This is a genomic window from Rathayibacter sp. Leaf299 (genome assembly GCF_001423055.1).
GTDB classification, from domain to species: domain Bacteria; phylum Actinomycetota; class Actinomycetes; order Actinomycetales; family Microbacteriaceae; genus Rathayibacter; species Rathayibacter caricis.
Genome location: NZ_LMNT01000002.1, coordinates 623,465 through 679,198, shown reverse-complemented (window position 1 = coordinate 679,198; position 55,734 = coordinate 623,465). Strand labels below are relative to the sequence as shown.

Here is a 55,734-nt window from a genome sequence, read left to right as displayed (position 1 = left end):
ACCCACTGGCCGAGCGCCTGCTCGAGCGCCCCGCGCGCCCACTCCGCGATCTCGGCGCGGCGGTGCGGAGTCTGCTGCGCGGTGAGCCGGAGCGGATGCGCGATGTCGAGCACGTTGCACGCCGTCCAGCCCGCGGGGGTCGAGAGGTACGGGTCCGCGACGTGCAGCAGCACGGTGTCGATCGTCGCGACCGGATACGGCAGCGGCACTCCGAACTGCGCGAACAGTCCGCGGGTCAGCCGGTAGAAGCCGTTCACCGCCTGCAGCCGCGGCGACTCGGAGTCGGGCAGCACCGTCCCCCACAGACCCGTCGCGGGGTCCGCGCGGGCGACCGCCCAGCCGAGCAGCGTGGCGACGGGCCCGGCTCCCCCGTCGTCGAAGGCGTCGGAGTGGTCCAGCACGTTCACGGCGCACGCCGTCGCGAGCGCGTCGACCGCGGCACCGGATCCCCAGGCGCCGGCGGCCCAGTCACGGGCGTCGAGGGCCGCCGTCAGGTCGGCCCCCGCGAGTTCGTGGAAGGCGCGGATCGGGTGGGGCGTCCGCCCGCCGAGCAGCCGCACCGCGTAGCCGACGCTGAGGACGTGGTAGCTCGCCGGCCCGTCGAACGCTGAGAGCGGCTCCTCCGACAGCGGCTCCGACGAGGTCCGCGCCCGCTCGAGACCGGCGTCCGAGAGGTCGCCGTCGGCGACCAGCCCCGTCGCCGGATCCTGCCTCGCCGTCAGCCGTCGGATCAGGTCCGCGGCGTCGAACCCGGGCGGCGGCGCGTCGAGCAGCAGATCGGCGAGCTCGACGGCGTCGGCCCAGGGGCGGACGGTCGGCGCAGCGGCCGTGCCGGGTCGGTCGACGAAGCGGCCGTCCTCGAAGCAGCGCGCGAGCACCGCCGGGATCTCGGCCCGAGCCGTGTCCCCGAAGCGTCGGAGCGCCTCCCGCAGCTCGGCGTCGCGAGCCGGAGCCCGCCGGTCGCGGAGGACGCGGGCCGGATTCCCCGCCACCACCGCGTGATCCGGGACGCTCTTCGTCACCACCGAGCCGGCGCCGATCACGACGTGGTCGCCGACGACCACCCCGTCGAGGATCGTCGCCTGCGAGCCGATCCAGACGTCGTCGCCGAGCACGATCCCCCTGCTCGAGAGGCCCTGGGTGAAGACCGGGGTGTCCGGCTCCATGAGGTGGTTGAAGCCCAGGATCGAGGTGTGCGCACCGATCCGGACGCCGGCGCCCATCCGCACGTCACCGCGGACCACGGCGAACGGATTGACGGAGCAGTCGGCTCCGATCGTCACGTCGCCGGTGACGTACGCGTGCGCTGCGATGTAGCTGCGGTCGCCGATCGACAGCCGGTCGCAGAAGACGGCGGCACTCGCGGCGACGAACACCCGGTCGCCGATCGCGGCTCCCCCCGCGGCCAGCTCGCCCATCCGTTCGGCCTGCGCGGCCCCGTCGGCGGAGTCGGGGTCGTACTCCCACGGGAGGAAGTCGACGCGGCGGACACCCTCGGCGGTCATGCGCCCACCCTTCCACGGAACCCGACGGGGCACGAGGGAACCCCGAACCGTCGAGACAGCCCGTTGCAGCGGGACGTCTCGACGGTCCGGGGTTCCCTCACCGGCCGACGACGGAGGGGGTGCCGGTGCCGGTCGCCCGGCAGCAGCACCCCCTCTCGCGCCCTACTTCATGGTGCGCTTCACGATGTTGTTCCCCGGAGTCGGGTCCGACACCACGGACCACGCCCTGGCCTCGACGGTGGTCGACGCCGGGCGGTTCGCGAGCGCGACCGTGTAGACGAGGCTCTTCCCGGTCGTCACGCTCGGCGTCCTCCAGGTGAGCACCGTGGTGCCCGCCACCGATCCGGCTGTCTTGACGGCGCCCGGAGCGGACGCCACGGTCCCGGTGACGACGACGCGGGTGGTGGTCGCCGCAGCGTCACGCGTGCCGACGTTCTTCACCGTGACCTTCACCGACAGCGGAGCCGTCGCCGACAGCCCCGTTGCCGGAGCGACCGCCACCGTCAGATCCGCTCGCGTGAACAGCTTCATCTGCAGCGTCTGCTTCACCGCAGGCGCTGCCGACCAGACGGAGTCGCCGGCCTGCGCGGCCGTGACCGTGCAGGAGGAGGTCCCCGTCAGCGTCACCGTCGCGGTGCCCGGCCCGGTCGGCGCCAGCGTGCAGCTGCCCGAGGCCGTGAGCGCCACCGGCAGACCGGAGGAGGCGGTCGCCGCCACCAGGTACGCGATGCCCCGATCGGGTGAGGTCGGCATCGTCGTCGTGAACGCGATCGTCTGCGCCTTCTTCACGACCTTCACCGGCGCGGCCACCGCGACCGACTGCGTCACTCGCGGCGCGGCCTCGTAGGACGCGTCCCCGGCCTGAGACGCCGTGATCTTGCAGGTACCGGCCTTGAGGAACTTCACCGTCCCGCCCGTCACGGAGCAGACCGTCGACGTCGTCGTCCCCAGCACCACCGGGGCGGAGGACCCGCCCGCGGACACCGTCGGCACGTACACGGCGCCTCCGGCCGTCGCCGCCGGGGCGGCCGAGGTGAACGCCACGGTCTGCGCAAGCTTCCCCGCGATCTCGAACGTGCGCACCGCCTGCGCGGCACCGTGACGGGCATCGCCCGCCTGGTCCACCGTCAGCGTGCAGGTGCCCGCGGAGTCGTAGGACACGACTCCGGACGCCGTCGAGCACGCGCCCGACGCGGTGAGCACGGGATCCGCGCTCGAGGGTCCCCGCACGATCACGGGAGTGGACGAGCCGCCCACCCGCGCGTCCGTGGGAGCCGTGCCTCCGAAGGACACGGTGCCCGCCGTCAGACCGACCGCGATGGTCTGCGACACCCGAGGAGCGGCCTCGCGGGTGTCGTCACCGGCCTGATCGGCGGTCACCGTGCAGGTGCCGGACCCGGAGAACGTCACGACACCGTCCTCGATCGAGCAGGAGCCCTCGGTGCCGAACACCACGGGCTCGCTCGAGGGTCCACCGGTCGCCGTCGGCGTGTACGTGCCGCCCGCGACCGCCGCGGCCGGAGCCTCGGACGTGAAGGCCACCGTCTGAACGGCCTTCCCGACCTCGAACGCCCGCACGACCTGATCCGCCGGACCGTGCTCCGCGTCACCCGGCTGATCGAGGGTCAGCGTGCAGGTGCCCACGGCGTCGTAGGACACGACGCCCGACTCGACCGAGCAGGCTCCCGACGCGGCGAGGACCGGCGCAGCGCTGGAGGGTCCGCGCACGATCACCGGAGTGAACGACCCGCCGAAGCGGGCATCCGCCGGAGCGACGCCGCCGAAGGCGACCGTCCCCTCCGAGACGCCGATCTCGACGGTCTGCGAGACCTGCGCAGCGGCCGCGTAGCGCGCGTCGCCCGCCTGGTCCGCGGTGATCGTGCAGCTGCCCGACCCGGTGAAGGTGACGACTCCGTCGGCGATCGCGCACGACCCGGTCACTCCGAGCACCACGGGCGCGCTCGACGCGCCACCCGCGACGGTCGGCCGATACGTGCCGCCCACGAGGGGCGACTCCGGAGCGTCGGACGTGAACGTCAGCGTCTGCGCGAGCGCGGCGATCTCGAACGTGCGGGTCGCTTCAGGGGCGGCACCGTGCAGGGCGTCGCCCGCCTGGTTCAGCGTCAGCGCACAGGTGCCCGCGGTGTCGTAGGAGACGACTCCCGCCGACACCGAGCACGCGCCCGACGCCGTGAGTACCGGACGGGCACTCGACGGCCCGGCCACGATCCTCGGAGTGCTGGAGCCGCCGACCTTGGCGCCCACGGGAGCGGTGCCGCCGAACGCGACCGTGCCCGCCGTGAGTCCCACCGCGATCGTCTGCGACACCTGAGGCGCCGCCGAGTATCCGACTCCACCCGCCTGGTCCGCCGTCACGGTGCAGGTGCCGGACCCGGTGAAGGTCACGACTCCGCTCGCGATCGAGCAGGACCCGGTCGCACCGAGCTGCACCGGCCGCCCGGAGGCGCCACCCGTCGCCGTGGGGCGGTAGGTGGTGCCCGCGAGCGCCGAAGTCGGCGCCTCCGAGGTGAACGCCACGACCTGGGCGGTCGTCGTGATCTCGAACGACCGGACGACCTCCGGAGCCGCGCCGTGGCGCGCGTCACCCGCCTGGTTCAGCGTGAGCGTGCAGGTGCCCGCCGCGTCGTAGGACACGAGTCGGAAGGGTCCGACCGAGCACGCACCGGACGCCGTCAGCACCGGAGGGGCACTGGACGGACCGGCGACGACCGCGACGGTCGACGATCCGCCGACCCGGGTGTCCGCCGGAGCGTCGCCGCCGAACGCGACGGTCCCCGCCACGAGACCGACCGCGACGCGCTGCGACACCTGCGGAGCCGCCGAGTACCGGTCGTCCCCCGCCTGGTCCGCCGTGATCGTGCAGGTCCCCGCGCCGGTGAAGGTCACGAGCCCGTCCGCGATCGCGCACGACCCGGTCGCTCCGATCACGACGGCACTGCCGGAGGCGCGGCCGTCAGCGGTCGGCCGGTAGGTCGCGTCGACGAGCGCCGTGGCCGGAGCGGTCGACGTGAAGACGACGATCTGCGGGAGCTTCGCGATCTCGAAGGTCTGCACGGCCCGCGCGGTTCCGTAGGTGTCGTCGCGGTAGTGGGTGGCGACGACGGTGCAGGTGCCCGCGGAGTCGTACGACACGACGCCGTTCTCGCCCAGCGAGCAGGCGCCCGATGCCGCGAGCAGCGCCGGCCCGGTGGACGGGCCCCGGACGAGCACCGGCGTGACGGATCCTCCGACCGCCGCCCCTGTGGGGACGGGACTCGAGATCCCGACCGAGCCCGGCGCGTAGCCGACCTCGATCGACTGGGTGTCGGGTCGGGCGTTCTCGTACTGCTCGGTGCCGTTCTGGTAGGCGGCGACCAGGCAGATCCCCTTCTTCGAGAACGTGACGACGCCGTCCTTCACCGAGCACTCGACGCTGGTGATGATCCACGGGGTCGTGCCGGAGGCGCCCGCAGCGATGGCGGGCGTGTAGGTGCCTCCGACCGCCGCGTTCACCGGCGGCGTCGTGGTGATCCGCACGGTCTGCTCGAGCTTCACGACGGAGATGTCCGCCTCGGCACGGCGCGCGGGCCAGTACCCGTCACCGGGCTGGTCGAGTGCCATCCGGCAGAGCCCCGCCTTGTCGTTGCGGACGGTCGTCCCGTCGGCCATCAGCGAGCACGCACCGCTCGCGGACAGCACGGGCACTCCCGACGACGGACCGGGAACGATCACCGGGGTGTAGGTCTCGAGCACCTTCGCGATGCGCGGCGGCTCGCCGCCGAACCGGAGGTTGCCCTCCGGCGTCCCGACGGTGATGACCTGACGCGCCTGCGGAGCAGCGCTGTGCTGCTCGTCGCCGCGCTGATCCACCTTCACCGTGCAGTACCCGTCGCCGAAGAACGTCACTGTCGAGTACTCGATCGTGCAGTTGCCGTTCTCGATGATCGAGATCTCCAGCGGGTTGCCCGATCCTCCGCCGGTCGCCTGCACGGTGTAGGTGTCGTCGGTGAAGACGCGTGCCGGAGGGGTCGAGGTGAACGTGATCGCCTGCGGGATCCGGTCGAGCAGGATGAAGCGCACCAGAGAGTCCGGGGCCTCGTGGACGTCGTCGCCCGCGACATCGAACTGCACCGCGCAGGTGTTGCCCTCGGTGTAGGTCAGGATCTGCCGGCCCTGCCCATCGGGTGCGACCGTGCAGCCGAAGAAGGTGCTGATCACCACCGGCAGTCCCGAGCTCGCCGTTGCGGACACGACGTCCGTGCTGCCGAGCACTCCCCGGGCGGGGAGGACGGGGGTGATGGTCTGCGTCGCCTTGGCGACGGTGAGGTCGAACGATTCAGCGTCGGAGGCGTAGTGCGCGTCCCCCGCCTGCTCCGCCGTCACCGTGCACATGCCGGACCGGGTGAAGGTCACGACACCGTCCGCCACCGAGCAGGCGCCGGTCGCTCCGATCACGACGGGGAGACCGGAGGCGCCGCCCGTCGTGGACGGCGTGAAGCTGCCGAGCGCGACCGGCCTCGCGGGGCGCGGCGAGGTGAACGCGACGGTCTGCTCGATCTTCTTCACCGAGACGGTGAAGGCGGCCCTTCCGGTGTTGCCGACGGCATCGACGGCGGAGCAGGTCACCGTGGTGTCGCCGATGGGGAACACGGTTCCGGAGGCGGGAGCACAGGTGCCGTCGACGGGGCCGTCGACCGCGTCGCGCGCCGGGGCGGCGTAGGTGACGACGGCGCCGGACACGCTCGTCGGCTCGGCGACGACAGTCGCCGGCACGGCGACCACCGGGCCGCTCCGGTCCTCGAGGAGGAAGGTGCCGGGCACCGACGTGATGCTGTAGTTCGAGCCCGCATCGCCTCCGGCGCACGTGATGGCGTAGCTGCCGACGGGCGTCGTGGCGTCGATCACGACCACGCCGTCCTCGTTCGAGAAGCGGCCTCTCGGCTCGGTGAGGAAGCGGTCGGAGCCGAGGAAGCCGGTGGTGGTGCAGGTGATCGTCGGAGCCGTCGCGACGCCGTGCGCGCCGGTCTCGGGGCTCGACGCGGTCACCGTCAGCACCGCCGGAGTCACGGTGAGGGTGCCGTCGACGTAGGCGATGGGGCCGGTCGGGTTCGTGAGACCGGAGCAGTGCGTCGTGTAGCGCCCGGCCGGAGTCGTGCTCGAGAGGGCGAGGGGCGAGGCGAAGGCCGTGTCGGTCGTCGCGTACGGGCTGCACGAGAGAGTGCCGACGAGGCCGGCGCCGACGGCGGCCGTGATCTCGGGAGCAGCGGAGCCGTACGAGACGGTCGGCGACGCCGCGGTGACCTTCACCGGGACGGGCAGCGGGGCGACGATGCGCAACGCGCCGTCCTTGTACCCGGCGATCGTGTAGTTGGCGTCGACGGTCCCTCCGTAGCACCGGGTGGTGAAGTACGAGTAGGTGCCCGTCAGGCTCGCCCAATTCGACGTCGGGCGGTAGATGATGTCCGTCGGAGTGACGATCTGGCGGAAGACGCCGTGCGTGGGCGGAGTGACCCAGGTGTCGGACCCGACGAAGGGCGCCGTGCAGCCGAAGGCCGGTGCCGGCGAATTGCGCGGATGGTCGAAGGACTTCGCGGTCACGGTGAGGGCCTTGGGCTTCGCGGTGAAGCTCTGCAGCGCTTCGGTGGGGTACCCGTTGGGCGTCATCGGATCGACCTTCGCCCCGATCGTGCAGAGCCCCACCTTGATCACGGTGACGGTCGAGCCGCTCACCGCGCAGGTGTCCGCCGTCTTGCTGCTGAAGACGATCGACCGTGCGGGCTGGGTGACCGCCTGCGCGTAGCCGCTGATGTCGAACGTGTCGCCGTACGTCTTCGGCGGCAGCGTCGACAGATCGAAGCGGGCTCCCATCACCGTCACCGTCACCTGGTTGCTGATCGTCTGACCGCCGCAGGTGGTGGCCTTCACGCGGTACAGGACCGTCTCGGGCCGGGTGTGCGGCGGGACGACCAGCTGGGTAGAGGCGCTCCCGACAGTCGCCTCACCCTCGGCGACCTGCCAGGTCGCTCCGCCGTCGCGGGAGGACTCCCACGACATCACGGGGATGCTGCCGTAGACCGACGACGTGACCCACCAGGCGTCGAGGGTGTGCTGCCGGCCGGTCACGATCACGTCGTCGATGGGCTGCTGCCGGAAGACCGGTGCCGGGGCGCACGCGCGGACCTCGTGCCGCAGGACGGGCTCTCCCGAGGTGCTCCCGCGCGTCGCCATCTCCCAGCTGAAGGCGTCGGGATAGACCGCCCGGACGTCGTTCCAGCCCTGCGGCAGGTCGCGGGTACGCAGCACGGCCTCGCCGTTCGCGTCGACCGGCACCTGCGTGGCGCCGGCACCCGTCCGGAACTCGACGATCCCGCCGGCCGGCACCGGTCGGCCCAGACTCGGCACCGTCACCCGCGCGGTGATCGTGACCTCCTGACCCGCGGTCGACCACGTCGGCGTCGTCGTCACGGTCGTCGCGGTGTCGTACACCGGAGCGATCACCGGGTCGGGGTACGTCGGGCCGACTCGCTGCGAGACCTTGGTGACACTCGGGTGCACGTAGCTCGACCCGCCGCCGCCGGCTCCCGGATGGTTCGCCGGCCTCAGCCCGTCGCCCCCCGTGTAGGTCGAGCCTCCGCCGCCGCCGTACCACCAGCCGGCACCTCCGCCGCCGCCGCTGAGATTGGAGGCGCCGCAGTTGTACGCGCCGGTGGTGATGACCTTGCCGACGTCGCCGCCCTTGCCGTCGTTCAGGAAGACGCCCCACTGACCGGCGTTGCCCTTGCTGCAGGTGTTGATCGTGGCGTAGCCGGCAGCGCCGGGATTGCCGCCCGAGCTCGCGCCGCCGCCGCCACCGCCACCGCCGTCGACCTCGCGATTGGTGCCGCCGTTCGCGCCGGGCTTGGCACCGCTGCCGGCGTCGGCGTCGCCGCCCCGCGCGGTCGATCCGCCGCCACCGCCGCCGGCGCCCGCGACGGCGAGACCGTGCTGGCAGCCGTCGGACCCGATGGTCGAGAGGTACTGCGCGTCGCCGCCGACGCCGCCGCGGCCCTGCCAGTCGGTGGCCGACCATCCGGCCGCCCCCGCAGGGGCTCCCTTCAGGCGCCCGATCTGCAGGACCTGTCCCGGCGTGACGGCCACGTCCACGACGAGCGTCGAGCCGCTCCCGCCCTTCGACCCGTCCCCCACGAAACCGATGCCGCTGACCGAGTACGGAGCGGAGCCGCTGCCGTTCTGACCGCTGAGGATCGCGCGCACCGTGGTCACCCCGGCGGGCACCGTGTAGTCGAGAGCCTTCTCGACCTTCGGCGAGGTGAAGCACGCTGTGGTGAAGACCGGAGCGGCCGACGCGGTCGGCGCGACCACGACGCTCAGCCCGATGCCGGCGACGAGGACCGCCCCGGCGACGAGGGACGAGAGGAAGGACTGACGACGCATGCGCTGCTACTCCTGGCGGCTGCTGCCGGGAGCCGATGCCCGCGGTCGCCTCACAGTAGGAGTGCAGCCGCGTCACGGGTACGCGGAAGGTACACGCTCGCCCTTGTCGGGGGGTACGGATTCCCGTTCTCCGAGCCTCCTCCCAGAGAGTTCTCCTCCGCCGGAGCGCCTCTCGGCACAGGGCCGGAGTCGTGCTGATCGTCGCCCTCCCTCCCGTCCCGGCGGCCACGGCGGTGCCCCGGTAGATTGGCCGCGAGATGACAGCCGATCCCGATTCGCGCCAGTGGCGGAGGCCGTCGGTGACGGCCGATCAGCGCCGGGCCGACGCCGCGACCGCAGCCGCCCTGTTCGGCGCCTCGATCCTCTCGCTGGTCCTCGGGCGCGCGATCGGGATGTACCCGGACGGAGCCGAGCCGGCGCTGAGCATCGGCCTCCTCGCCCTCGTGATCCTGCCGCTCGCCTTCCGCCGCAGTGCCCCGGTGCCCGTCCTCGCCGTCACCTCGGTGGCGTTCCTGCTGGTCGGCGAGCTGCGCGTGCCCGAGCTCACCATCAGCAACATCGCCCTCTTCATGGCGATGTACAGCGTCGGGGCCTGGGAGCCGAGGCGGGCGCGGGCCGACTGGACCCGCGGCGTGCTGGTGATCGTCATGGCCGTGTGGCTGCTCGTGACGTTCTTCCGCGCGAGCACGCAGGACCTCGAGTTCGAGGGCGCGGGCATCGGCGCGCTCACCCCGGTCGCCGCGTACCTGCTCCAGCAGATCCTGATCAACATCCTCTACTTCGCCGGGGCCTGGTGGTTCGGGAACCACGCCTGGGCCTCGGCGCGCCAGCGGGCCCTGACCGACCTCCGCACCCGCCAGCTCGAGGACGAGCAGGCGAAGGTCGCGCGGCAGGCGATCACGATCGAGCGGCTCCGCATCGCCCGGGAGCTGCACGACGCGGTGGCCCACCACGTCTCGCTGATGGGCGTCCAGGCGGCGGCGGCGCGGACCCTGCTCGACTCCGATCCCGGTCGGGCCCGCGGCCAGCTCGAGGCCCTCGAGGGCACGTCGCGCGCGGCGGTCGGCGAGCTGTACCAGCTCCTCGGCACGCTCCGCGACGAGGAGTCCGTGCTCGACCCGGTCACCGCATCGCTCGGCCTCGACTCCCTCCCCGCACTGGTCGCCGACGCCGAGGCGGCCGGGCTGCGTGTGACGCTCGAGCAGGTCGGCGAGCCGTTCGCCGTGCCGCCGCTGGTCGGGCTGAACCTCTACCGCATCGCCCAGGAGTCGCTCACGAACGTGCTCAAGCACGCCGGGCCGGGCACGCGGGCGCGGGTGCACGTCCGGTACGACGACGACGCCGTCGAGCTCGAGGTCGCCGACGACGGGCTCGGCCGCCCCGGCCCCCGGCAGCGCAACGGAGGCCTGGGCCTCGTCGGCATGCGCGAGCGCGCGGCCACGCTGGACGGCACCCTCGAGGCGGGACCGCGCGCCGGCTCCGGCTGGGTCGTCCGCGTCGCCGTCCCCCTGGGGGTCGCGGCATGAGCGACGTCCGCGTCGTCCTCGTCGACGACCACGCCCTGATGCGTCAGGGCATCAGCACGATCCTCTCGGTGCAGCCCGGTATCGACGTCGTCGGCGAGGCCTCCAGCGGCGAGGAGGCCCTGGAGCTCGTCGCGAGGACCCGCCCCGACGTGGTGTGCATGGACGTCGAGATGCCGGGCATCGGCGGGATCGAGGCGACCAGGCGGCTGCTCGCCGATCCGGAGTCGCCGGTCCGCGTGCTCATGCTGACCACCTTCGACCGCGAGGACTACCTGCTCGAGGCCCTCGACGCCGGAGCGAGCGGGTTCCTGCTGAAGAACTCCCCTCCGGAGCATCTGGTCTACGGGGTGCGGGCGATCGCGGCCGGAGAGGCGCTGCTCGCGCCCGAGCTGACCCGCGCGGTCATCGAGCGCGCGGTGGCCGCCGACCGGGTGCGGACCCCTGCGCCGAGCGGCACAGAGCCCGACCAGCTGACCCCGCGCGAGGTCGAGGTGCTGCGGCTGATGGCGCAGGGGCTCTCGAACGACGAGATCGCCGACCTGCTCGGAGTCGGCCGCGCGACCGTGAAGACCCACGTGTCGAACGTGCTGATGAAGCTCGCGCTGCGCGACCGGGTGCAGGCCGTCGTCTACGCCTACCGGTCCGGCCTCGTCGGCTGAGTCCTTCCTCCGTCTCGAGGCGGAGACGCCGGTTCACCCCCGGGCCGGAAGCGCTCGACGCGGCCCGCTCCTAGCGTGGAGGTGTCAACGGATTCCGGGGAGGTCGCATGCTCAGCGTGCAGAACATCAGTCGCAGTTTCGGCGAGCGCCGCGTCGTCGACGACGTCAGCTTCGACGTCGCCCGAGGGCGCCTCACCGGCTTCGTCGGCGGCAACGGCGCCGGCAAGACCACCACCATGCGGATGATCCTCGGGGTCCTCCGCCCCGACTCCGGCACCGTGACGCTCGACGGCTCGCCCGTGGGCCAGGCCGCCCTGCACGGCTTCGGCTACATGCCGGAGGAGCGCGGCCTCTATCCCAAGATGGAGATCGGCGAGCAGCTGGCCTACCTCGCGCGGCTGCACGGCATCGACAAGGCGACCGCGGTGCAGCGCGGCGACGACCTGCTCGAGCGGCTCGGACTCATCGAGCGCCGGCGGGACAAGCTCGAGGCGCTGTCGCTCGGCAACCAGCAGCGCGTCCAGGTCGCCGCGGCGCTCGTGCACGACCCGGACGTGCTCATCATGGACGAGCCGTTCTCGGGGCTCGATCCGCTGGCCGTCGACGAGGTCGTCGCCGTGATCGCCGAGCACGCGGCGCGCGGAGTGCCGGTGCTGTTCTCGTCCCACCAGCTCGACGTGGTCGAGCGCCTCTGCGACGACCTGGTCATCATCGCGGGCGGCAGGGTGCAGGCGGCCGGCGAGCGCGAGGCCCTGCGCGACCAGCACTCCGGTGACCGCTGGTCGCTCGAGATGAGCGGCGACGTCGGCTGGATCCGCGGCCTGCCCGGCGTCGAGGTGGCCGAGCTCGCCGGGACGTCGGCGCTCTTCCACGCGGGCGCGGCGGCCGCCGACGCGGTCCTGCGCGCCGCGGTCGAGCGGGGCACCGTGTCGTCCTTCCGGCCCGTGAGGCCGACCCTCGGAGAGATCTTCCGGGACATCGTGGTCAGCACACCCTCGGGTGCCGACGAGAGAGCAGCAGCCTGATGAGCACCAGCACGAGCACCACCACCCCCGCGACCGGCAGCGCCCCTCGCCCGGACGCCCCCCGCGACGCACGGCTCGGCACCTGGGGCGCGACGCTCCTCGTCGCCGAGCGCGAGATCCTCTCGCAGGTGCGCTCGAAGGCGTTCCTCGTCTCGACCGTGATCACCCTCGTCCTGGTGATCGGCGGCATCGTCCTCTCGAGCGTGCTGGGGAACCGCACCGCCGAGGCGACCCCGGTCGCGGTCGTCGGATCCGTGCCCTCCGCCGTCACCGACTCCAGCACCCTCGAGATCACCGAGGTCCAGGCGCGGGCCGACGCGGAGGACCTGGTGCGCGACGGGACCGTCGACGCGGCCCTCGTCCCCGACGACTCCGCGCTCGGCTTCTCGATCGTCGCCCTCGACGAGGCCCCCGAGGGCCTGGTCTCGGCCCTGTCCGTCAGCCCCGAGGTCGCCCTCCTCGAGCCCTCCGAGACCCCGTCCGGTCTCCGTACGCTCATCGGGCTCGCCTTCGGCCTGGTCTTCATGCTCGCCGTCCTCGGCTCGGGAGCGACGATCATGCAGAACACGGTCCAGGAGAAGCAGTCGCGCATCGTCGAGATCCTGCTCGCCGCCGTCCCCGCCCGAGCGCTGCTCGCCGGCAAGATCCTCGGCAACTCGGTGATCGGAGTCGGCACGGCGGCCGCCATCGCCGCCGCGTCCGCACTCGGGCTGGCGATCACCGGCCAGACCGAGCTGCTCGATCTGCTCTCGGCTCCGCTGATCTGGTTCGTCGTCTTCTTCGTCTTCGGATTCGTCCTGGTCGCGAGCGTCTTCGCCGCCGGAGCCGCCCTGGTCTCGCGCCAGGAGGATACGGACTCGGTGATGACCCCCGCGATGATGCTCGTGATGGTCCCGTACTTCGGCGTCGTGCTCTTCGGCGACAACGCGCTCGTCATGACGATCCTGTCGTACGTCCCGTTCAGCGCTCCCGTGGCGATGCCCGTACGCCTGTTCTTCGGCGAGGCCGACTGGTGGGAGCCGCTGGTCTCGCTCGCCCTCCTCATCGTCGCGACGACCGCGGTGATGGCCGTGGCGAGCACCATCTACACGAACTCGCTGCTCCGGATGGGCTCGCGGGTGAAGCTCCGCGAGGCGCTGAAGTCGAGCTGACCCCGGCCCTGTCGCCCCGTCGCCCTCCGCAGAGGCGGCGCCGTCAGGCGGGCGCCTGGTCCGTCGCCGCGTTCTCGACGGAGTCGCCGCCCGCGCGCTCCGCTCCCGGATCGCGCGAGGCGCGCGGCCGCAGCTCGCTCACGATCGTCCCCGCCACGATCAGCGCGGCGCCGACCAGCGCGAGACCGGGCAGCCGCTCGCCGGCGAGGCGGCCGACGACCCCTCCCCAGACCGGCTCCGCGGCGTAGATGATCGTCGCGCGGCTGGGCGAGACGGAGCGCTGGGCCCAGTTCATCGTGAGCTGGATGAGGCAGCTGCTCGCTCCCAGGGCGAGGGCGGCGACGAGCCACACCCAGGAGAACGCGGGGATCGCCTCCCCCGCGACGGGCATGGCCGCGAACGCGAGCCCGCCCGCGACGAGCAGCTGCACCACGGTCACGCGCCCGAGGTCGACGCGGCCGGCGAAGACGCTGATCAGGATGATCTCGGCGGCGATCGGGACGGTGCTGACGAGCGTCGCGATCTCGCCCGCCCCCAGCGCGACTCCCGGCTGCGGCCCGGCGACGAAGAGGAGCCCGACGAAGGCCAGCGCGACCCCGACCAGGGTCAGGACCCGCGGTCGCCGGCGGAACACGACCCACTGCAGCAGCGGCACCAGGGGCACGTACAGGGCGGTGAGGAACGCGGAGGTGCTGCTCGGGATCGTCTGGAGGCCGTAGGTCTGGAGCCCGTAGCCGAGCGCGATCATCACCCCGATCGCCGCGCCCGCGCCGAGGTCGATCCGCCGCATCCCGCGCAGCGTCCGACGGAAGACGAGGGCGCTGATCAGGCCCGCGACGACGAAGCGGAGCCCGACGAAGAACAGCGGACCGCTGTGCTCCATCGCCACGTGCACGGCGAGGAAGGTCCCGCCCCAGACCGCGGTGATGCCGATGAGCGCCCACTCGGGCTTCGAGAACCGGAGGGAGCGGAGGAGCGGGAAGTGCAGCATTCTGCACACTTTAGGGTGCAGAATAGTGCGCATGCAACCGTCCTCGGTCCTCGCCCACGTCGGCGGCAACCTCCGGAGGGCCCGGCTGCTCGCGGGGCTCAGCCAGGCCGCGCTCGCGGAGCGCTCGGGCATCAGCCGGCGCACGATCGTCAACGTCGAGGCCGGGGAGGCGAACATCGGCTTGACCGGTGTCGACCGCCTCGCCGAGGCGCTCGGCACCAGCTTCACCGCGCTCGTCTCGGCACCCGGCGGCTCCCCGACGTCGATCGGCGAGGTGGCCTGGCGCGGCGCGGATCCGGCGAGCGTCGCGGTCCTGCTCGCCTCGGTCCCCTCCCGCGAGGAGTCGCAGCTCTGGACCTGGACGCTCGGACCGGGCGAGCGCTACGACGCGCAGCCCGACCCCGACGGCTGGCACGAGATGCTGCTCGTCACCGACGGAACCCTCCTCCTGGCCCGCGACGGGGAGGAGGACCTGACGCTGACCGCCGGGCAGCACGTCGCCTTCTCGACGGCCCGGCCCTACTCCTACGTGAACGCCGGAGCGGAGCACTCCGTCGCCTTCGTCCGCGTCGTCGTGCGGTGAGACCGACCGCCGCCGCGCGGGTGGTTCACTGGAGGGATGACCGATCGTGACGCCCGCATCGCCGATTTCGCCGACTTCCTGACGGCCTCCCCCTCCTCCTTCCACGCCGCGGCCGAGACCGCGCGCCGCCTTGCCGATGCCGGGTCCGTCGCTCTCGACGAGACCGAGGCGTGGCCCACCGCGCCCGGCCGGTACCACGTGGTCCGCGACGGCGCGATCATCGCGTGGCACGTCCCTGCCACCGCCGACGCGGTGACCCCCTTCCGCATCCTCGGCGCGCACACCGACTCCCCCGGCTTCACGCTCAAGCCGAACCCCACGATCGGCTCCGAGGGCTGGCTGCAGGCCGGCGTCGAGGTCTACGGCGGACCGCTCCTCAACTCCTGGCTCGACCGCGAGCTCGAGCTGGCCGGTCGCGTCGTGACCCGCGACGGGAGGGAGCTGCTGGTCCGCACGGGGCCGTTCCTCCGGATCCCGCAGCTCGCGATCCACCTCGACCGCGAGCAGAACGACGGCCTCACCCTCGACCGGCAGAAGCACACCGTGCCGGTGTTCGGCCTCGGCGACGCCTCCGAGGTCGACCTGCTCGACCTGCTCGCCGCGGAGGCGGGGCTCGCCGACGCGTCCGACATCGCCGGCTACGACCTCGTGACCTGCGACACCCAGCCGCCCCGCCGCTTCGGCCTCGACGACGCGCTCTTCGCCGCCGGCCGGATGGACGACCTGAGCTCGGTCCACGCCGGTCTCGTCGCCCTGCTCGCGGCGAGCGCCGCCCCCGTGGAGCCGCGGCACATCAGCGTGCTCGCCGCCTTCGACCACGAGGAGCTCGGGTCCGCGAGCCGCTCCGGAGCCAGCGGCCCGTTCCTCGAGGACGTGCTGACCCGCATCGGAGCCGCCCTCGGCGCCGGCGTCGACGAGCGCGCCCGGGCGATCGCGGCGTCCTGGTGCCTGTCGGCCGACGCGGGCCACTCCGTGCACCCGAACCGCGCCGACAAGCACGACCCCGTGAACCGCCCCGTCGCGGGCTCCGGTCCGCTGCTCAAGATCAACGCCTCGCAGCGCTACGCGACGGATGCGCGCGGCACCGCGCTCTGGTCCCGCCTCTGCGCGGAGGCCGGCGTCGAGTACCAGGAGTTCGTCTCGAACAACTCCGTCCCCTGCGGCTCGACCATCGGCCCCCTCACCGCGACCCGCCTCGGCATCTCGACCCTCGACGTGGGCGTGCCGCTGCTCTCGATGCACTCCGCCCGCGAGCTCGCGCACGTCGACGACCTCGTCGCGCTCGCCCGCGCCGTCGAGGCGTTCTTCACCTCGGAGGAGTGACCGCCGCGTCACCGGGAATCCCGCTGCGCGCCGCGCGGTTGTCCCCCGCATGTCCTCGCACCTGCTCATCGTCCACGGCTACCGCGCCTCGGTCCGGGCCCACTGGTTCCCGTGGCTCGAGCGCGAGGCCGAGTCGCTCGGCGCGACGGTGACGCGCGTCGTCCTGCCCGACGCGATGGCTCCGGATGCGGCCGCCTGGCGCTCGAGCGTCGCGGAGGCCCTGGGCGCCGCCCGGGGCTCGGGCCGCCTCGTCGTGGTCGCGCACAGCCTCGGCTGCGTGACCGCCCTGCGCGCCATCGCCGCCACCGGGACTCGCGTCGACGCCGCCGTGCTGGTGTCGGGCTTCGTCGAGCCTCTGCCCGCCCTGCCGGCGCTGAATGCGTTCCTCGGCGAGGACCCGGGATCCGTGGTCGCCCAGGCGGGCCCGCATCTCGGCGCCGTGCACGTCGTCCGCTCCGACGACGACCCGTTCGTCCCGCCCACCGCGACGGACGCCCTGGCGTCGGCACTCGGCGCCCCGGTCGACGTCGTCCCCGGCGGCCGCCACTTCCTCGCGTCCGAGGGCTTCACCGAGCTGCCGGTCGTCGGCCGCCTCGTGCGCTCCCTCCTCTGACGCCCCCTCACCCCTTGCTGGTCGAGTAGCCCCGCAGGGGCGTACCGAGACCCGCCAACTCCAGACATCGCGGATCTCGATACGCGCGCTCCGCGCGCTACTCGATCAGCAAGCACAGCGCACCCGCCTCACCTGCTGCTGGTCGAGTAGCCCCGCAGGGGCGTATCGAGACCACCGTCACCAGCAGCCCCGACAGCGCGCGCCCCCTCAGAACCGCGCCGCCACCTCGTACAGCACCTCGTCGTCGCCCGCGTACAACCCGTCGACCCGGGGCCAGTGCGAGATCACGTCCGTGAATCCGAGCTCCCCCGCCCGCCCGGCCATGTCTTCGAAGAGGTCGACGCTCGACAGCGAGTAGTGCGGCCCGGAGTCGAGCGACAGGTGCCGCTCGATCGAGCGCGGATCGCGCCCCGCCGCCTCCAGCGCGTCGTCGAGCCGCCCGCTCAGCGCGGCCACCGCCGACCACCACTCCTCGCTCGTCGTGCCCTCGGGCCCGGTGGTCACCCAGCCCTGCCCGCGCTCCGCGACGAGCGCGAGACCCTTCGGGCCGTTGGCCGCGAGCACGAACGGCACGCGCGGGCGCTGCGCCGGCTCACCGACCATCCGGGCCCCGCGGGCCGTGAACCAGTCGCCGTCGATGTCGATCCCGCCCGATCCCGGCTCCTCGTGCCGCAGCAGCACGTCCAGCGCCGACACGAACTCCGCGTAGCGCTCGTGCCGCTGCCGGGCCGTGTAGGCGGGCTGCCCGAGCACCGACGCGTCGAAGCCCGTGCCTCCCGAGCCGACGCCCAGCACGAAGCGCCCGCCGGCGATATCGTCGACCGTCGCGACGTCCTTCGCGAACGGCACCGGATGCCGGAAGTTCGGCGACGCGACGAAGGTGCCGAGCCGGATCGTCTCGGTGACGAGCGCCGCCGCGGTGAGCGTGGGGATCGTCGCGTGCCACACCTGGTCGGCGAGCGAGCGCCACGACAGGTGGTCGTAGGTCCAGGCGTGGTCGAAGCCGAGTCCCTCCGCCGACTGCCACTTCCGGCGGGCGGTGGTCCAGGTCTCCTGCGGGAGGATGACGATGCCGTGGCGCATCGTCCCAGAGTAGGGTCAGGCCCCTGCCGGCGTCGCCAGGATGTCGTCCCACTCCTCCGCGCGCTCCCAGCGGAAGCCGTGGCGCTCGTAGAGCCGGCGGGCGGGGCTGAGCTTCAGCACGTCGATCCGGAACGGCAGCCTCGCCCGGGCCTCCTCGGCCATCACGTGCCGCAGCACGGCGGAGCCGGTGCCCCGGCCCTGTGCGGACGTCGCGAGGTAGAAGTGCTCGATCCAGACCGCGTCGTCCTCGACGCGCGAGGCGATGCAGCCGACGTCGACGCCGTCGACCACGATCACCCGGGTGCGCTCGGGCGCGAATCCGTCGAGGAACCGGTGCCGCACGCGGTGCTCGTCGTAGCGGTCGAGCCGTTCGAGGTCGGGCCGCATCACGACGGCACGGAGCTCCGCGATCCACTCCGCGTCGTCGGCGGTCGCCGCCCGCAGACTCCAGTCAGCGGCCACGGGGCTTCCGCGTGCGCCGCACGACGGCCTTCGCCGGGCCCGGACGTGCGGGCTTCTTCTTCCCGCCGCCCGCCTTCTCGGCCTTCTCCCGCGCCTCGCGGGCCTTCGCCTTCGCCGCCTTCGCGCGCGACTCGACCTTGGGCGTCGCGGCGGTGCCGCGCGTCGTGTTCGAGCTGCGGCCGCGGACCACGCCGATGAAGTCCTCGACGTCGTCCGTCTTCTCCTCCGTGACCCAGGCCAGGCGCACCGCGGTCGGCGCGACTCCCGAGACCGGCACGGCCCGCACGTCCTTGCGGCTGTGCACGCGGGCGACCGCCTGCGGCACGATCAGCACGCCCACGCCCGCGGCCACCTGCTCGACGGCGTCGTCGAGTCCGGACATCCTCGGCAGCGGTCGCCGCGAGCCGTCGGCGATCTCCACCGCGACGGCCGCCCACTCCGGCACCGCCGACGGCTCCTGCAGGAGGTGCTCGTCGGCCAGGTCGGCGACGTCGACCGACTCCGCGTCGGCGAAGGCGTGCTCGCGGCCGAGCACCACGACCGGCTGCTCGTCGTAGAGGTGGATGGCGCTGAGGAGGGAGGAGTCGACGTCGCCGCGGACGAACGCCACCTGCGCGCGGCCGTCGAGCAGCGCGCGCGTCGTCTCGTCCTCGGCGAGCGCCAGCACGCGCAGTGGCAGGTCCGCGCGGCGGTCGCCCCAGATGCGCGTCCACTTCGTCGGGGTGACCCCGGGTGCGAGGGCGACCGAGAAGACCGGGCCCGCCGGCTCGTGCGCATCGGGCTCGTCCCGGTCGAGCTCGTCCTGGTCGGGCTCGTCCGCCGCCGACGCGTCCCCGTCCGGCCCCTCGACCGCAGCCTCGTCCAGGCGCTCCGTCCCGACGACGTCGGCGTCCTGCTGCGGGGTGTCCGGCTCGTCGCTCATCCGTCCAGGGTAGGCGCTGTGCGCGCGACGGTAGGGTTGCCGCATGGCCAAGGCGACACAGACGATGAAGGCTGCGACCGCGGCGAAGAAGCTCCAGATCTTCCTGCCCGCGACCCCGGAGGAGTTCCAGGAGTCGGCGATCACGCGCGAGCAGTACGACGAGCTCGTCGCGAACCCGCCCGCGTGGCTCGTGGAGCTGCGCGAGAACGGTCCGCACCCCCGCCCCGTCATCGCCTCGCGGCTGAACGTCTCGATCTCGGGGCTCGCCCGCGGCGGACTCACCGAGGCGCTCACGACCGACGAGATCCAGGCCCTCCTCGACGAGGTCCCCGAGTGGCTTCGCGTCGAGCAGAACCGCTACGCCGAGGTGCGCCGCGAGCAGGCTCGCCTGAAGTCCGAGCGCGCCGCCAAGGCCGCGGAGTAGCTCCTCCACCCCCGGTCGCTCCGGCGAGATGCCACTCCGGTACGCGACACGCCGTCGCAGGCGTACCGGAGTGGCATCTCGCGCAGCCGCCGCCTACTGGTTCGAGAACGCCGCGTCGAACGATGCCGTCGGCGTCTTCCAGAGCAGCGAGCGGATGAACCCCACGGCCTCCGCCGCCCCGTGCAGTCGGTCCATCCCCGCGTCCTCCCACTCGATCGAGATCGGGCCGGAGTAGCCGATCGCCTCGAGCGCGCGGAACGCGTCCTCCCACGGCACGTCCCCGTGCCCGGTCGAGACGAAGTCCCAGCCGCGCCGCGGGTCGCCCCACGGCAGGTGCGAGCCGAGCACGCCGGCGCGGCCGTTCTGCGGACGCATGCGCGTGTCCTTGCAGTCGACGTGGTGGATCCGGTCCTTGAAGTCCCAGAGGAAGCCGACCGGGTCGATGTTCTGCCACATCATGTGCGACGGGTCCCAGTTGAACCCGAACGCCGTCCGGTGGTCGATCGCCTCGAGCGTCCGCACGCTCGACCAGTAGTCGTAGGCGATCTCGGACGGGTGCACCTCGTGCGCGAACACGACGCCCTGCGCGTCGAACTCGTCCAGGATCGGGTTCCACCGGGTCGCGAAGTCCTGGTACCCCTCCTCGATGACCGAGGCCGGCACCGGCGGGAACTGGGCCACGTACGGCCAGATCTTCGACCCCGTGAAGCCGACGACCACGTCCACGCCGAGCTTGCGGGCGACGCGGGCCGAGCGCTTCATGTCCTCCGCGGCCCGCTGCCGCACGCCCTCGGCGTCGCCGTCGCCCCACGTGTAGTCCCGCACGAGCGCCTTGTGGCGGAAGTCGATCGGGTCGTCGCAGACGGCCTGTCCGGTGAGGTGGTTCGAGATCGCGAAGACCTCGAGTCCGTAGCGGTCCAGGATCTCGAGCCGCGACGCGACGTACGAGTCGTCCTCGTCGGCGCGCTGGAGGTCGAGGTGGTCGCCCGACGCCGCGATCTCGAGGCCGTCGTAGCCCCACTCGGAGGCCAGGCGCGCCACCTCCTCGAAGGGCAGATCCGCCCACTGGCCCGTGAACAGGGTCACCGGACGGGTGGCGGCGTAGGTCTTCTCGCTCATGGCGCTGTCTCCTTCGACAGGGGTGTCAGACGACAGGGGTGTCAGAGCGCGCCGGGCACGGTGACCCAGGCGCCGGAGTCGGCCGCGTCGAGCACGGCCTGGGTGATGCGGGCGGCGCGGAGTCCGTCGTCGAAGGTCGGTAGACCCTCGACCTGGGCTCCGGCGATCGCGGCGTAGGTGTCGCGGGCGAACGCGGTGAACGCGTCCTGATAGCCCATCGGATGCCCGCTGGGCACGATCGAGAGGCGGGCCGCGTCGGGAGCGAGGATCGCGCCGTCGCGCGGCACGAGCACCGCGCTGTCGCGGCGCCCGACCCAGAGCGTCTCGGGCAGCTCCTGCTCGAAGCGCAGCGACTCCTCGAGTCCCGACACCTCCAGCACGAGCTCGTTGCGGTGCCCGGCGGTGACCTGCGAGACGAGGAGGGTGCCGACGGCGCCCCCGGCCAGGCGGACGATCGCCCCGGCCACGTCCTCGGTCTCGACCGCACGGCCGCCGCGCTCGGCGTGGATCGTGCTCGTGATCGCCGCGAGCGCCTCGATCCGCTCGCCCGTCACGAACTCGAGCAGGTCGACCAGGTGCGACCCGATGTCGCCGAAGGCGCGCGAGCGCCCGCCGGCGGCCGGATCCACTCGCCAATTGTCCTCGGACGCGCCCAGCAGCCAGTCCTGCAGATAGCTGCCGCGCACCGTGACCAGCCGGCCGGTCTCACCCGCCGCGACCCGGGCGCGCGCCTCGCGCACCATCGGGTGGAACCGGTAGGCGAACGGCACCGTCGCGACGATCCCCGCGGCGGACGCGGCGCTGGCGAGCGACTCCGCCTCGGCCACCGTCGCGGCCAGCGGCTTCTCGCAGACCACGTGCTTCCCCGCTGCGATCGCAGCCAGGGCGAGCTCGGCGTGCGACGCGTTGGGCGTGCAGACGTGGATCACGTCGATGCCGTCGTCCTCGATCAGCGCCCGCGCGTCGGCGTAGGCGCGCTCGAAGCCGAGCTCGCCCGCCGCCCTCTCGCCCTTCTCGGGGCTGGAGGAGGCGACGCCGGCCAGGACCGCGCCGGTGCTCCGGGCCGCCCGGCTGTGCACGGCGGCCATGAACCCGCCGCCGAGCACGCCGACGCGCAGGGCTCCGCCCATCAGACCAGGGTCGCTTCGCTCGGGTCCCAGTCCTCGGGGACCGCCGGGCGGGGCGCGACGGTGCTCTCGACGAGCACCTTCTCGCCCGTCTCGGCCGCCTCGAGGAGCGACAGCATCACGTCGGTGACGTGGTACGCGAGGTCGCCGGACGCCGCCTCGGGCCGATCGGCCCGGATCGCCCGGGCGAGCTCGAGCACCCCGGTGCCGCGCGAGAACGTCGAGCCGGTGGCCGTGATGACCTCCGGCTCCTTCTCGCCGCGGCGGTACAGGGTGACCTCGCCGTCGTGCATGTTGGGGTCCGGCAGCACGAGCGTGCCCTCGGAGCCGTTGATCTCGACGAAGCCCATCCGCTGCATGCTCGACTCGAAGCTCCAGACGCCCTGCGCCGAGGCGCCGGACTCGAAGCGGAGCAGTCCGCCGATGTGCGTGGGGATCGTGACCGGGAACTCGGTCCCCTCGCGCGGGCCGGAGCCGACGACGCGGGTGGTGCGCGCCTGTGAGGACACCGCGGTGACGCTCTCGACCGGGCCGAGGTTCTGCACGAGGGTCGTGATGTAGTACGGCCCCATGTCCAGCAGCGGGCCGCCGCCGGGCGCGAAGAAGAACTCGGGGTTCGGGTGCCAGCCCTCGGGGCCGGGGCCCTGGAACAACGTGATGGCCGAGAGGGGCGTGCCGATGGCTCCGCTCTCGATGACCCGCTGCGCGGTCTGCAGGCCCGCGCCGAGGAAGGTGTCCGGTGCCGTCGCGACGCGCAGCCCCTTCTCCTTCGCCAGTGCCAGCAGTTCGACGCCGCTGTCGCGGTCGAGCGAGAAGGGCTTCTCGGTCCAGACGTGCTTGCCGGCCTCGAGGGCCCGGCGGGCGACCTCGACGTGCGCGGCCGGGATCGTCAGGTTGACGACGATCTCGATGCCGGGGTGCGCGAGCAGCTCTTCGACGGTGCCCGATCCCGGGACGCCGAAGGCCTCGGCCTGGGCCTTCGCGCGCTCGAGGTCGATGTCGGCCACGAAGAGCACCTCGAGGTCGGGGAAGACCGTGAGGTTGGTGAGGTACTGCGTGCTGATGTTCCCGGCGCCGATGACGCCGACGCCGACGCGTCCCGCGCCGCTCATGCGGAGAGCTCCGAGACGTAGGAGAAGCCGGTGGTCAGGCCCTCGAAGATGTCGCCCGCGTAGGCGTCGAACTCGAGCACCGGAAGCGCCTGCGGGGCGGCGGCGAGGATCGACGGGATGTCCATCGCGCCCTTCCCGGCGGGCAGCTGCTCCTGCGTGTCGCTCGAGACCGGGCCGTCCTTGATGTGGAGGAAGCGGACCTTCTCGCCGAGGCGGCCGAGAACCGCGGCGGGGTCGTCGCCGCCGACCGCGGCCCAGTAGGTGTCGAGCTCGAGCACGATCCGGTCGTCGAGCAGGCTCGCGAGGTGCTCGAAGGCGCTGAGGCCGTCGACGCGGTTCTCGAACTCGAACGCGTGGTTGTGGTAGCCGAGGGCGAGTCCGCGCGAGGCGGCGGAGTCGACGAGCGCGTTGAGCTCGTCGGCGATCGTCCTGACGTCGTCTGCGGTGGTCCAGCGGGTCGGGTCCACGTGCGGATCGATCACCGTCTGCACGCCGAGCGACGCGGCGATGTCGAGGATCTCGTCGACGGAGGTGCCCTCCTGCGGCCCGAGGAGGCGCGCGTGGGCGCTGGGCGCCGTCAGGCCGCTGGCGGGCAGCGCCGAACGGTAGCCCTCCGCGAGGTCGACGAACGAGAAGAGCTCGACCTTCGTGAAGCCGATGCCGGCGAGGCGGTCGAGGGTGGCGGGCAGGTCGGCGGCGAGCGGCTCGCGGACCGAGTAGAGCTGGACGGAGAGGTCTGTGGATGTGGCCACCGGGGGTGCTCCTGATCGACGTCGAACGTGGGTGCTCCGAACCCTACGCGGACTTTTGACCGGCAACAAGCAGAACTTCGCGACTCCGCAGGAGAAGTCGTTCGTGTCGCCAGCAGAAGGCCCGGTGCTGTGGTTGACTTCCGCCATGCCGACCCGCCGCCGCTCCGCCACGAGCGCGCAGGGCGAGCTGCTCCTCCTCCTCTCCGACGGAGACGCCCGCACCCGCGCCGACGTGGTCGCCGAGACCGGGCTCCCCCGCGCGGCGGTCTCGGCCCAGCTCGACCTGCTGGCCGCCACCGGCCTCGTCGTCCGGCGCGACGACGCCCCCTCCTCCGGCGGCCGCCCCGCCGCCCGCATCGCCTTCGACCCGAGCGCCCGCAGCCTGCTGGCGATCGACCTCGGGGCCGCGCACGCGACCATCGCCCTCACCGACCTCGACGGCGTCGTCCTGGCCGAGAGACGCGAGGCGATCGCGATCGCCGACGGCCCGCTCGCCGTCCTGGGCCACGCACTCGACACCGCCGCCGCCCTGCTCGCCGGGGCCCCCGCCGCGGGCCCGCTCGCCGGCGTCGGCGTCGGCGTCCCCGGGCCGGTCGAGCACGCCACCGGCCGCCCGGTGAAGCCGCCGATCATGCCCGGCTGGGACCGCTTCGACATCCCCGCCTTCGTCGCGCGCACCCTGCCCGTGCCCGTGCTCGTCGACAACGACGTGAACCTCCTGGCCCTGGGCGAGCACGCCGACCACTACGCCGGCGTCGACGACCTCCTCTACGTGAAGGTGTCCACCGGCATCGGCGCCGGCATCGTCAGCGGAGGCGCGCTGCAGCGCGGCGCCCTGGGCGCGGCCGGCGATCTCGGGCACGTGCAGGTGCCGGGCGATCACGGCGACGCCGACCTCGAGGCGATCGCGAGCGGCTCCGCGATCGCCCGCCGGCTGGGCGGCGACGTGAGCAGCACCTCCGACGTCGTGCGGCTGCTGAACGCGGGCGACCCGACGGCCGTCGAGCTGACCCGGGCCGCCGGCCGCGACATCGGCGAGGTGCTCGCCACCTGCGTGAACCTGCTCAACCCCTCGGTCATCGTCATCGGCGGCAGCATCGCGGAGGCGAGCCACGAGGTCCTCGCGGGCGTCCGGGAGGTCGTCTACCGCCGCTCCCTCCCCCTGGCCACCCGCTCCCTCGACATCGTGCAGGCCTCCGGCGACCGCGGCGGCGGCGTCCGCGGAGCCGCCCTGATGGTGCGCCGCCACCTCCTCTCCCCCGCGGTCGTCGACTCCTTCCTCGCGGCCTCCTGACCTGCACCCGCAGTCCTCCGGATCCTGCGAGATCTCGCGCTCGGCGAACGCCGGAGCCCCGCGTGCCGATTCGGCAGCGCCTGGGAACGGGCGCAGAATGGATCGGTGCCCGATCTGCAGCTCACGTTCCCATGGGAGACGCAGCCCGTCTTCCGGGAGGCCGAGCCGCCGCACCTGAAGCGCGTCGTCGCCCACTCCGGTGATCGCGTCGCCTGGCTGCGCGCCCGCTCCCGGGGCATCACGGCGACGGATGTGGCCCGCCTCTCCTCGGCCGCCGCGATCGACCGCGTCGCGCTCGACAAGCTCTACGGCAGCGGCTTCGGCGGCAACGCGTTCACCGACCACGGCCGGGCCCGCGAGCCCGAGATCGCCGCGTGGGTGCTCCGCGAGCACGAGATCGAGCCCAGCAGCACCCTCTTCCACGCGAGCCAGGAGCGACGCCACCTCGCCACCCCCGACGGCATCGGCCTGCGCGAGGACGGCCGGCTGGAGCTCTGCGAGATCAAGACCACGACCAAGCCCTGGCGCAGCATCCCGCGCCACTACCTCCGGCAGGTCTTCTGGCAGCAGTACGTGCTCGGCGCCGAGCGCACGCTGGTCGTCTGGGAGCAGCACCGCGACTTCGTCCCGATCGACGCCGAGCCCGAGTTCCGCTGGGTCGACCGCGACGAGGACGAGATCCACGTCCTGGTCCGTCTCGCGGGCATGCTGATGGCCGAGCTGCACGAGAGAACCCGCGCGGGCGCGCGGTGACCGTCCTCCTCCTCCACGGCCTGGGCGGCGACCGCTCCCAGCCGCTGGGGCTGCTCCGTCCGGCGCTGCCCGCCGGAAGCGAGGTGATCGCGCCCGACGTCCGCGCGCACGGCGCCTCCGAGCTCCTGGGCTCGAGCGCCGACTTCTCGCTCGACTCCCTCGCCGACGAGGTCACCGAGCAGGTCGTCCGGGCCGGAGCCGCGCACAAGCCGCTCACGGTGCTCGGCATCTCGATGGGCGCGGCGATCGCCCTGCGCCTCGCCGCCCGGCGGTTCCTGCCGATCGACCGCGCCGTCTTCGTCCGTCCCGCGTTCACCTCGGAGCCCCTTCCCGAGAACCTCGCGGTGTTCCCCGTCCTCGCCCAGCTGCTGCACGACCACGGCGCCAAACGCGGCGAGCGGGTGTTGCGCGCGTCCGGGCTCTTCCACCGCGCTCAGGAGGAGTCGCCCGCGGGCGCCGAGGCGCTCGCGCAGCAGTTCCGCGCGCCGAAGGCGGAGGAGCGCGCCGTCCGCCTCGCCGAGATCCCGCGGAACGCGGCTTACCGCGACTCCACCGAGCTGGCGCAGGTCATCGCGCGGACGCTCGTGATCGCCGCCGAGCGCGATCCGGTGCACCCGGTCGCCGTCGCGGAGCAGTGGGCGAGAGGTCTTCCGGAGGCACGGCTCGTGCGGGTCCCGCCGCGGGACGACGGTCAGCAGCGGCAGACGGAGCTGCTGCGGGGACACGTCCGCGACTGGCTCGCGCAGAGCTGAGCTCCTCGCGCGCGAGCACCGCGCCCACGATCGCCAGCCACAGCAGGGCGATCCCGGTGGCGACGAACTCGAGCGTTCCGCCCAGGCGCATCCACACGCGGAGGAGCGAGAGGATCGCGCCCGCGCCCGCGACCACCGCGACCGCGATCCCGGCGATCAGCGAGAGGCGGGCGACCGCCGGCCGCTCCCGCGCCGTGGCGAGCTGCAGCATCGCGACGCACGCCGAGGCGAAGCCGAGCACCGCGGCGCTCGTGTGGATCAGGTCCTGCCAGCTGAAGCTCGGCCCGACCGGCAGCGGGCAGCCGGCCGTGCAGGTCACCTGCGAGGCGAGGGCGAAGCACGCCGACGCCAGCAGGAGGGCCAGCGCGGGCGGGAGAGCCGGCAGCAGCCGCGTGCGCACCGCGCGGGCGCCGATCGCGACGGCGGTGCCTCCTGCGGCGACCAGGAGCAGCGCTGCCTGCACGACCCCCGCGGTGGGCATGTCGGGGGCGCCCATCTCGCTGACGTAGACCCAGCGGGTGAGGCTCAGGCGCGCGCCCAGCAGCAGCGCCAGGCCGGCCAGGACGAGCACGGAACCGGCGATCAGCAGGGGGCCCTCGACTCGTCCACGCTGCATTCCCCCATGGTGCCAGACCGCGCCTCCGAGCCCGCCTCACCTCCCGTACGGGGGACCGAGAGCCAATCTTCTCGGGCGGGTGACACCGCCGTAACAGCCCGGACTCATTACCTCGATTGACTGAGCGCGGCGCTCGGAGACGGGGTCGGGGGACGCACGCCAGCGCGTCGCCCACCCCTGGAACCACCACCGGGGCCGGGACACAGGAAGGGCGATGATGCACAGCAGTGCGCTCGGACACGGCCTCACGATCGGCGACATCCCGGAGGAGGTGGTCCTGCCCGACACCATGACGGCGGCGGTCATCGACGCGCCGGGCGACGCCTCGGTGCTGCACCTCGCGACGGTGCCGACCCCCACGGCCATCAACGCCGAGTTCACGGTCAAGGTGATCGCGGCCGGAGTGAATCCCCTCGACGTGAAGACTCGCGCGGGCCGCGGAGTCGCGTCGCAGATCACCTCCTACCCCGCGGTCCTCGGCCACGACTTCTCGGGCGTCGTCGTCTCGAGCCCGTACCCGGCGCACCCGCTGCGCCCCGGTGACGAGGTCTACGGCTTCGTGATGGTGCCCCGCTACTCGGGCTCCTACGCCCAGTACGTCAGCGTGCCCAGCGTCTCCGTCTCGCGGAAGCCCTCGACGCTGTCGCACGTCGAGGCGGCCGGGGTGCCGCTCGCCGCGCTCACCGCGTGGGGCATGGTCGTCGAGCTCGCCAAGGCGCACGAGGGCCAGCGGATCCTCATCCACGCCGGATCCGGCGGAGTCGGCCACTTCGCCGTGCAGTTCGCCGCCTACTTCGGCGCCTCCGTCATCGCGACCGGATCCACGCGCAACCTGCAGTGGCTGCGCGAGCTCGGCGCCTCCCAGGTCGTCGACCACACCGCCGAGCGCTTCGACGAGGTGCTCGCCGACGTCGACGTCGTGATCGACCTCGTCGGCAACGTGCACGACGACACCGGCTCCCGCTCGCTGCGCGTGCTGCGACCCGGCGGACTGATCGTGAACGCGCCGACCGGCAGCTGGCCCGGGTTCTTCGAGGAGGCGGCCGCCGCGGGCGTGCGCGCCTCGACGTTCAAGGTCGCGCCCGACGGAGCGACGCTGGCCGTCGTCTCGCGCCTGCTCGAGTCGGGCGACGTGCGCGTCTTCATCGACGGCGTCTTCCCGCTCGAGAAGGCGTCGGAGGCCCACGAGCAGCTCGAGACCGGCCACACGCGCGGCAAGATCGTCCTCACCGTCTGCGAGGGCTGACCCGCCAGGATCCTCCGCGAGCATCAGGGCAGCGGGCGCTCCAGCACGAAGTCGTCCTCATATCGGTCGCCGACGAGGAAGCGCTTCTCCCCCACCACTGCGAAGCCGTGCCGCGCGTAGAACCGCTGCGCGCGCTCGTTGAGCCGGTTCACCCCGAGCCACACCCCGGCGGACCCGCTCCCCCGGCCGTCCTCGAGCGACTCCTCCATCAGCGCGGAGGCGACTCCGCTCCCGTGGCTGCCGGGCATTACGTAGCACTTGCTGAGCTCGACGGTCGGCCGCAGGCGCACCGCGGCGGCCGCATCGGCGTCGCCCGGCTCGCCCCGTACGAGCATCGTGTAGCCGGTCGCGGCCCCGGAGGCGTCCTCCGCGACGAACAGCGACCGGTCCGGATCCGCGAGGTAGCCCGCGAAGCGCTCCTCCGACAGCACCGTGCGGACGAACTCGGCCTTCGCCTCGTCCGTGGTGTGCGGCGGGCAGGCGAGCGGGAACGTGATCGCGGCGACGCGGGCGAGCTCGGGAGCGTCGGACGCCACCGCCCGGCGGACCACGGAACCGCCCGTTCCTCCTGTCGAGTGCGGGTCCACTCAGCCCCCGAAGATCTGCTTGCCGAAGACGATCACGACGATGCCGGCCGCGACCGCCGCGGCGGCGAGGCCGAAGCACAGCACCGCGACGGCCCGCCCCTGAGCGGGCCGCCCGTCGACGGAGCCGTCGGCGACGGCCGACGCGCGCACCCCCAGGGCGAACAGGGCGGGCAGCCCGGCGCCGAACAGCAGCCCGACGACGAGGACCTGCAGGACGGATCCGCCGATGGCGGCGAGGTCGATGCTCATCGCGAGCCCTCCACGGTGACGGGGCGGACGGGTTCGGGAACCGGCACGGCGGCCTCCCAGTCCTCGGTGACGTTGTCCGCGGTGATCGGAGAGCGGCGCGAGTGCAGCCACATCGCGGTCGCGGCGGCGACGAGAAGCACGAAGACGACCAGCACGCCGCCGAGTCCGCCCACCGCGTTCGCGAGCAGCCAGCAGAGCGCCCCCACGACGGCGGCGGCCGGGAGCGTGATGAACCAGGCGAGGACCATCCGGCCCGCCACCCGCCAGCGGACCGAGCCGCCGGGGAGCCCGAGGCCCGACCCCAGGATCGAGCCGGTCGCCACGTGCGTGGTCGACAGCGGCAGGCCGAGGTGGCTCGACGTCAGGATGATGGCGGCCGAGGAGGTGTCGGCGGCGAGGCCCTGCGGGGCTGTGATGTCGACGAGACCCTTGCCGAGCGTCCGGATGATGCGCCAGCCGCCGAGGTAGGTGCCGAGCGCGATCGCGACGGCGCACGACGCCTTGACCCAGAACGGCACGTCGCTCTCGGGAGTCGCCGCTCCGTAGGCGATCAGGGCGAGGAAGATGACGCCCATCGTCTTCTGCGCGTCGTTGGTGCCGTGCGCCAGTGAGATGAGCGAGGCGGAGCCGATCTGTCCGTAGCGGAACCGGCGCTCGGACGACTCGCGCGGCAGTGAGCGGGTGATCCGGGTGATGAGGCGCGTCCCCGTCGCCGCGACGAGTGAGGCGATCACCGGAGCGAGCAGCGCCGGCACGACGACCTTCGCCAGCACTCCGTCCCACTTCACGCCGTTCAGCCCTGCGACGAGACCCCAGACGAGCGCGGCGCCGATGAGGCCGCCGAAGAGGGCGTGCGAGGAGCTGGAGGGCAGGCCGAACAGCCACGTCGCGAGGTTCCATATGATGCCGCCCACGAGTCCCGCGAAGACGATGAGCATCAGCTGCTCGCCCTGGGCGGCGCTGAGGTCGACCACGTCGCCGCCGACGGTCTTCGCGACCTCGATCGAGAGGAACGCGCCCACCAGGTTGAGGACCGCCGAGAGGGCGACCGCGCGCTTGGGCTTCAGTGCCCCCGTCGCGATCGACGACGCCATCGCGTTGCCGGTGTCGTGGAACCCGTTCGTGAAGTCGAAGGCGAGTGCGGTGGTGATCACCAGGATCAGGACGAGCAGTTCGGGCACGACGAACAGTGTGCGTCGCGCCCCGCGGCACGCCAAACGTCCGGGAGCCGCCGCGCCGTTCGTTCACCCGACGTTCACCTTCGCGCGGTTGTCCCGGACACCGAGAACGAAGGAGGGGGCCCGCCGAAGCGGACCCCCTCCTGTCGGTGCTGCAGTGCAGCGACTCCGACTTACGCGAGGACGTTGACGTCCAGCGGGATGCCGGGGCCGAAGGTCGTCGAGACGGCGGCCTTCTGGATGTAGCGGCCCTTCGAGGAGGAGGGCTTGAGGCGGTTGATCTCGTCGAGAGCCGTCTTGAAGTTCTCCTGGAGCTGCTCCTCGGTGAACGCGGCCTTGCCGACGACGAGGTGCACGTTGGCGTGCTTGTCGACGCGGAACTCGATCTTTCCGCCCTTGATCTCGTTCACGGCCTTGGCCACGTCCGGGGTCACGGTGCCGGTCTTCGGGTTGGGCATGAGGCCGCGGGGGCCGAGCACCTTTCCGAGACGTCCGACCTGGCCCATGAGCTCCGGCGTCGAGACGGCGGAGTCGAACGCGACGTAACCGCCGGCGACCTTCTCGATGAGCTCGGCGCCGCCGACCTCGTCGGCGCCCGCGGCGATCGCGGCCTCAGCGGCCGGACCCGTCGCGAACACGATGACGCGGGCGGTCTTGCCCGTGCCGTGCGGCAGGATGACCGTGCCGCGGACCATCTGGTCGGCCTTGCGCGGGTCGACGCCCAGCTTCAGCGCGACCTCGACGGTGCTGTTGAACTTCGCGGAGCCGGTCTCGCGAGCGAGCGCGACGGCCTCCTCGGCGGTGTAGTACTTGCCCTCTTCGAGCTTGGCCGCGGCGGCCCGGTAGGCCTTCGACTTCTGTGCCATGTTGTTTCTCCTTGAAACGAGAATGTGGTTCTAGAGCCTGGCGGGCTCTCCCACGGATGTTGAGTTCTGGAAGGGCGAGGACTAGCCCTCGACCGTGATGCCCATCGAGCGAGCGGTGCCGGCGATGATCTTCGCGGCGGCGTCGATGTCGTTGGCGTTCAGGTCGACCTGCTTCGCCTCGGCGATCTCGCGGACCTGCGCCTGGGTGAGCTTCGCGACCTTCACGGTGTGCGGGGTCGAGGAGCCCTTGGCGACGCCGGCGGCCTTCTTGATGAGCTCCGCGGCGGGCGGGGTCTTCAGGATGAAGGTGAACGAGCGGTCCTCGTAGACAGTGATCTCGACGGGGATGACGTTGCCGCGCTGCGACTCGGTCTGCGCGTTGTACGCCTTGCAGAACTCCATGATGTTGACGCCGTGCTGACCGAGCGCCGGACCGATCGGGGGCGCGGGGTTCGCCGCGCCGGCCTTGATCTGGAGCTTGATCAGGCCGGTGACCTTCTTCTTGGGGGCCATTCTGATTCCTTTTCTCAGGGTTCGAGTGGTCGGGGGTTCCCGGCCGCTCTCCCGCGCACCCGACGGAGTCGGATCGCGGTGGAGGAGGGTCGGCCGGCGCGCACGCGAACGGGCGCCGACACGAAAACCCGTACGAGCTTACACGGCTCTCGCCACTCCCGACAGGGCGGATCCGCGGGCCCCGCATCTTCTGCAGGCATGCGCACCATCTGCAGGCACGCGCACCATCTGCAGGCATCCGCACCGTCTGCAGGGGAATCGGGCCGGCCCGCGCCTGCGAGGCGGAGGAAAGCGCTTCTTCGCCGGGATCCCCTGCAGATCGCACCGGCACCCGCGCCGAGGAGCACCCCCGGAACGGCGAACGCCCCCTCCGCAGCAGCGGAGAGGGCGTCGTCGCGACGTCGGGACGTCGGGACGTCAGAGCTTGGTGACCTGGTCGAACGACAGCTCGACGGGGGTCTCGCGCTCGAACAGCGACACGAGCACCGTGAGCTTGCCGCTCTCGGGCTTGATCTCGCTGATGGAGCCGGGGAGCCCGGCGAACGAGCCCTCCTTGATGGTGATGGTCTCGCCGATCTCGAAGTCGACCTCGGCGGGCAGCACGCGCTGCGCCTGCTTCTGGCCCTTCGCGCCGGGCGCCTTCGAGGGGGCGACGTCCTTGATCTCGACGAGGCTCTTCAGCATCGTGAAGGCCTCCTCGAAGCGCAGCGGAGTCGGGTTGTGGGCGTTGCCCACGAAGCCGGTGACACCCGGGGTGTGGCGGACGACCGACCACGAGTCCTCGTTGAGGTCCATGCGCACCAGCACGTAGCCGGGGATGCGCACGCGCGTGACCATCTTGCGCTGGCCGTTCTTGATCTCGACCACGTCCTCCATCGGGACCTGGACCTCGAAGATGTAGTCCTCGGCCTCGAGCGAGACCTTGCGGTTCTCGATGTTCGACTTCACGCGCTTCTCGAAGCCGGCGTAGGAGTGGATGACGTACCACTTGCCGGGCTTGCCGCGGAGCTCCGTGCGGAACGCCTCGTAGGGGTCGATGTCGGCGAGGTCCTCGCCGGCGGCCTCCGCGTCCTCGGCGGCGACCTCGGCCTCGTCCTCGACGGCCTCGAGGGCCGCTTCGGCCTCCTCGACGGTGTCGATGTGCGCGGCCTCGTCGACGGCGCGGTCGGCATCGGGGTCGTCGACCGACCCGATGGCGTCGAGCGCGGCCTCGAGGTCGGACGCGAGGTCCTCCTCGGACTCGTTCTCGTCGATGACGCTCAGGGCGCCCTCCTCAGCGGGCTCGACGGAGTCCTCCGCCTGCGTGAGGGTGCCGCCCTCCTGCGTCTCCTCGACCTCCGACGACTGCTCGGCAGCCGTCGACCAGTCGACGTCGTCGCGGTTTCTGTCAGACACTCGTCACAACTCTCTCTCGATCGATGCGGTCGCGCCCCGAGGGCGCGTCCCGCTGTGGCCGGCGTCCTCCGCTGAGCGGATCGGGACGCCGCCGGGTCAGGCGCCCGGTGTGCCGAAGACGTACGTGACGGCCAGCGCGAACACCCAGTCGAGGAACGACACCAGCGCCATCATGATGACGACGAAGATCAGGACCACCACGACGTAGTTGCCGAGTTCTTTCCTGGTCGGCGTCACGACCTTCTTCAGCTCGGCGATGACCTGCCGGATGAAGAGGGCGATCCGCGCGAACGGATTGCGCCGCGCCGCACGCTGCTGATTCGCGATCGCGACGACGTCCTCGCTCGGCTCGTCGACTGCTTTCCCGGCCACCTGCACGCACCTTTCCCGCACCGGAACCTCCGGTGTGGCCGGCCGCCCATCGGGCGACCCTGGACCGATGTCCGCTGCATCGCGGGGACCGCGTGCGACGGGCATCGATGTGCAGGGCGGACAGGGCTCGAACCTGCAACCTGCGGTTTTGGAGACCGCTGCTCTACCAATTGAGCCACCGCCCTATGGATGCCGTTGCGGGCATCCGAGGAGGAACCGAACCCTCCGACACCCGTCGCAGCCCTGTCGGGCGCGGTGAAGAGTGGCAGAGTTCGACTACCTCGGAAGAGTGTACGTGGACCCGCCAGGAGTGTCCAGCCGGGCCCCGGCGCACGGATGCGGCCTCGCGCGCGCAGAGGATACGCTGGCGCTCGTGTCTGCTCCCACGCGCGTCTCCGCCCGAATCTCCGCCATCGCCGAGTCCGCGACCCTCAAGGTCGACGCGAAGGCCAAGGCCCTCCAGGCGCAGGGGCGCCCCGTCATCTCGTACGCGGCGGGAGAGCCGGACTTCCTCACTCCCGAGCACATCGTCGAGGCCGCGTCGGCCGCCGTGCTCGACCCGAAGAACTACCGCTACACCCCGGCGGCGGGCCTGCCGGATCTCCGCGCCGCGATCGCCGAGAAGACGGCGCGCGACTCCGGATGGGCCGTCGAGGCGTCGCAGGTCGTCGTGACCAACGGCGGCAAGCAGGCCGTCTACCAGGCGTTCCAGACCCTCCTCGACGACGGCGACGAGGTCCTCGTGCCGACCCCCTACTGGACCACGTACCCCGAGGCGATCAAGCTCGCCGGCGGCGTGCAGGTCGACGTCTTCGCCGGAGCCGACCAGGGCTACCTCGTCACGGTCGAGCAGCTCGAGGAGGCGCGCACCGAGCGCACCAAGGTCCTCCTGTTCGTCTCGCCGTCGAACCCCACCGGAGCGGTCTACTCGGCCGAGCAGACCCGCGCCATCGGCGAGTGGGCGCAGGAGCACGGCCTCTGGGTCATCGCGGACGAGATCTACCAGAACCTCGTCTACGCCGTCGACGGCCAGGACGACGCCGGTCCCCTCGAGCGGGCGACCTCCATCGTCGAGGCCGTTCCGGAGCTGCGCGACCGCACGATCCTCGTCAACGGAGTCGCGAAGACCTACGCGATGACCGGCTGGCGCGTGGGATGGATGGTCGGCCCCGCCGACGCGATCTCGGGCGCCTCGAACCTGCAGTCGCACCTCTCGAGCAACGTCTCCAACATCTCGCAGCGCGCCGCCATCGCCGCCCTGACGGGTCCGCAGGAGCCGGCCGAGGAGATGCGTCTCGCGTTCGACCGCCGCCGCCGCACCATCGTCGCCGAGCTGAACGCGATCGACGGCGTCGACTGCCCCACCCCGGGCGGCGCGTTCTACGTCTACCCCGACGTCCGGGGCCTGCTGAACCGCGAGTGGGACGGCGTCACGCCGACCACCTCCCTCGAGCTGGCCGACCTGATCCTCGAGAAGGCCGAGGTCGCCACCGTCCCCGGAGAGGCCTTCGGCCCGAGCGGATACCTGCGCCTCTCCTACGCACTCGGCGACGACGCACTGCTCGAGGGCGTGCGGCGGTTGCAGAAGCTGTTCGGCTGAGCTTCCTGCCTCTCTCCTCCTCCGTCGTCGATCGGCCGCGGTCGGCTCGCGAGGTGGTCGCGATCTGCAGGGCGTCCAGCGTCCGCCTACGGCGATCCGCTCGCACGCGGATCGCCGGTTCGGCTCGGCCGTGCCGGCGAGCCGTTGGCCGCTTCTCCTGACGTCGGAGGAGGTTCGGCTCGGCCGTGCCGGCGAGCCGGTGGCCGCTTCTTCTGGCGTTCGGGGAAGGTCGGCGGGGCTGTGCCGGCGCCACTGCGGGTACTGCACTCGGTGGAGGGAGCGTGGGTCGAGGCGCCGCGGTCGATGGCGAGCATCCTGTCGCTGGCGGGTGCGGGCGTGGGGGACGAGGGGGGAAATCGCAAGAGGGGGTGGCGAAAAGGGTGCAGAGCTGTCAATGGGGGCCGGGACAGGGCACGCTGGTGCGATGAGCCCTGACGCAGCAGTCCGAGTCCGAGATCTGCGGAAGGACTACGGTGGCGCGCCCGCACTGACCGGCATCTCGTTCGACATCCATCGCGGAGAGACGTTCGCCCTCCTGGGGCCCAACGGCGCAGGCAAGTCGACGACGATCGAGATCCTCGAGGGCTACCGCGACCGCTCCGGCGGCGAGGCCTCGGTGCTCGGAGTCGACCCGCGCCACGGCGACCTCGCCTGGAAGTCCCGGCTCGGCATCGTGCTGCAGTCCAGCGGAGAGTCAGGCAACGCGACGGTCCGCGAGCAGATCGCGCACTTCGCCGGCCTCTACCCGCGTCCGCGCGACGTCGACGAGACCATCGAGGCCGTCGGACTCACCTCGAAGGCGCGCTCGCGCATCGGCAAGCTCTCGGGCGGTCAGCGCCGCAGGGTCGACGTCGCCCTGGGCATCATCGGGCGTCCCGAACTGGTGTTCCTCGACGAGCCCACCACGGGCTTCGACCCGGAGGCGCGGCACTCGTTCTGGGAGCTCGTCGCGCTCCTGAAGAGCGAGGGCACCACGATCCTCCTCACCACCCACTACCTCGACGAGGCCGCCCGTCTCGGCGACCGGGCCGCGGTCATCGCGGGCGGTCGGCTCCTGGCCATCGGCCCCATCGGCGAGATCGGCGGCGACGAGGCGCGGGTGCCCATCGTGCAGTGGGAGGAGGCCGGCGTGCTCCACCGGGTCCGCACGAGCGAGCCGACCCGCTTCGTCGCCGAGCTCTCGGCGCGGCTCGGCGAGCCGCCGGCGCTCGAGGTCCAGCGGCCCAGCCTCGAGGACATCTACCTCGACCTCATCCGGGACGACCGGGCGAGCGACGGCGGCATCGCCCTCGACATGATCGGAGAGCCGGCATGAGCGCGATCACCCAGGCCCGCCCCCGCACCCGGCTGCGCACCGGACCGGGCCGCACCCTTCGCCTCGGCGCCGCCCGCGCCCGCTACGAGGTCCGCTCCTACTTCCGGGCGCCCGACCAGGTGTTCTTCACCTTCCTCTTCCCGGTGCTGCTGCTCACGATCTTCTCGGTCGCGTTCGGCGAGAACGCGATCATGCAGGCGGACCCGCAGGATCCGGGCATCACCATGGCCGAGTACTACGTACCCGGGCTGGTCGCCGCGGGCATCCTGCTCTCGGGCGTGCAGAACCTCGGCGTCGACATCGCGGTGGAGCGGAGCGACGGCACCCTGAAGCGCCTCGCCGGCGCTCCGCTGCCCGTGCTGAGCTACTTCCTCGGCAAGTTCGGCCAGGTGCTGGTCACGAGCGTCGCGCAGACGGCGCTCCTGCTGGTCGTCGCCGCCACGGCCTTCTCGGTCGAGCTCCCGACCGACGGCGGGCGCTGGGCGACCTTCACCTGGATCTACCTCGCCGGAGTCGCGACCTCCGCGATCCTCGGCATCGCGGTCTCGGCGCTCCCCCGGTCCGGCAAGAGCGCGACCGCGGTGATCGTGCCGCCGCTGCTGGTCCTGCAGTTCATCTCGGGCTCGTACCTGTCGTTCACCACGCTGCCCGACTGGCTGCAGAACATCGCGAGCGTGTTCCCGCTGAAGTGGATCGCGCAGGGCATGCGCGCCGTGTTCCTCCCCGCCGACTTCGAGCAGCTCGAGGTCGACGGCGCCTGGGATCTCGGCGGCGTGGCGATCGTGCTCGGCGTCTGGCTCGTCCTCGGGCTCCTCGCGAGCCGCCTGACGTTCCGCTGGATCCGCCGCGACGCCTGATCGGCCTCGCTGATCGAGTAGCGGCCGCAGGCCTTCGCGGTCTCGATACGCCATTGCGCGGCTGCTCGACCAGCAGGGGACGGCCGCGCCGCCTCAGACCGTGGTGCCGACGACCACGGGCTCGGGGTGCAGCAGCACGCCGAACTCCGAGAGCACGCGGCCCTGGACGTAGCGGGCGAGCTCCGCGACCTCCTCGGCGCGCGCGCCGCCGCGGTTGGTCAGCGCGAGGGTGTGCTTGCTCGACACGGCCGCTCGCGAGCCGGGCAGGGCGAACCCGCGCGAGACTCCGGAGTGCTCGATCAGCCATGCGGCGCTGAGCTTGACGAGGGCGTCGGGCGACGAGGGCGCGGGCAGACCGATCGGCGCGCCCGCGGCGACGGCGTCGAGCGGAGTGACGACGTCGGCCTCGGCGGCCGGCTCGACCGGCCAGCGCGGTGCGGTCGGCGGCAGCCCGGCGGCGGCGGCGCTCGTGACGATCGGGTTCGTGAAGAAGGACCCCGCGCTGGCGGTGTCGGGGTCGTCCGCGTCGAGCACCATGCCCTTGGAGGAGCGCAGCCGGAGCACGGTCTCGCGCACGCGGTCGACGGGGACCCGGTCCCCGAGCTCGACGCCGAGCGCCGAGGCGAGCTGCGCGTACGCGATCGGGGCGCCGACCCCCTCCGTCTCCTCGAGGGCGAACTCGACGGCGAGGACCGCGCCGCGGCGGCCCTGCTTGAGCACCGACGTGCGGTAGCCGAGCTCGAGCTCGGCCGCAGTGAGGCGCACGGGCTCGCGCGCGCCCTCGTCGAGGAAGTCGACAGCGACGAGCGTGTCGCTGAGCTCCTGGCCGTAGGCGCCGATGTTCTGCACGGGCGAGGCTCCGACGGTTCCGGGGATCCCGCTGAGGGCCTCCAGTCCGGTCCAGCCGTTCCGGACGGTGGTCGCGACCAGTCCGTCCCACGACTCGCCCGCCTGCACGCGCAGGTGCACGGAGCCGGGCCGATCCGAGTGCAGCCGCTCGACTCCCGTCGTGCGGACGCGGACGACCGCGCCCTCGACTCCGTCGTCGCCGATGAGGAGGTTCGACCCGCCTCCCAGCAGCAGCCACGGCTCGTCGTCGGCCCACAGCTCCTGCAGCACCGAGACCAGCTCGGTCGCGGTGGCGGGCTCGAAGTAGCGCTCGGGAGCGCCGCCGACGCGCAGCGTGGTCAGCGTGGAGAGGGACGGCGGCGTCATCGGCACCGGGTCAGACGAGCCGGACGCGCGCCTGGGCCTTGCCCAGCACGGCCTGACCGGCGACCGAGACCACCAGATCGACCCGGACCCAGCCGGCCTCGGCGTCGATCGCTCCGACCTTGGCGACCACGTCGACGTCGGCGCCCTCGCGGGGGTCGACGACGACGGGGCGGGTGAAGCGGACCTGGTAGTCGAGGATGCGGCCGGCATCGCCGACCCAGTCGACGACGACCTGGACCGCGGTGCCCATGGTGAGCATCCCGTGCGCGAGGACGCCGGGGAGCCCGACCTCGGCGGCGACGTCGTCGCGGTAGTGGATCGGGTTGAAGTCGCCCGACGCACCCGCGTAGCGCACGAGGGTGTCGCGTTCGAAGTGCAGACGGCGCTCGGCGAGGACCTGGCCCTGCTGGAGCTCGGCGAGGACGGGGAGCGGCGCGAGCGGCTCCCCGGTGGGCACGGCGGCGGACTCGGTGCTCATTCGTCTCCCCTGACGACGAGGGTGGACACAGCGGTGACGACGTGCGCGCCGTCGCTGTCGGTGACGGCGGACTCCATCGTCACCATGGAGTGCGGACCGAGCTGCTTGACGCTCGAGACGCTCAGCACGGCCACGAGCTCGTCGCCGGCGACGATGGGGCGGGAGTGCACGAAGCGCTGGTCGCCGTGGACGACCCGGCTGAAGTCGATACCGGAGTCGGGCTCGGCCAGCACCTGCGAGACGGTGAGCTCCTGCAGCACGACGGCGAAGGTCGGCGGCGCGATCACGTCGGCGTACCCGGCGCGGCGCGCGGCCTCGGGGTCGTGGTGGAGCGGAGAGGTGGCGAGCACGGCGCGCGCGAATTCGCGGACCTTCTCTCGACCCACCTGGTAGACGGCGGTGGGCGCGAAGGCGCGGCCGGTCAGTTCGGGGTTCACGGGCACCCGGACAGTGTACGCGGTGCCCTTCTCGCGGTGGCGGTCTCCCCTCGCCCGGGTGGCACGCGCGTATGACCATCCGCAATTTCCCATGCGCGTATGGGTGACCCGCGCGCGTTCTTCTCGGAAGCTGGCCAGCATGTCGACACCCCTCCCCGAGCGCGACTGGGCCGAGTACGCCCGCGAGCTCGGCACCAACCTCCACCGCGCGCGCATGGCCAAGAACGAGAGCCAGGAGCGCATCGCCCACGCCGCCGGACTCGCGGGCTACACCTACCAGAAGTTCGAGAAGGGGGAGTCGAAGCCCGGCTCCCCCGCGAACCCGCAGCTGAAGACCCTCTTCGCGCTCTGCGAGGCGCTGGACGTCGAGCTGGCGGACCTGCTCCCGCCGAATCCTCCCCGCGTCTCATCCCGCGACTCCTCGTAGCAGGAGCGCCCGCTCGACCGCCCGGACGAGGCGGGCCGCTCCGCTGAGATCGAGATCGAGCGCTCCGAGCGCGTCGGACTCGATCCGGAGCCGCTCCTCGCCGTCGTCCCCCGGGCGGCAGACCGAGACGTGCACGACGAGCGCCTCGGGCTCGTCGGCGGAGACCTCGGGCCGCCAGCGCACGACCGGCACGCTGCGCGCCTCGGAGCGGTGCAGCCGCCGCGCCCGCCCTCCCACCTCGTCGTGCTCGCCCGCGCACCACATCGGGCACCCGTGGTCGCGCCCGCCGTTCTGTCGTCCGTCCATGTTCCGCACCAATCGCTCGAGGCGCACAGCACACCAGTCGGCACCGACATCGAGGAGGGCCCTCGACCGCGTCCCGTCGCGGGTGTGGACAGCCTCCGACCCCTCCCCCTCTGTGGAGGAGCGACGCCACTCTCCCATACCCAGGTGGTTCCGCGCACGACGGCGCCGGGCGGGTCAGCGGTGCACGATCAGCCAGGTCGCGACGGCCGTCGACGCCCCGCGGTTCACCATGCGGTGCGGACGCTCGCAGGGGAACGTGATCGCATCGCCGGCCGCCAGCACGACGGTCTCGTCCTCGAACTCCACCGTGAGCTCGCCGAGCGTCACCGTGCCGACCTCGAAGCCGTCGTGCCGCAGGAACTGGCGATGCGCGGTCGAGGTCGACCCCGGCGGGTAGGTCGACTCGAAGAAGTCGACCGCCTCGACCGGGCGGGGCGCGAGCCGACGGAACAGCACGCCGCCGTCGAGAGTCACCGGAGCGACGTCGCCCGCGCGCACGACCGCCGTGGCGACCGACGGGGGCGCCGGCTCGTCGAAGACCGCCGACAGCGGCACCCCGAGCGCGCCGACCACGGCGATCAGGCGGCCGACCGAGGGCTGCATCGAGCCGCGCTCGATCTGCGAGACCGCGCTCGCCGAGATCCCGAGCTCCCGGGCGAGGGCGCGCAGCGACATGCCGGAGGCGAGCCGCAGCTCGCGCAGGCGCGCACCGAGGCGCTCGCGGTCGACGCCTGCGGCGAGCGCCCCCGCGGCGATCTCGACCGGGCTCTCGGGGGCACCGGCATCGGTAGTCGAGTCCTCGGTGAGCATCGGGCGGCCCTCCTTCGGCGATCGTCACACACCCGTAACGGACCCGAAACGAGCCGGGGCGTGTCAAGCAATAGGTTCACATGCTGTGAAGCCACTGCTTCACAGAACCGGACTCCACGAACAGCGCCTCACGCACTCCGCGGGGACGGCCGACCGCCTCGGTCCGCCACCACGACCACCCTGACACATCCGATCCGAGCCGGGCCCGCGCCCGGCCGCCCGAGAGGTGGATCCTCCATGACCGACCGCGCCACAGCACCCCGCACCGACCTGCCCGCCGTCCCACCCGCCGCCCCCGAGCTCCCGGCCGGCGCCGCGCTGATCAAGCCCGGCTACGACGACCGCTTGGCGAACGAGGACCTCGCTCCGCTGGTGAAGCAGCGCTGGTCGAGCTACAACATCTTCGCGTTCTGGATGTCGGACGTGCACAGCGTCGGCGGCTACGTCACCGCCGGATCCCTCTTCGCGCTCGGCCTCGCAGGCTGGCAGGTCCTCGTCGCACTCGTCGTCGGCATCGTCATCGTGCAGATCTTCTGCAACCTCGTCGCCAAGCCGAGCCAGATCACCGGCGTGCCCTACCCCGTCATCAACCGGGCGATCTTCGGCATCCGCGGGGCGAACATCCCCGCGATCATCCGCGGCCTCATCGCGATCGCCTGGTACGGCGTCCAGACCTACCTCGCGGCGCAGTCGCTGAACATCGTGTTCCTCAAGTTCTTCCCCGACCTCGCCGCCTGGAACACTCCGGAGGCGTCCTTCCTCGGGCTGTCCGCGCTGGGCTACCTCTCGTACGCGATCCTCTGGGTCGCCCAGGCCGCGCTGTTCTGGCGGGGCATGGAGTCGATCCGCCGCTTCATCGACTGGGCCGGACCCGCCGTCTACGTGGTGATGCTGGTCCTGGCCGTCTACCTCGTGTCGCAGGCGGGCTGGGAGAACATCTCGCTGAACCTCGGCTCGGGCGAGGTCCTCGACTTCGCCGCCTCGCTGCCCGTCATGATCTCGGCCGTCGCGCTCGTCGTCTCCTACTTCTCGGGGCCGATGCTCAACTTCGGCGACTTCTCGCGCTACGCCCGCAGCTACGGCGCGGTGAAGAAGGGGAACCTGCTCGGGCTGCCGATCAACTTCCTCTTCTTCTCCCTCCTCACCGTCATCACCGCGTCCGCGACGGTGCCGGTCTTCGGCGAGCTCATCACCGACCCGATCGAGACGGTCGAGCGGATCGACACCTGGTTCGCGGTGCTGCTCGGCGGGCTGACCTTCGTCATCGCGACGATCGGCATCAACATCGTCGCCAACTTCATCTCGCCCGCGTTCGACTTCTCGAACGTCAACCCGAAGAAGATCAGCTGGCGGATGGGCGGCATGATCGCCGCCGTCGGCTCGGTGCTGCTGACCCCGTGGAACTGGTACTCGAACGACACCGCCATCCACTACACGCTCGGGATCCTGGGCGCCCTCATCGGTCCGCTGTTCGGCGTGCTCATCGCCGGCTACTACCTGATCAGCCGCCAGCGAGTGTGGGTCGACGACCTCTACACGATGAGCGAGACGGGACGGTACTGGTTCTCGAAGGGGTTCAACCCCAACGCGGTGTGGGCCACCGTCATCGGCGGAGTGCCGTCGGTCGCCTCGGTGCTCGTGCCCCGCTGGATCGCGGAGGCGGGCGGCCCCTCCTTCACCTGGCTCGGCGACTACAGCTGGTTCCTGGGCTGCGGACTCGGCTTCGTCGCCATGGCCCTGCTCGAGCGCCGCGCACCGCGGATCGGCCGACTCGAGGAGGACCTCGAGAACGTCAGCGACGGCAGCGCCGCCTGATCCGCGCGGGCGGCCGCTCGCTCCGGGCGGCCGCCCTCCCCGCACCCGCCACGTCCCCGAGGAACGCCATGCGCATCACCGTCGTCAACCCGAACACCAGCGAGCGGATGACGGAGGCGATCGGCCGGGCCGCCCGCTCCGTCGCCTCGATCGGCACCGAGATCACGGCGGTGACGCCTCCGATGGGGCCCGCCTCGATCGAGAGCCACTACGACGAGGCGCTGGCGGTGCCCGGGCTGCTGCACGAGATCGTCCGGGCTGACGCGGCGGGCAGCGACGGCTTCGTGGTGGCGTGCTTCGGGGATCCCGGAGTGGACGCCGCCCGCGAGATCGCGCGCGGCCCGGTCGTCGGCATCGCCGAGGCCGCGATGCACACGGCCACCCTGGTGGGCCGCCGCTTCAGCGTGGTGACCACGCTGTCGCGGACCAGCGGTCGCGCGTGGGACATCGCCCGACGAGCGGGTTTCGGGGAGGCGTGCGCCGGCGTGCACGCCTGCGACATCCCGGTGCTCGAGCTCGACGACCCGGGCTCGGACGCCCGCCGGGTGGTCCTCGAGGAGTGCGCCGCCGCCCTGGCCGCCGACGGCTCGGACGTGATCGTGCTGGGCTGCGCCGGCATGGCCGACTTCTGCCGCGAACTCTCGAGCGAGCTGGGGGTACCGGTGATCGACGGAGTCGCGGCAGCCGTCCGCCTCGTCGAAGGCCTCGTGGCGATGGGCGTCACGACCTCGCGGCGCGACGAGTTCGCCGCACCGCGCCCGAAAGCGATGTCGGGCCTGCTCGCTCCGTTCGCGCGGGTCTGACAGCGGTCGCATCGGGCTGCGAGGATCGGGGCATGACGGTCCTGCGCGAACTCGCCCTCGGCGCCCGCCTCTTCCTCCGCGGCTTCGGCACGTGGGTGCGCTCGCCCCGCGCGATGCTGCTGGGGGCGATCCCTCCGCTGATCGTGGGCCTCGTGTTCCTCGGCCTGCTCGTGCTCGTCGTGACCCGCGTGGGCGACGTCGTCGCCGCGCTGACCCCGTTCGCCGACGACTGGAGCGACACCTGGGCGTCGAACGCCCGACTGGCGATCTCGATCGCGGCGGTCGGCGCCCTCGTCGCCCTCGGGGTCGTCGTGTTCGCGGCGGTCACCCTGCTGGTGGGCGATCCGTTCTACGAGCGGATCTGGCGCGGTGTCGAGGACGAGCTCGGCGGCGTGCCGGACGAGCGGGAATCCGGGTTCTGGGCCGGGCTGGCCCGCTCGCTCCGAGACTCCGCCGTGCTCATCGCGACGTCGCTGGGCATCGGGATCGTGCTGGTGCTGCTGGGCGTGATCCCGATCGTCGGCCAGGTGATCGGCCTCGTGGCGGGAGCCCTCGTCGGCGGTCGCGCGCTCGCCCTCGAGCTGACGGGCTTCGCGGGCGACGCACGCGGCATGGCTCTCGGCGAACGGCGACGGCTCCTCGGCGAGCGCCGGGCCGTGTCGCTCGGCTTCGGGATCGCCGTCTATCTCGCGTTCCTCGTCCCGGGCGGCGCGGTCATCGCCACCCCCGCTGCGACCGCGGGGGCGACGCTCCTCCTGCGCACGCTCCGGGGCGAGACGACCGAGCGCGTCGCCGCGTCCGGGACCCCCTGATCCGCTTGGCCGCCCGGGCGGGCGTCCCCTAGACTCCCCCCGTGCGCACGTCGACCCGAAGCCCCTGGTGGCCCGCCTCCTAGGCGGACCGACGCGCGAACCCCTCGCACACGACCGCCTCATCCGGGCGGTCGTTCTGCATGTCAGGGCCCGGGTGAGGGACACCCCGAACCAAGGACCACGATGACCTCGCTCCTCTCCCGCATCCTCTCCTCCGACGGATCGCTGCCGTTCGCCGTCGTGCTCCGGCAGGGCCGGTCCGAGGTGGACGTCTTCACCGGCGACGTCGTCGACGTCGAGGGGCTCGCCGACATCCCGCTGAACGGCGAGGACGTCCTCACCCTCGTCCCCTACCGACAGGTGCGCGAGCGCGGGTTCGCCGCGAAGGACGACGGAGCGCCGCTGCGCAACCTGATCGTCCGCGAGCGCGAGAGCGTGCCCCTGGACGACGTGCTCCGCCTGCTGCCCGAGCGCGAGATCCCCGTCGAGGAGCGCGGGTTCGACGTGCCCGACGAGGAGTACGCCGACATCGTGCGCCGCGTGATCGAGAACGAGATCGGCCGTGGGGAGGGCGCGAACTTCGTCATCAACCGCGCGTTCGTCGCCCACACCGACGCTCCCCCGGTCGAGGCGGTGCTGGCCTGGTTCCGCCGGCTGCTGACCGACGAGTCGGGCGCCTACTGGACCTTCGCGATCCACACGCCCGGCGTCGACGGCGCCCAGACCGTGACCGCGGTCGGAGCGACCCCCGAGCGGCACGTCTCGGTGCGCGACGGCGTCGCGATGATGAACCCCATCAGCGGCACGTTCCGCCACCCGGCCGCCGGGCCCACGGGCGAGGAGGTGCTCGCGTTCCTCGCCGACGTGAAGGAGAGCGAGGAGCTCTTCATGGTCGTGGACGAGGAGATGAAGATGATGAGCGCGGTCTGCCCGAACGGCGGCCGCATCCTGGGTCCCTTCCTCAAGCAGATGTCGCGGCTCAGCCACACCGAGTACCTCCTCGAGGGGCGCACCGACCTCGACGTCCGCGAGGTGCTGCGCCTGACGATGTTCGCGCCCACCGTCACCGGCTCTCCGATGGAGAACGCCTGCGCCGTCATCGCCGAGTACGAGAAGGAGCCGCGCGGCTACTACTCCGGGGTCCTCGCCCTCTTCGAGCCCGAGGAGCACGGCTACACCGTCGACGCCCCGATCCTGATCCGCACCGCCTACCTCCGCCCCGACGGGCGCCTCACCGTGCCCGCGGGCGCGACCCTCGTGCGCCACTCGACCCCGGAGGGGGAGGTCGCCGAGACGCGCGCCAAGGCGTCGGGCGTGCTGTCGGCGCTCGGGCTCCTGCCGGGCCGGGCGGTCCCGCCGGCCGTCGACCTCAACGCGCAGCCCGGAGTCGCCGAGGCGCTCGAGGCGCGCAACGAGCGCCTCGCGTCGTTCTGGCTCCGGCCCCAGGCGCCCGAGCACATCGCCGGGCTCGACGGCCACACCGCACTGATCGTGGACAACGAGGACCAGTTCACGACGATGCTCGCGCACCAGCTGCGGCACCTCGGCATGGATGCCCGGGTCGAGCGCTGGTCGAGCGTGGAGGACGTGCTCACGGACGACCTCGTGGTGTTCGGGCCCGGCCCCGGCGATCCGCGCGACGGGTCCGAGCCGCGCATCGCGCGACTCCGGGAGCTGATGACCGAGCGGCTCGAGTCGGAGCGGCCGATGCTCGCCGTCTGCCTCAGCCACCAGATGCTCTCGCTGCTCGCCGGACTGCCGGTCGAGCCTCTGCCTGCTCCGCGGCAGGGCGTGCGCCTCGCCGTCGACGTCTTCGGCGAGGAGGCGGCGATCGGCTTCTACAACACCTTCTCGTCGGTGGCGGGATCGGGTGTCGAGCGCACCCCGCTGCTCGATCTCGAGGTGTCGGGCGACCCGGTCAGCGGAGTGGTCGACGCGCTCCGCGGCGAGCACGTCGCGTCGGTGCAGGGCCACCTGGAGTCGGTGCTGTCCTCGGACGGGCTGCGCACGCTCGAGCGCCTCGTGCGCACCGCGACGGCGCAGCCGGCTCGCGCATGAGCGACGTGCGGCTGATCGCGTCGGACGCCTACTCCCTGGAGCTGCGCTACGCGATCGCCGACAGTGTGCGGGCGGCGGCGGAAGCGGCCAGGGCCTGGCACGGACGCGGTGACAAGGAGGCGGCCGACGCCGCCGCCGTCGCGGCGATGCGCGAGGTGCTGGCCGACGCTCCGTTCGACGGAGTCGTGGTGATCGGTGAGGGCGAGAAGGACGAGGCGCCGATGCTCGCGAACGGCGAGCGCCTCGGCCGCGCGACCTCCCCCTCGTGCGACGTGGCCGTCGATCCGCTCGACGGCACACGACTGACCGCCGAGGGGCTGCCCGGGTCGGTCTGCGTGATCGCGCTGGCGCCGCGGGGCGCGCTCTTCGATCCGCGCGACGTCTTCTACATGGACAAGCTCGTCTGCTCGGCGGCCGGCGCCGGAGTCGTCTCGCTCGACCGCTCCCCCGGCGACAACGCGCGGGCGCTGGCGGAGGCACTGGGCAGGCCGGTGGAGGAGCTCGTGGTCGCGGTGCTCGACAAGCCGCGGCACGTCGCCCTGATCGCCGAGCTGCGCGGCGTCGGAGTCGCGCTGTCGCTGCGCGGCGAAGGCGACGTGTCTGTCGCGATCGAGGCGGCCGACCCCGACGGCGCGGTCGATCTGGTTCTCGGCATCGGGGGGACGCCGGAGGGCGTCGTCGCGGCGTGCGCCGTGCGCGCGCTGGGCGGTGTCATGGAGGGGCGGCTCGCGCCGCAGACGGACCTCGAGCAGGCGAACGCGCTGGCGGCCGGTCACGACCTGGAGCGGCTGCTGCGGCTGGAGGACCTGGTCGCCTCGGACGACGTGCTCTTCGCGGGCTGCGCGGTCTGACGGCGCGGCCTGGAAGCAGAAGAACCCCGGCTCTCGAGGAGCCGGGGTTCTTCCGGAACGTAGCGGGAGCGGGACTTGAACCCGCGACACCACGATTATGAGCCGTGTGCTCTAACCACCTGAGCTACCCCGCCGCGCGTTCTTCGCAGGCTCGACCTGCGGGGAACGGAGCCCCCTGTGGGAATCGGACCCACTACCTCTTCCTTACCAAGGAAGTGCTCTACCAATGAGCTAAGGGGGCGCACCTGCGGGCTCCGGCCCCGGGGGGCCTGCCCCTCTCGGGGCGTGCCCGCGATTTGGCACCGTTAGACAATAGCACCTCGCTGGAGGGGCGGTGACCGCGGGTGGGGTGGTCGAGCTCGCTGGTCGAGGAGCGCCGCAGGCGCGTCTCGAGACCCGCCCGCCTAGGAGCGGCTCGCCGCGTCGAGGGAGGCGAGCTCGGCCTCGCCGAGGACGAGGCTCGCGGAGGCGACCAGGGCGGGGAGCTGCTCCATCACGCGGGCGCTGGCGATCGGCGCGACGACTCCGGGCTGCGAGCGGAGCCAGGCCAGCGCGACCGTCGCGACCTCGACTCCGTGCCCCTCCGCCACCGCGTCCAGCGCGCCGAGCACCCGGCGACCGCGGTCGTCGAGGTACTGCGCGGCTCCGGAGGCACGGGGCGAGTCGGACGTCGTGCCGTCGCGGTACTTGCCGGTCAGGAACCCGGAGGCGAGGGCGTAGTAGGGGACGGCCGCCAGGCCGTGCTCGCGGGCGAGCGGCAGCAGGTCGGCCTCGATGCCGCGCTCGACGAGGTTGTAGTGCGGCTGCAGGGCGACAGGCGCGTGCAGTCCCTCCGCCGCAGCGATGCGGAGCCACTCCGCGATGCGCTCGGCGCTGAAGTTCGAGACGCCGATCGCGCGCACCAGGCCCTCGTCGACGAGCTCCGAGAAGACGCGGGCGATGTCCTCCATCTCGACCGCGTCGTCGTCGAAGTGGGCGTAGTAGAGGTCGATGCGGTCGGTGCGCAGGCGCTCGAGCGAGGCGCGGGCGGCGGCGCGCACGGTGTCGGGGGCGAGGCCCGGGAACTCGGGGTGGCGGCTGACCTTCGTCGCGACGACCACGTCGTCGCGGTCCGAGCGGCGGCTCAGCCACTCGCCGATGATCGTCTCGGACTCGCCGCCCTTGTTGCCGGGGACCCACGCCGAGTAGGAGTCGGCGGTGTCGATGAAGTTCCCGCCCGCGGCCACGTAGCCGTCGAGGACGTCGAAGGAGGTCTGGCGTCCCGCGGTCCAGCCGAAGACGTTGCCGCCGAGCGAGAGCGGGAAGACCTCGATGCCGGAGTCGCCGAGCGGTGCGCGGGTGGAGGAGTCGTGGGCGGTGGGGGCGCTGTCGATCGTCATGATCCGATTCAACCCGCTGGGTGCGGGGCGCTCACTCCCCCTCCGGCGCATGTGGAGCAAGCACTCAGGCGCCGAGCCCGCTCCGCTCTCAGAGGTGCTCGGGCAGCGGGTAGTCGGCGTAGGCGAAGCGGGACGAGTCGGGAGCCCAGCCGGCGACGTTGATCGTGCCCTGCCCGCCGAAGAGCCGCTCCACCACGCGGCCGGGCTCGACGGATCCGGCGGGCCGGCCCGCGAGGTCCAGCAGGCGCAGCTCCACCGGGAGGTTCTCCGGGTGGCCTGCAGTGCCGTCCGGGTACGCGAGCGAGAGCAGGAGCGCTCCGTCGGGAGAGACGTGCGGGAACCAGTCGACGGTGGCGGACTCGACGACGCGCTCGAGCTCGGAGCCGTCGAGGCGCATCCGGAACAGCTGGGCCCGACCTCCGCCACCGCGCTCGGAGTTGAAGTAGAGGACGTCGCCGGTCTCGTCGAAGTCGACCCCGTCGTCGGGGTGCTCGTCGGCGGTCAGCGCGGTGAGCGGGCCTCCCTCGGCGGGCATCGTGTACACGTTCGTGACCCAGCGGCCGGAGGCGTCCTCGCCACCGCCGATGAGGGCGAGCAGCGTGCCGTCGGGCGAGACTCCGTGGAGGTAGTGCTTGAAGCGCGCTCCGGGCGCCTCCTCCGTCAGCCGCCGCGCCGGCGCCGAGCCGTCGAGCGCCACCGCGTAGAGGTGGCCGTCGCGCGCCGACACGTACGCGAGTCCGCCACCAGGGGCGAGCACATGGTCGTTGTTGAGCTCCTCCGGCACGCCGTCGAGCGGGACCGGCTGGAGCGTGCCCGCGTCGGCACCCTCGAGCGGCAGCCGGAACAGCAGGCCGTCGCCGTTGACGACGAGGAACGAGCCGTCGGGCGACCAGTTGGGCGCTTCGACGAGCAGAGTGCGCGACTCGAAGACGGTCGTCGACGTGCCGGAGGCGACGTCGTGCACACGGATCCGGCAGAGCTGATCGGGGAGGAGGGAGCGGGCCATGGCCCCACGCTACGGTGCGGCGGCGCACCGCGGCAGGAGCCCGGCGCTTCTCCGAGACCCCGTGACCCGTCAAGCCTCGCCGCACTCAGGTTCTGCGCCACACCCCTCGGATACCCTGGAGGTACGACTGTGCTGGGTACGCCTTGGGAGGAACATGTGATGCTCCTCATCCTCGCGATCTCGTTCGCCCTGGCCGTCGTGACCCCCTGGATCGTCGACCGGTTCGGCCCGAAGACCTTCTACGCCCTGGCGCTCGTGCCCGCCGGCACCTTCGTCGCCACCGCAACCGCGCTCCCCACGATCCTCGACGGCGGCGAGATCCGCGAGACCGTGCCGTGGATCCCCGCGCTCGACATCGCGCTGTCGTTCCGCCTCGACGCCCTCTCGGTCGTGCTGGCGCTCGTGGTCAGCGGAGTCGGCGCCCTCGTCCTGGCGTACTGCGCGTCCTACTTCTCGCGCGACGAGCCGTCGCTGGGCCGCTTCGCCGCCCTGCTCTCCGCCTTCGCCGGAGTGATGTACGGGCTGGTCACCGCCGACGACGTGATCATCCTCTTCGTCTTCTGGGAGGCCACGAGCGTCCTCTCCTACCTCCTGATCGGCCACTACAGCGGTCGCAAGGAGAGCCGCGGAGCCGGTCTCCAGGCCCTGCTCGTGACCACGCTCGGCGGTCTCGCGATGCTCGTCGGCGTCGTGATCCTCATCGTCGAGTCGAACACCACGAGCCTCGCGGGCATCGTCGCCGCGGCGCCGTCCGGCCCGATCGTCTCGACCGCCCTGGTGCTGGTGCTGCTCGGCGCCTTCTCGAAGTCGGCACTCGTCCCCTTCCACTTCTGGCTGCCGGCCGCCATGGCCGCGCCGACCCCCGTCAGCGCCTACCTGCACGCCGCCGCGATGGTGAAGGCGGGCATCTACCTCGTCGCCCGCCTCGCGCCCGGGTTCGCCGACGACTCCGTCTGGCTGCCCGTGGTGGTGAGCGTCGGCGTCTGGACCATGCTCGTCGGCGGCTGGCGATCGCTCCGCCAGTACGACCTCAAGCTCGTGCTCGCCTACGGCACCGTCAGCCAGCTCGGCTTCCTGACCGTGGCGGTCGGCTTCGGCTCACGCGACGCCGCGCTGGCCGGGCTCACCCTGCTCGTCGGTCACGCCCTCTTCAAGGCGCTCCTCTTCCTCGTGGTCGGCATCGTCGACCACCGCGCGGGCACCCGCGATCTGCGCAAGCTCAGCGGCCTCGGCCGCCGGGCGCCGGTGCTCGCGGGGGCCGCGCTGCTGGGCGTGCTCTCGATGGCGGGAGTGCCCCCGCTGCTCGGATTCGTCGCCAAGGAGGCCGTCTTCACGAGCCTGATCTCGGCGATCGAGCAGGGCTCGGCCTGGGCCTGGGTGGCGCTGATCGGACTCGTCCTGGGCTCGATCCTCACCGTGGCGTACTCGGCGCGCTTCTTCTGGGGCGCCTTCGCGCGCAAGAAGGGGCTGGAGGACACTCACCTGCACGCCGAGCCGTGGACCTTCACCGCTCCGCCGGTGCTCCTGGCCGCCGCGAGCGTCGTGTTCGGCATAGCCGCGTCGGTGCTCGACCCGCTGATCGCGGTCTACGCCGACACCCTCCCGTTCGGCGCTCCCGACGGGGACGCGGAGCTGGTCGCGGCGGCCGAGGAGTCGGACCACGGCGGCTACCACCTGGCGCTCTGGCACGGCTTCGAGCCGGCGCTCGCGCTGAGCGCCCTCGTGATCGCGATCGGCCTCCTGCTCTTCGCGAAGCGCGTCGCGGTCGCCCGCCTGCAGTCGAAGGTGCCCAACCGCATCGACTCGGCCGAGGGCTACTGGGCCACGGTGCGCTGGCTCGACCGCGTCGCCAGCACGGTGACCGAGTTCGTCCAGCGCGGATCGCTCCCCCGCTACCTCACCGTGATCTTCGCGGTCTTCGTCGTCGGAGCCGGCGGTGCCGCGGCGTTCAACCGCACCTGGCCCGATGAGCTGGTCTTCTGGGACACCCCGGGCCAGCTGGCGGTCGCCGCCGTGATGATCCTCGCCGCGGTCCTCTGCGCGCTCGCCCGCAACCGCGTCGCGGCCGTGCTGCTGGCGGGAGCCACGGGCTACGGCATGGTCGCGCTCTTCGCGCTCCAGGGCGCCCCCGACCTCGCCCTGACCCAGGCGCTCATCGAGACGGTGACGCTGGTCGTCTTCGTGCTCGTGCTGCGCCGCCTGCCCACCCGGATCGCCGCGAAGCACCAGCCGATGCGCAAGCGCCTGCGCGCCGTGATCGGCATCTCGGTCGGAGCCGTCATGGCGGTCGTCGCGACCATCGCCCTCGGGGCCCGCACCGCGACTCCGATCTCGGTCGACCTGCCCCGCCTCGCCTACGAGGAGGGGAAGGGCCGCAACATCGTCAACGTCCTGCTCGTCGACATCCGCGCCTGGGACACGATGGGCGAGATCTCGGTCCTCGTCGTCGTGGCCACCGGAGTCGCGAGCCTGATCTTCCTCTCGAGCCGGGCGGGAGGCGCCCCGCGCCTGGAGCAGCCGGGCGCCGACGACCGCCGCGAGCGCGCCAGCGACCTCACGGCCCCCGCGCCGCAGTCCGAGCAGTCCGCGGGCGAGGGCGATCGCGGCTCCTGGCTCGTCGCCGGGCGGACGCTCCGCCCCGAGAACCGCTCGATCGTGCTCGAGGTGCTCGTGCGCCTCCTGTTCCACCCCGCGATGATCGTGTCGGTCTACCTGCTCTTCACCGGCCACAACACCCCGGGCGGAGGCTTCGCGGGCGGCCTGCTCGCCGGCCTCGCCCTGGTCGCGCGGTACCTCGCGGGTGGTCGCTTCGAGCTCGGCGAGGCCGCTCCGATCGACGCGGGCAAGGTGCTCGGACTCGGGCTCCTCTTCGCCGTCGGCACCGCGGTGTCCTCCCTCTTCTTCGGACTCGAGGTGCTCGAGTCGAGCTGGCTCGACCTGTACGTGCCGATCCTCGGCGAGCTGCACCTGGGCACCTCCACCCTCTTCGACATCGGGGTCTACCTCATCGTGATCGGCCTGGCGCTCGACATCCTCCGCAGCCTCGGCGGCGAGGTCGACCGCCACGGCGAGGAGGCCGAGCAGGGCTCGCCCTCGGGCGACGGCGTCACCCACTCGACCGACAGCACCCCCGGCCCCGGCGCCGGCACGGTCGACGGGCTCGAGACGAAGCTCCCCACCGGATCCACGGTCGTCGGCGGCCCGGGACGGGGGGACGGCGCATGAGCACCACCCTCGTCCTCGTGGTCGTGATGGCCGTGATGTACGCCGCCGGCGTCTACCAGATGCTCGAGCGCAGCCTCACCCGGATCCTGATCGGCTTCGTCCTGATCGGCAACGCGACCAACATCCTGATCCTGCTGATGGCGGGCCGGTCGGGGTTCGCTCCGTTCGTGAACGACGGCCGCAGCTACGAGGAGACCGCGGAGGGGATGGCCGACCCGCTCCCCCAGGCGCTGATCCTGACCGCGATCGTGATCACGTTCGGCATCACCGCGTTCCTGCTCGCCATGATCTACCGGCGGTGGCGCCTCGCGAACGCCGACCAGGTGGAGGACGACGAGACCGACGCGTCGGTGCGCGCCGACGCCGCCGGCATCTCGGCGCAGACCACGGCCGACGACAAGGCCCTCGACGACCTGCTCGAGGCGAGCGACGAGGGCACGGCGGCCAGGCACGGAGAGAGCTCGATGAGCGACGACAGGAAGGAGGACCGATGAACGTGCTGATCCCCCTCGTCGTCACCCTCCCCCTGCTGGGAGCCGCGGTCGCGCTCGTCCTCGGCCGCCACCGCCGCGCCCAGATCCTCGTCAACATCGTGACGCTGTCGGCGGTCCTCGTGATCTCCTCCGTGCTGCTCGTGCTCGTGCTGACGAACGACGACGGCGGCAGCGCCGTCTACGTGGGCGGCTGGGAGCCGCCGTGGGGCATCGTGCTGGTCGTCGATCCGCTCGCCGCGCTGATGCTCGTGATCACCTCGATCACGCTGCTGGGCGTCCTGCTGTTCTCGGTGGGCCAGGGCCTGGTCGACGGCAACCGCGAGACACCGGTCACGATCTTCCACCCGACCTACCTGATCCTCTCGGCGGGCATCCTCAACGCCTTCGTGGCGGGCGACCTCTTCAACCTCTACGTCGGCTTCGAGATCCTGCTGGCCGCGAGCTACGTGCTGATCACGCTGGGCGGCACCGCGCCGCGCATCCGGGCGGGCACGACCTACGTGGTCGTGAGCCTGGTCTCGAGCGTGTTCTTCCTCTCGGCCATCGGCCTGCTCTACGGAGCGACCGGCACGGTCAACATGGCGCAGCTCTCGATCCGCATCGCCGAGCTCCCCGCCGACGTGCAGCTCGTTCTGCACGTGGTGCTGCTGCTGGGCTTCGGCATCAAGGCGGCGGTGTTCCCGCTGTCGTTCTGGCTGCCCGACTCGTACCCGACCGCCCCCGCGCCGGTCACCGCGGTGTTCGCGGGCCTGCTCACCAAGGTCGGCGTCTACGCGCTGATCCGCACCGAGACGCTGCTGTTCCCCGGAGGAGACCTCAGCGCGGTCCTGCTCGTGGTCTCCCTCCTGACGCTCGTCGTCGGGATCCTCGGCGCGGTCGCGCAGGCCGACATCAAGCGCATGCTCTCGTTCACGCTGGTCTCGCACATCGGCTACATGGTCTTCGGCATCGCGATCGGGTCGCAGGCGGGCTACGCCGCGACGATCTTCTACGTCATCCACCACATCACGGTGCAGACCACCCTGTTCCTCGCGACGGGGCTCATCGAGCGCGTGGGAGGGACGACGTCGATCCTGCGGCTGGGCGGTCTGCTGAAGGCGTCGCCGCTGCTGGCGCTGCTCTACTTCATCCCCGCGATGAACCTCGGCGGCATCCCTCCGTTCACCGGCTTCCTCGGCAAGGTCGGCCTGTTCGTCGCCGGCACGGAGTCGGCGACGGAGCAGCCCTCGTGGCTGATCTGGGCGGTCATCGCCGCCGGCGCCGTCACCTCGCTGCTCACCCTCTACGCCGTCGCCCGCGTCTGGAACATGGCGTTCTGGCGCCGCCAGGAGGAGGTGCCCGGCTACGAGTCGCCGCTGATCGACCAGCTGCAGGAGGACCCGCACGACACGGGAACGGTTAGGACGCGGCACTCGCCGCCCATGATGGTGCTCGCGACCGCGGGCATGGTGCTCGTGAGCATCGCGCTCACCGTCGGCGCCGGGCCGCTCTACGACGCGAGCGAGCACGCCGCGGCCGAGATCGCCGATCCGTCGACCTACATCGCCACCGTGTACCGCGACTCGTCCTTCGGAGAGGAGGGCCCCCGATGAGCCCCCGCCGCCGCGTGGACATCTGGAACCGCGTCGCCATGTTCGTCACCCTCGTCGGCATCTGGGTGCTGCTGTGGGACGACGTCTCGGTGCTCTCGATCGTCTCGGGCTTCCTGATCGCCCTGCTGATCACCCGGGTCTTCTACCTCCCGCCCGTCGAGTTCTCGAACCGCATCAACCCGTGGTTCGTGCTGCTCTTCGTCCTGCGCCTGCTGCTCGACATCGCCAGCGCGTCGGTGCGGGTGTCGTGGCAGATCCTCACCCTGCCGGTCCCGGTGCACAACGCGATCGTGGCGGTGCATCTGCGCAGCCGCTCCGAGGGCATGCTCGTCTGGACCACCGAGGCGGTGTCGCTCGTCCCCGGCTCGCTCGTGATCGACGTCGACCCGCAGCAGAACGTGCTCTACCTGCACGTCCTCGGCGTCACCCACGACGAGGGCGAGCGGATCGAGGAGGTGCGCCGCACGGTGCTCAGGACCGAGGCGCGCATCGTCCGCGCGATCGGCTCGAAGGAGGACGTCGCACGCGTGAACCAGCCGCTCGGCGAGGGTGCGGGGGTGCTCCGATGATCGACTGGCTCGTCTGGATCCTCGTGCCCGTGTTCGGCATCGCGTGCCTGCTC

50 protein-coding genes, 3 tRNA genes and 1 pseudogene (2 of these 54 only partly in view) are annotated in these 55,734 nt (G+C 72.3%); 26 read left to right on the top strand and 28 right to left on the bottom strand.

Features of this window, described 5'->3' with window-relative positions; translation table 11 throughout:
* Positions 1 to 1,505 carry the 5' portion of an acyltransferase gene (locus ASF48_RS10390; protein WP_055790699.1) on the bottom strand. 217 nt of this gene lie to the left of the window's left edge, so only the first 1,505 of its 1,722 coding nucleotides appear in the window; its start codon is at positions 1,503 to 1,505; its stop codon lies off the left edge, out of view.
* Positions 1,506 to 1,667: 162 nt separating this feature from the next.
* On the bottom strand, positions 1,668 to 8,939 hold the full coding sequence (locus tag ASF48_RS10385) for an MBG domain-containing protein (protein ID WP_055790696.1): 7,272 nt from the start codon (positions 8,937 to 8,939) through the stop codon (positions 1,668 to 1,670).
* 257 nt (positions 8,940 to 9,196) lie between these two features.
* Between ASF48_RS10385 and ASF48_RS10380 the strand changes: the two genes are divergently transcribed.
* The 4 genes from ASF48_RS10380 (at position 9,197) to ASF48_RS10365 (ending at position 13,300) form a co-directional block, all read left to right on the top strand.
* Positions 9,197 to 10,465 carry a sensor histidine kinase gene (locus tag ASF48_RS10380; RefSeq protein ID WP_055790694.1) on the top strand — a complete coding sequence of 423 codons (1,269 nt, stop codon included), beginning with the start codon at positions 9,197 to 9,199 and terminating at the stop codon, positions 10,463 to 10,465.
* The gene (locus ASF48_RS10375) at positions 10,462 to 11,124 is read left to right on the top strand and encodes a response regulator (RefSeq protein WP_055790691.1); all 663 of its coding nucleotides are present in this window, start codon (positions 10,462 to 10,464) and stop codon (positions 11,122 to 11,124) included. The genes ASF48_RS10380 and ASF48_RS10375 overlap by 4 nt, the downstream gene beginning before the upstream one ends.
* Positions 11,125 to 11,231: 107 nt before the next feature.
* The gene (locus tag ASF48_RS10370) at positions 11,232 to 12,149 is read left to right on the top strand and encodes an ABC transporter ATP-binding protein (protein WP_055790688.1); all 918 of its coding nucleotides are present in this window, start codon (positions 11,232 to 11,234) and stop codon (positions 12,147 to 12,149) included.
* The gene (locus tag ASF48_RS10365) at positions 12,149 to 13,300 is read left to right on the top strand and encodes an ABC transporter permease (protein ID WP_082481237.1); all 1,152 of its coding nucleotides are present in this window, start codon (positions 12,149 to 12,151) and stop codon (positions 13,298 to 13,300) included. The genes ASF48_RS10370 and ASF48_RS10365 overlap by 1 nt, the downstream gene beginning before the upstream one ends.
* A gap of 43 nt (positions 13,301 to 13,343) precedes the next feature.
* On the opposite strand, the gene ASF48_RS10360 is transcribed toward ASF48_RS10365, so the two are convergent.
* Positions 13,344 to 14,291, bottom strand: a complete 948-nt coding sequence (locus ASF48_RS10360; protein ID WP_055790685.1) for a DMT family transporter — start codon at positions 14,289 to 14,291, stop codon at positions 13,344 to 13,346.
* A 31-nt stretch (positions 14,292 to 14,322) separates the two neighbouring features.
* Between ASF48_RS10360 and ASF48_RS10355 the strand changes: the two genes are divergently transcribed.
* From ASF48_RS10355 to ASF48_RS10345, 3 genes are read left to right on the top strand one after another with little or no spacing between them, the layout of a single operon-like run.
* Positions 14,323 to 14,874 (top strand): XRE family transcriptional regulator, encoded by a 552-nt coding sequence (locus ASF48_RS10355; RefSeq protein WP_055790682.1) that lies wholly within the window; start codon positions 14,323 to 14,325, stop codon positions 14,872 to 14,874.
* Positions 14,875 to 14,910: 36 nt separating this feature from the next.
* A complete protein-coding gene (locus ASF48_RS10350) occupies positions 14,911 to 16,197 on the top strand; it encodes a M18 family aminopeptidase (protein ID WP_055790679.1) in 1,287 nt (428 codons plus the stop codon).
* A 49-nt stretch (positions 16,198 to 16,246) separates the two neighbouring features.
* Positions 16,247 to 16,810, top strand: coding sequence for an RBBP9/YdeN family alpha/beta hydrolase (locus tag ASF48_RS10345; RefSeq protein WP_055790677.1), 564 nt, complete (start codon positions 16,247 to 16,249; stop codon positions 16,808 to 16,810).
* A 207-nt stretch (positions 16,811 to 17,017) separates the two neighbouring features.
* On the opposite strand, the gene ASF48_RS10340 is transcribed toward ASF48_RS10345, so the two are convergent.
* The 3 genes from ASF48_RS10340 to ASF48_RS10330 are packed head-to-tail and all read right to left on the bottom strand — an operon-like array spanning position 17,018 to position 19,277.
* Positions 17,018 to 17,893, bottom strand: a complete 876-nt coding sequence (locus ASF48_RS10340) for an LLM class flavin-dependent oxidoreductase (RefSeq protein WP_055790674.1) — start codon at positions 17,891 to 17,893, stop codon at positions 17,018 to 17,020.
* Between the two features lie 15 nt (positions 17,894 to 17,908).
* Positions 17,909 to 18,355: a GNAT family N-acetyltransferase gene (locus ASF48_RS10335; protein ID WP_055790670.1), complete on the bottom strand. Its 447-nt coding sequence runs from the start codon at positions 18,353 to 18,355 to the stop codon at positions 17,909 to 17,911.
* Complete coding sequence (locus tag ASF48_RS10330) at positions 18,345 to 19,277, bottom strand: LysR family transcriptional regulator substrate-binding protein (RefSeq protein WP_082481235.1); 933 nt, start codon at positions 19,275 to 19,277, stop codon at positions 18,345 to 18,347. The genes ASF48_RS10335 and ASF48_RS10330 overlap by 11 nt, the downstream gene beginning before the upstream one ends.
* 43 nt (positions 19,278 to 19,320) lie before the next feature.
* Here ASF48_RS10330 and ASF48_RS10325 point away from each other — a divergent pair, with 43 nt between their 5' ends.
* Positions 19,321 to 19,701: a DUF5997 family protein gene (locus ASF48_RS10325; protein ID WP_055790667.1), complete on the top strand. Its 381-nt coding sequence runs from the start codon at positions 19,321 to 19,323 to the stop codon at positions 19,699 to 19,701.
* A gap of 93 nt (positions 19,702 to 19,794) precedes the next feature.
* Here the strand turns inward: ASF48_RS10325 and ASF48_RS10320 are convergent, their stop codons facing one another.
* From ASF48_RS10320 to ASF48_RS10305, 4 genes are read right to left on the bottom strand one after another with little or no spacing between them, the layout of a single operon-like run.
* Positions 19,795 to 20,820, bottom strand: a complete 1,026-nt coding sequence (locus ASF48_RS10320; protein ID WP_055790663.1) for a sugar phosphate isomerase/epimerase family protein — start codon at positions 20,818 to 20,820, stop codon at positions 19,795 to 19,797.
* A gap of 41 nt (positions 20,821 to 20,861) precedes the next feature.
* On the bottom strand, positions 20,862 to 21,950 hold the full coding sequence (locus ASF48_RS10315; RefSeq protein WP_055790658.1) for a Gfo/Idh/MocA family protein: 1,089 nt from the start codon (positions 21,948 to 21,950) through the stop codon (positions 20,862 to 20,864).
* A complete protein-coding gene (locus ASF48_RS10310; protein ID WP_055790655.1) occupies positions 21,950 to 23,059 on the bottom strand; it encodes a Gfo/Idh/MocA family protein in 1,110 nt (369 codons plus the stop codon). Before ASF48_RS10310 ends, ASF48_RS10315 begins: the two co-directional genes overlap by 1 nt.
* Positions 23,056 to 23,811: a sugar phosphate isomerase/epimerase family protein gene (locus tag ASF48_RS10305; RefSeq protein ID WP_055790652.1), complete on the bottom strand. Its 756-nt coding sequence runs from the start codon at positions 23,809 to 23,811 to the stop codon at positions 23,056 to 23,058. The genes ASF48_RS10310 and ASF48_RS10305 overlap by 4 nt, the downstream gene beginning before the upstream one ends.
* Before the next feature lie 55 nt (positions 23,812 to 23,866).
* On the opposite strand from ASF48_RS10305, the gene ASF48_RS10300 reads away from it, so the two are divergent.
* The 3 genes from ASF48_RS10300 (at position 23,867) to ASF48_RS19665 (ending at position 26,610) form a co-directional block, all read left to right on the top strand.
* Complete coding sequence (locus tag ASF48_RS10300) at positions 23,867 to 25,105, top strand: ROK family transcriptional regulator (RefSeq protein ID WP_230673440.1); 1,239 nt, start codon at positions 23,867 to 23,869, stop codon at positions 25,103 to 25,105.
* Positions 25,106 to 25,210: 105 nt separating this feature from the next.
* Positions 25,211 to 25,858 carry a YqaJ viral recombinase family protein gene (locus ASF48_RS19670; RefSeq protein WP_055790644.1) on the top strand — a complete coding sequence of 216 codons (648 nt, stop codon included), beginning with the start codon at positions 25,211 to 25,213 and terminating at the stop codon, positions 25,856 to 25,858.
* Positions 25,855 to 26,610: an alpha/beta fold hydrolase gene (locus ASF48_RS19665; protein WP_055790641.1), complete on the top strand. Its 756-nt coding sequence runs from the start codon at positions 25,855 to 25,857 to the stop codon at positions 26,608 to 26,610. The genes ASF48_RS19670 and ASF48_RS19665 overlap by 4 nt, the downstream gene beginning before the upstream one ends.
* A gap of 31 nt (positions 26,611 to 26,641) precedes the next feature.
* Here the strand turns inward: ASF48_RS19665 and ASF48_RS19020 are convergent.
* Positions 26,642 to 27,226: pseudogene (locus ASF48_RS19020) on the bottom strand (DUF998 domain-containing protein); the annotation flags it as partial.
* Positions 27,227 to 27,443: 217 nt separating this feature from the next.
* Between ASF48_RS19020 and ASF48_RS10280 the strand changes: the two are divergent.
* Positions 27,444 to 28,472: an NADP-dependent oxidoreductase gene (locus tag ASF48_RS10280; protein ID WP_442965575.1), complete on the top strand. Its 1,029-nt coding sequence runs from the start codon at positions 27,444 to 27,446 to the stop codon at positions 28,470 to 28,472.
* A gap of 23 nt (positions 28,473 to 28,495) precedes the next feature.
* Here ASF48_RS10280 and ASF48_RS10275 read toward each other — a convergent pair whose 3' ends face one another.
* The 8 genes from ASF48_RS10275 to ASF48_RS10240 all read right to left on the bottom strand — a co-directional run bounded on the left by ASF48_RS10275 (position 28,496) and on the right by ASF48_RS10240 (position 33,817).
* A complete protein-coding gene (locus ASF48_RS10275; protein ID WP_055790636.1) occupies positions 28,496 to 29,023 on the bottom strand; it encodes a GNAT family N-acetyltransferase in 528 nt (175 codons plus the stop codon).
* A gap of 36 nt (positions 29,024 to 29,059) precedes the next feature.
* Positions 29,060 to 29,308, bottom strand: a complete 249-nt coding sequence (locus tag ASF48_RS10270; protein ID WP_055790633.1) for a hypothetical protein — start codon at positions 29,306 to 29,308, stop codon at positions 29,060 to 29,062.
* Positions 29,305 to 30,489, bottom strand: a complete 1,185-nt coding sequence (locus tag ASF48_RS10265; RefSeq protein ID WP_055791549.1) for an inorganic phosphate transporter — start codon at positions 30,487 to 30,489, stop codon at positions 29,305 to 29,307. The genes ASF48_RS10270 and ASF48_RS10265 overlap by 4 nt, the downstream gene beginning before the upstream one ends.
* 170 nt (positions 30,490 to 30,659) lie before the next feature.
* Entirely contained in the window at positions 30,660 to 31,352 is a 693-nt protein-coding gene (rplA, locus tag ASF48_RS10260) for a 50S ribosomal protein L1 (RefSeq protein WP_055790630.1), read from the bottom strand.
* Positions 31,353 to 31,433: 81 nt separating this feature from the next.
* Entirely contained in the window at positions 31,434 to 31,865 is a 432-nt protein-coding gene (gene rplK / locus ASF48_RS10255) for a 50S ribosomal protein L11 (RefSeq protein ID WP_055790620.1), read from the bottom strand.
* A 417-nt stretch (positions 31,866 to 32,282) separates the two neighbouring features.
* A complete protein-coding gene (gene nusG, locus ASF48_RS10250; protein ID WP_055790617.1) occupies positions 32,283 to 33,260 on the bottom strand; it encodes a transcription termination/antitermination protein NusG in 978 nt (325 codons plus the stop codon).
* Between the two features lie 96 nt (positions 33,261 to 33,356).
* The gene (gene secE / locus ASF48_RS10245) at positions 33,357 to 33,632 is read right to left on the bottom strand and encodes a preprotein translocase subunit SecE (RefSeq protein ID WP_055790614.1); all 276 of its coding nucleotides are present in this window, start codon (positions 33,630 to 33,632) and stop codon (positions 33,357 to 33,359) included.
* A 112-nt stretch (positions 33,633 to 33,744) separates the two neighbouring features.
* A tRNA-Trp gene (locus ASF48_RS10240) sits at positions 33,745 to 33,817 on the bottom strand.
* A 188-nt stretch (positions 33,818 to 34,005) separates the two neighbouring features.
* Between ASF48_RS10240 and ASF48_RS10235 the strand changes: the two genes are divergently transcribed.
* The 3 genes from ASF48_RS10235 to ASF48_RS10225 all read left to right on the top strand — a co-directional run bounded on the left by ASF48_RS10235 (position 34,006) and on the right by ASF48_RS10225 (position 37,404).
* Positions 34,006 to 35,232 carry a pyridoxal phosphate-dependent aminotransferase gene (locus ASF48_RS10235; RefSeq protein WP_055790611.1) on the top strand — a complete coding sequence of 409 codons (1,227 nt, stop codon included), beginning with the start codon at positions 34,006 to 34,008 and terminating at the stop codon, positions 35,230 to 35,232.
* A gap of 424 nt (positions 35,233 to 35,656) precedes the next feature.
* A complete protein-coding gene (locus tag ASF48_RS10230; protein WP_055790608.1) occupies positions 35,657 to 36,547 on the top strand; it encodes an ABC transporter ATP-binding protein in 891 nt (296 codons plus the stop codon).
* Positions 36,544 to 37,404 (top strand): ABC transporter permease, encoded by an 861-nt coding sequence (locus ASF48_RS10225; RefSeq protein ID WP_055790605.1) that lies wholly within the window; start codon positions 36,544 to 36,546, stop codon positions 37,402 to 37,404. The genes ASF48_RS10230 and ASF48_RS10225 overlap by 4 nt, the downstream gene beginning before the upstream one ends.
* 93 nt (positions 37,405 to 37,497) lie before the next feature.
* On the opposite strand, the gene ASF48_RS10220 is transcribed toward ASF48_RS10225, so the two are convergent.
* Genes ASF48_RS10220 through ASF48_RS10210 form a run of 3 tightly spaced genes read right to left on the bottom strand, consistent with a single transcriptional unit; the run spans position 37,498 to position 39,540 of the window.
* Positions 37,498 to 38,619: a UDP-N-acetylmuramate dehydrogenase gene (locus tag ASF48_RS10220; protein ID WP_055790602.1), complete on the bottom strand. Its 1,122-nt coding sequence runs from the start codon at positions 38,617 to 38,619 to the stop codon at positions 37,498 to 37,500.
* A gap of 10 nt (positions 38,620 to 38,629) precedes the next feature.
* Entirely contained in the window at positions 38,630 to 39,097 is a 468-nt protein-coding gene (locus tag ASF48_RS10215; RefSeq protein WP_082481223.1) for a MaoC/PaaZ C-terminal domain-containing protein, read from the bottom strand.
* A complete protein-coding gene (locus ASF48_RS10210; RefSeq protein WP_082481220.1) occupies positions 39,094 to 39,540 on the bottom strand; it encodes an FAS1-like dehydratase domain-containing protein in 447 nt (148 codons plus the stop codon). The genes ASF48_RS10215 and ASF48_RS10210 overlap by 4 nt, the downstream gene beginning before the upstream one ends.
* Positions 39,541 to 39,673: 133 nt before the next feature.
* Here ASF48_RS10210 and ASF48_RS10205 point away from each other — a divergent pair, with 133 nt between their 5' ends.
* Entirely contained in the window at positions 39,674 to 39,961 is a 288-nt protein-coding gene (locus ASF48_RS10205) for a helix-turn-helix domain-containing protein (RefSeq protein WP_055790599.1), read from the top strand.
* On the opposite strand, the gene ASF48_RS10200 is transcribed toward ASF48_RS10205, so the two are convergent.
* Positions 39,941 to 40,267 carry a DUF6907 domain-containing protein gene (locus tag ASF48_RS10200; RefSeq protein ID WP_157603136.1) on the bottom strand — a complete coding sequence of 109 codons (327 nt, stop codon included), beginning with the start codon at positions 40,265 to 40,267 and terminating at the stop codon, positions 39,941 to 39,943. The genes ASF48_RS10205 and ASF48_RS10200 overlap by 21 nt on opposite strands.
* Positions 40,268 to 40,441: 174 nt before the next feature.
* Positions 40,442 to 41,077: a helix-turn-helix domain-containing protein gene (locus ASF48_RS10195; RefSeq protein ID WP_055790594.1), complete on the bottom strand. Its 636-nt coding sequence runs from the start codon at positions 41,075 to 41,077 to the stop codon at positions 40,442 to 40,444.
* 237 nt (positions 41,078 to 41,314) lie between these two features.
* On the opposite strand from ASF48_RS10195, the gene ASF48_RS10190 reads away from it, so the two are divergent.
* The 5 genes from ASF48_RS10190 to ASF48_RS10170 all read left to right on the top strand — a co-directional run bounded on the left by ASF48_RS10190 (position 41,315) and on the right by ASF48_RS10170 (position 47,416).
* On the top strand, positions 41,315 to 42,892 hold the full coding sequence (locus ASF48_RS10190) for an NCS1 family nucleobase:cation symporter-1 (protein WP_055790591.1): 1,578 nt from the start codon (positions 41,315 to 41,317) through the stop codon (positions 42,890 to 42,892).
* A 68-nt stretch (positions 42,893 to 42,960) separates the two neighbouring features.
* Positions 42,961 to 43,695 carry an aspartate/glutamate racemase family protein gene (locus ASF48_RS10185; protein WP_055790588.1) on the top strand — a complete coding sequence of 245 codons (735 nt, stop codon included), beginning with the start codon at positions 42,961 to 42,963 and terminating at the stop codon, positions 43,693 to 43,695.
* Positions 43,696 to 43,727: 32 nt separating this feature from the next.
* On the top strand, positions 43,728 to 44,507 hold the full coding sequence (locus ASF48_RS10180; RefSeq protein ID WP_055790586.1) for an EI24 domain-containing protein: 780 nt from the start codon (positions 43,728 to 43,730) through the stop codon (positions 44,505 to 44,507).
* A 183-nt stretch (positions 44,508 to 44,690) separates the two neighbouring features.
* Positions 44,691 to 46,565: an anthranilate synthase family protein gene (locus tag ASF48_RS10175; protein ID WP_055790583.1), complete on the top strand. Its 1,875-nt coding sequence runs from the start codon at positions 44,691 to 44,693 to the stop codon at positions 46,563 to 46,565.
* On the top strand, positions 46,562 to 47,416 hold the full coding sequence (locus ASF48_RS10170) for a fructose-bisphosphatase class II family protein (RefSeq protein ID WP_055790580.1): 855 nt from the start codon (positions 46,562 to 46,564) through the stop codon (positions 47,414 to 47,416). The genes ASF48_RS10175 and ASF48_RS10170 overlap by 4 nt, the downstream gene beginning before the upstream one ends.
* Positions 47,417 to 47,476: 60 nt before the next feature.
* Here the strand turns inward: ASF48_RS10170 and ASF48_RS10165 are convergent.
* From ASF48_RS10165 to ASF48_RS10150, 4 genes are all read right to left on the bottom strand, one after another.
* Positions 47,477 to 47,550 (bottom strand) — tRNA-Met (locus tag ASF48_RS10165).
* 35 nt (positions 47,551 to 47,585) lie between these two features.
* Positions 47,586 to 47,657 (bottom strand) — tRNA-Thr (locus ASF48_RS10160).
* A 163-nt stretch (positions 47,658 to 47,820) separates the two neighbouring features.
* Positions 47,821 to 48,795, bottom strand: coding sequence for an aldo/keto reductase (locus ASF48_RS10155; protein ID WP_055790577.1), 975 nt, complete (start codon positions 48,793 to 48,795; stop codon positions 47,821 to 47,823).
* A gap of 88 nt (positions 48,796 to 48,883) precedes the next feature.
* Positions 48,884 to 49,801: a TolB family protein gene (locus ASF48_RS10150; protein WP_055790574.1), complete on the bottom strand. Its 918-nt coding sequence runs from the start codon at positions 49,799 to 49,801 to the stop codon at positions 48,884 to 48,886.
* Between the two features lie 159 nt (positions 49,802 to 49,960).
* On the opposite strand from ASF48_RS10150, the gene ASF48_RS10145 reads away from it, so the two are divergent.
* The 5 genes in view from ASF48_RS10145 to ASF48_RS10125 are tightly spaced (each overlapping or abutting the next) and all read left to right on the top strand, a layout consistent with a single transcriptional unit that may run on beyond the window.
* The gene (locus ASF48_RS10145) at positions 49,961 to 53,026 is read left to right on the top strand and encodes a Na+/H+ antiporter subunit A (protein ID WP_055790571.1); all 3,066 of its coding nucleotides are present in this window, start codon (positions 49,961 to 49,963) and stop codon (positions 53,024 to 53,026) included.
* On the top strand, positions 53,023 to 53,520 hold the full coding sequence (locus ASF48_RS10140; RefSeq protein ID WP_055790568.1) for a Na(+)/H(+) antiporter subunit C: 498 nt from the start codon (positions 53,023 to 53,025) through the stop codon (positions 53,518 to 53,520). The genes ASF48_RS10145 and ASF48_RS10140 overlap by 4 nt, the downstream gene beginning before the upstream one ends.
* Positions 53,517 to 55,112, top strand: coding sequence for a Na+/H+ antiporter subunit D (locus tag ASF48_RS10135; protein WP_055790565.1), 1,596 nt, complete (start codon positions 53,517 to 53,519; stop codon positions 55,110 to 55,112). Before ASF48_RS10140 ends, ASF48_RS10135 begins: the two co-directional genes overlap by 4 nt.
* Positions 55,109 to 55,681 carry a Na+/H+ antiporter subunit E gene (locus ASF48_RS10130; protein ID WP_055790563.1) on the top strand — a complete coding sequence of 191 codons (573 nt, stop codon included), beginning with the start codon at positions 55,109 to 55,111 and terminating at the stop codon, positions 55,679 to 55,681. The genes ASF48_RS10135 and ASF48_RS10130 overlap by 4 nt, the downstream gene beginning before the upstream one ends.
* Positions 55,678 to 55,734 carry the beginning of a monovalent cation/H+ antiporter complex subunit F gene (locus ASF48_RS10125; protein ID WP_055790560.1) on the top strand. Its footprint extends 210 nt past the window's final position, so the window shows 57 of its 267 coding nt (coding positions 1-57); it begins with the start codon at positions 55,678 to 55,680; its stop codon lies off the right edge, out of view. The genes ASF48_RS10130 and ASF48_RS10125 overlap by 4 nt, the downstream gene beginning before the upstream one ends.

Coding starts and splice junctions, on each gene's coding strand:
- ASF48_RS10385 (WP_055790696.1), bottom strand. CDS start 8,939: ATGCGTCGTCAGTCCTTCCTCTCGTCCCTCGTCGCCGGGGCGGTCCTC.
- ASF48_RS10380 (WP_055790694.1), top strand. CDS start 9,197: ATGACAGCCGATCCCGATTCGCGCCAGTGGCGGAGGCCGTCGGTGACG.
- ASF48_RS10375 (WP_055790691.1), top strand. CDS start 10,462: ATGAGCGACGTCCGCGTCGTCCTCGTCGACGACCACGCCCTGATGCGT.
- ASF48_RS10370 (WP_055790688.1), top strand. CDS start 11,232: ATGCTCAGCGTGCAGAACATCAGTCGCAGTTTCGGCGAGCGCCGCGTC.
- ASF48_RS10365 (WP_082481237.1), top strand. CDS start 12,149: ATGAGCACCAGCACGAGCACCACCACCCCCGCGACCGGCAGCGCCCCT.
- ASF48_RS10360 (WP_055790685.1), bottom strand. CDS start 14,291: ATGCTGCACTTCCCGCTCCTCCGCTCCCTCCGGTTCTCGAAGCCCGAG.
- ASF48_RS10355 (WP_055790682.1), top strand. CDS start 14,323: ATGCAACCGTCCTCGGTCCTCGCCCACGTCGGCGGCAACCTCCGGAGG.
- ASF48_RS10350 (WP_055790679.1), top strand. CDS start 14,911: ATGACCGATCGTGACGCCCGCATCGCCGATTTCGCCGACTTCCTGACG.
- ASF48_RS10345 (WP_055790677.1), top strand. CDS start 16,247: ATGTCCTCGCACCTGCTCATCGTCCACGGCTACCGCGCCTCGGTCCGG.
- ASF48_RS10340 (WP_055790674.1), bottom strand. CDS start 17,893: ATGCGCCACGGCATCGTCATCCTCCCGCAGGAGACCTGGACCACCGCC.
- ASF48_RS10330 (WP_082481235.1), bottom strand. CDS start 19,277: ATGAGCGACGAGCCGGACACCCCGCAGCAGGACGCCGACGTCGTCGGG.
- ASF48_RS10325 (WP_055790667.1), top strand. CDS start 19,321: ATGGCCAAGGCGACACAGACGATGAAGGCTGCGACCGCGGCGAAGAAG.
- ASF48_RS10320 (WP_055790663.1), bottom strand. CDS start 20,820: ATGAGCGAGAAGACCTACGCCGCCACCCGTCCGGTGACCCTGTTCACG.
- ASF48_RS10315 (WP_055790658.1), bottom strand. CDS start 21,950: ATGGGCGGAGCCCTGCGCGTCGGCGTGCTCGGCGGCGGGTTCATGGCC.
- ASF48_RS10310 (WP_055790655.1), bottom strand. CDS start 23,059: ATGAGCGGCGCGGGACGCGTCGGCGTCGGCGTCATCGGCGCCGGGAAC.
- ASF48_RS10280 (WP_442965575.1), top strand. CDS start 27,444: ATGCACAGCAGTGCGCTCGGACACGGCCTCACGATCGGCGACATCCCG.
- ASF48_RS10270 (WP_055790633.1), bottom strand. CDS start 29,308: ATGAGCATCGACCTCGCCGCCATCGGCGGATCCGTCCTGCAGGTCCTC.
- rplA (WP_055790630.1), bottom strand. CDS start 31,352: ATGGCACAGAAGTCGAAGGCCTACCGGGCCGCCGCGGCCAAGCTCGAA.
- rplK (WP_055790620.1), bottom strand. CDS start 31,865: ATGGCCCCCAAGAAGAAGGTCACCGGCCTGATCAAGCTCCAGATCAAG.
- ASF48_RS10230 (WP_055790608.1), top strand. CDS start 35,657: ATGAGCCCTGACGCAGCAGTCCGAGTCCGAGATCTGCGGAAGGACTAC.
- ASF48_RS10225 (WP_055790605.1), top strand. CDS start 36,544: ATGAGCGCGATCACCCAGGCCCGCCCCCGCACCCGGCTGCGCACCGGA.
- ASF48_RS10220 (WP_055790602.1), bottom strand. CDS start 38,619: ATGACGCCGCCGTCCCTCTCCACGCTGACCACGCTGCGCGTCGGCGGC.
- ASF48_RS10215 (WP_082481223.1), bottom strand. CDS start 39,097: ATGAGCACCGAGTCCGCCGCCGTGCCCACCGGGGAGCCGCTCGCGCCG.
- ASF48_RS10205 (WP_055790599.1), top strand. CDS start 39,674: ATGTCGACACCCCTCCCCGAGCGCGACTGGGCCGAGTACGCCCGCGAG.
- ASF48_RS10200 (WP_157603136.1), bottom strand. CDS start 40,267: ATGGACGGACGACAGAACGGCGGGCGCGACCACGGGTGCCCGATGTGG.
- ASF48_RS10195 (WP_055790594.1), bottom strand. CDS start 41,077: ATGCTCACCGAGGACTCGACTACCGATGCCGGTGCCCCCGAGAGCCCG.
- ASF48_RS10190 (WP_055790591.1), top strand. CDS start 41,315: ATGACCGACCGCGCCACAGCACCCCGCACCGACCTGCCCGCCGTCCCA.
- ASF48_RS10185 (WP_055790588.1), top strand. CDS start 42,961: ATGCGCATCACCGTCGTCAACCCGAACACCAGCGAGCGGATGACGGAG.
- ASF48_RS10180 (WP_055790586.1), top strand. CDS start 43,728: ATGACGGTCCTGCGCGAACTCGCCCTCGGCGCCCGCCTCTTCCTCCGC.
- ASF48_RS10175 (WP_055790583.1), top strand. CDS start 44,691: ATGACCTCGCTCCTCTCCCGCATCCTCTCCTCCGACGGATCGCTGCCG.
- ASF48_RS10170 (WP_055790580.1), top strand. CDS start 46,562: ATGAGCGACGTGCGGCTGATCGCGTCGGACGCCTACTCCCTGGAGCTG.
- ASF48_RS10155 (WP_055790577.1), bottom strand. CDS start 48,795: ATGACGATCGACAGCGCCCCCACCGCCCACGACTCCTCCACCCGCGCA.
- ASF48_RS10150 (WP_055790574.1), bottom strand. CDS start 49,801: ATGGCCCGCTCCCTCCTCCCCGATCAGCTCTGCCGGATCCGTGTGCAC.
- ASF48_RS10145 (WP_055790571.1), top strand. CDS start 49,961: ATGCTCCTCATCCTCGCGATCTCGTTCGCCCTGGCCGTCGTGACCCCC.
- ASF48_RS10140 (WP_055790568.1), top strand. CDS start 53,023: ATGAGCACCACCCTCGTCCTCGTGGTCGTGATGGCCGTGATGTACGCC.
- ASF48_RS10135 (WP_055790565.1), top strand. CDS start 53,517: ATGAACGTGCTGATCCCCCTCGTCGTCACCCTCCCCCTGCTGGGAGCC.
- ASF48_RS10130 (WP_055790563.1), top strand. CDS start 55,109: ATGAGCCCCCGCCGCCGCGTGGACATCTGGAACCGCGTCGCCATGTTC.